We start from the raw sequence: 57671 nt of genomic DNA on the forward strand, positions 1-57671 counted from the left end.
GTCCGGAAATACCAAAGTGAGTGAAAATCATATCCATTTGATGGCTGATGACTTTTTTTCCTTTTTTATTCATCACACTTAAAGTCACATCTCGCAGAGAAAGTCCTTGTAAGGTTTTATCTTCAATAAAAGGTTCATCTGATAAGACAGGGACTTCTGTTGGGTAAAGAGGTTTGATACTGTGACCAGCTTTCTTAGCCCACTTGTACCCATCACCTGTTGAACCAGTTCTAGGCATAGCTCGTCCACCAGTTGAAAGAATGATTTTTTTAGCAGATAATTCACGGTTGTCTTTAAGAATCAATCCCGTTACTTTTTTATCCTCAAACAAGATAGTTTCAACTGGTGCATCTGTATAAATAGCAATAGACAATCTATCCATTATGACAATCAAAGCTTCTAAAACCGTTCGAGACTTATCAGTAGTGGGAAACATTCGACCATGATCTTCTTCTTTTAGTTTAACGCCATTTGAGCGAAAGAAGTCTATAATATCGTAATTATCGTATTGATGAAAAGCGCTGTAAAGGAAACGACCATTTCCAGGGATGTGTGCAACAATTTCTTCTTTATCACGGTTATTGGTGACGTTGCACCGACCTCCGCCAGTAACAAGCAACTTACGACCAAGGGTTTTATTTTTTTCGACGACGGCAACTTTAGCACCATTTTCGGCCGCTGAAATAGCTGCCATCATACCACTCGTGCCACCGCCAACTACGATTACATCGTAATCTGTCATGACTATTCCTCTTTTCTATTGGACAAATTGATTTGTTTAGCTTAGCACATTTTGACAATCAATTCCATGTATCTAGTAAAAAAAAGTAGTGAAAGCATTTATATGTTGTAGAATACCGTGTATCCTTGTTATGATAGAGCAGTTGAAAGAAAAAAGAATAGAAAAGAGGATTATCATGGAGGTCTTAATTGCGCTAATTCCAGCTTTTGCTTGGGGCAGCATTGGGTTAGTAAGTGGGAAGTTAGGCGGAACGGCACAGCAGCAAACTTTAGGAATGACAATTGGATCCTTCGTCTTTGCAATAGGTGCTTATATAGTATATCAACCTGCTTTTGAAGTGCAAATTATGATTGTTGGATTAATATCAGGTTTATTTTGGACACTTGGTCAAAATAAACAATTTAAATCAATGAAATTGATGGGTGTATCGAATACATTGCCAGTTTCTACTGGGCTGCAACTGATGGCAAATACCTTAGCAGGAGTCTTATTGTTTCGCGAATGGACAAGTAGTCGAGACCTTTTTTTAGGAGTCCTTGCATTGGCATTGTTGATTATAGGCGTTCGACTTACGACAATAACAGATCAAAAAGATTCAGGTAATGAAGCCATTTCAGTAAAAAAAGCTTGGATGAAAACTTTAGCCTTATCCACACTAGGGTACGCTACGTATACGATTATTATTAATGCTTCAGGAGTAGATGCCTTAGCGGTTATTTTGCCACAATCGATAGGGATGGTAATAGGTGCCTTGCTATTTTCTAGAAAAGAAAAAATTTGGAATCACTACACTGCACGAAACATTCTTACAGGTCTTATCTGGGGTGTTGGAAATATCTTTATGCTCATTTCTATGAAAGCAATCGGATTAGCTGTTAGTTTTTCTCTGTCACAAATGGGCATCATTATTTCTACATTAGGTGGAATATGGTTTCTTGGAGAAACTAAATCAAAACGCGAATTTAAATACATCATTTTAGGTTGTTTATTAGTCATCAGTGGTGGAATTGTTTTAGGTTATTTGAAATCATAAAAGACAGGTAGGTTGAAGAATGAAGCTTTTTCGTAAAAAACCATTGAATACAGCATCACTTGCAAAGTCATTATTAAGAAAAGAATTGAAAACATTTGATTTAATTTTATTAGGATTAGGAGCAATTGTTGGAACAGGAATATTTGTAATCACAGGTACAGCAGCTGCAAATACAGCAGGTCCAGCCTTGATTATTTCGTTTGTCATTGCAGCATTTTCGTGTACATTATCAGCTTTATGTTATGCGGAATTTGCTTCCAGGGTACCAATTGGTGGTGGAGCTTATGGGTATATTTATACAATATTTGGCGAAATAGTTGGTTGGTTAGTCGGTTGGCTACTCATTTGTGAATACCTATTAGCCAATGCATCGGTTGCTTCTGGCTGGTCAGGATATGTTCATGGATTTTTAGAAGGCTTAGGTATCAATTTCCCACAAGCTTTACGAGCATCTTATAACCAAGCTAACGGAACTTACGTTGATATTATTGCTATAGTTATTACATTACTGGTGACCTACTTAGTAGCACAAGGAGCAAAAAAAGCTTTGCAATTAAATAATGTGATGGTCATTGTAAAGTTTAGTTTAATTGCCTTATTCATTTTAATTGGGATGTTTTACGTAAAGCCAGTTAACTGGATACCGTTTATGCCATTCGGATTAAAAGGTGTGACTTCAGGTGCAGCAATTGTCTTTTTTGCCTTTTTAGGGTTTGATGCAGTCAGTACAGCCGCTGAAGAAGTGAAGAATCCACAAAAAGATGTACCAAGAGGAATAATTGGGTCACTCGGCATTGCCACTATTTTATATATTGGAGTGACACTTGTGTTAACTGGCTTAGTCCCTTATACGCAATTAAATGTGAAAGATCCAGTAGCCTTTGCAATGAGATTTATTGGACAAGACTTAATTGCCGGTATGATTTCAGTAGGAGCTATTTTAACATTGTTAACGGTTTTAATATCTATGACATATGGGCTAGCACGCTTAATTTATGTTATTAGTCGAGATGGTTTGTTGCCTATTAGCCTTAGTCATGTAAATGAAAAAACTAAAACACCCTATAAAGCAACGATAGTAGTAGGGGTTTTTTCAGCAATACTAGCAGGGATCATTCCTTTAGAGCAGTTAGCAGCAGTAACCAATATTGTTACTTTAATGGTGTTTGTTATTATAGCAGCAGGTATTCTGAAATTAAGAAAAGAATATGGACAACCAAAACCAGGAGAATTCAAAGTTCCATGGGTTCCATTCTTCCCAATCTTATCCATCGTAGTCTGTGTGTATCTGATGACTCAATTATCCCTATCCGTTTGGCTTATGTTTATCATCTGGGTCACATTAGGACTAGCAATCTATTTCTTATACGGCCACAAACACAGCAAGCTCAATTAAACCAAGATGCGAAGCGCTCTGTTTAGGTATGAAAGAAAAATAGAAAATGGCAAAGAGGATGCTTTTTATCCTCACAGCCAGTTATCTTTTTTCCGAATACCTAGAGCGCACAGCTCAATTAAACCAAGATGCGAAGCGCTCTGTTTAGGTATGAAAGAAAAATAGGAAATGGCAAAGAGGATGCCTTTTATCCTCACAGCCAGTTATCTTTTTTCCGAATACCTAGAGCGCACAGCTCAATTAAACCAAGATGCGAAGCGCTCTGTTTAGGTATGAAAGAAAAATAGAAAATGGCAAAGAGGATGCTTTTTATCCTCACAGCCAGTTATCTTTTTTCCGAATACCTAGAGCGCACAGCTCAATTAAACCAAGATGCTGAGAACAACGTTTAGTTTCGATAAGAAAATAGGAATCAGTCAAAGAGGATGCTTTTTATCCTATTGACTGGTTATCTTTTTCTCGAGAAACGGTTGTTCAAAGCTCAATTAAACCAAGATGCGAAGCGCTCTGTTCAGGTATGAAAGAAAAATAGGAAATGGCAAAGAGGATGCTTTTTATCCTCACAGCCAGTTATCTTTTTTCCGAATACCTAGAGCGCACAGCTCAATTAAACCAAGATGCTGAGAACAACGTTTAGTTTCGATAAGAAAATAGGAATCAGTCAAATAGGATGCCTTTTATCCTATAGACTGGTTATCTTTTTCTCGAGAAACGGTTGTTCAAAGCTCAATTAAACCAAGATGCGAAGCGCTCTGTTTAGGTATGAAAGAAAAATAGGAAATGGCAAAGAGGATGCCTTTTATCCTCACAGCCAGTTATCTTTTTTCCGAATACCTAGAGCGCACAGCTCAATTAAACCAAGATGCGAAGCGCTCTGTTTAGGTAGGAAAGAAAAATAGAAAATGGCAAAGAGGATGCTTTTTATCCTCACAGCCAGTTATCTTTTTTCCGAATACCTAGAGCGCACAGCTCAATTAAACCAAGATGCGAAGATCAACGATTGGTTTCGATAAGAAAAACGAGTGATTCAGATATTCTGCCTATTTTATTTTTTAATCAGCTCCTGAATTAGGTGTAGCTTTTCTTGCAAGCTGCTAAATGTCTATTGTGACGATACTTTTAACAAAATTTATTAGAATCGCCTTAATGGCAGCGTTAACACTAATTTCGTGAATTCATCAGTTGGTGAGACAGTGAAGAGCTTGTAAAGTAGTCTTTCATAATGGACAAGTTCGAGATGAAAAATAAATAACTCGTCGAATATACAAATGAATACTAAATAGGAGAATTTATCGGTTTTGATAAAAAAATAATTAAGAAATAATAAAGAAATAGCGAAGCCAGTTAGAAAAGTCACAATAGTGATTTTTCTAACTGGTTTTATGCTATAATTGCCTTCATTACAAAAATGAACAATAGAAATGTAGGGATGTAGAGATGGCTTTTGTAGAAATTATTGAAGAATATAAACGTTATAAAATGGGAGATACAGTTATATCTGCCAATGATGGTATTTCTTTTGAAATTAAACAAGGTGAATTTGCTGTTATTGTTGGTCCTAGTGGAGCCGGAAAATCAACCGTATTGAATATTTTAGGCGGCATGGATCAAGCCGATGAAGGACAAGTTAAAGTAGACGGAGTAGATATCGCTCAGTTTAATAAAAAACAGCTAACGAAATACAGACGTGATGATGTAGGTTTTGTTTTTCAATTTTATAATCTAGTTCCTAATTTAACAGCCAAAGAAAATGTTGAATTAGCAGCAGAAATATCAAAAAATGCATTAGATGCTGAAGAGGTTTTGCGTGAAGTTGGATTAGGTGCGCGTTTAGATAATTTTCCGGCACAATTATCGGGAGGCGAACAACAGCGGGTTGCCATTGCTCGCGCGCTAGCAAAGCAACCCAAATTATTGCTTTGTGATGAACCAACAGGCGCCTTAGACTATGAAACGGGTAAACAAATTTTGAAATTACTACAAGATACCTGTGTTGATACAGGGACGACCGTTATTGTTATTACACATAATCAAGCTATAGCACCAATGGCAGATCGAATAATTGAAATTAATAATGCTAAAGTACGTAAAACAACATTGAACCCTCACCCTACAGCTGTAGCAGATATCGAATGGTAGGGGGGAGATAATATGAAAAAGAAAGCATTATGGAAAGATATTTTTAAGGAGATATGGCAATCCAAAGCTCGTTTCCTTTCTATATTCGCGATTATCACTTTAGGAGTCGCTTTTTTTGCTGGAATTAAAGCGACCGGCCCTGACATGATTGATACAGCAGATCATTACTATCGGGATAAAAACTTGATGGATCTCAAAGTAGTGTCTACTTATGGTTTGGAAGATTACGATATAAAGCAGCTTAAATCAGTGAAAAATGCTAATGTGCGCGGTGCGTACAGTCAAGATGTCATTCTAGAAGACAGTGGATTAGTTACAAAAGTTTTTAGTTATCCTGAAAATGGTGCCGAAGAATCAAATCAGTACGCCATAGTATCAGGAAGATTGCCTAGTAAATCAGGCGAAATTGCTTTGGATGCAACAGGAGAATACACTTCAAATTATTCTGTTGGAGATCAAATTGAGTTGTCAACAGATGATAAAGAAAATCCATTATCTAAAAAATTAACGACTACAAGTTATGAAGTAGTAGGATTTGTAAACAATCCACAATACATTGAAAATTTTACTAGAGGAAACAGCACAGTAGGAAAAGGGTCGTTAGATGGATTTGCAGTTATACCAGAGAAAAATTTTGATCTGGATGTTTATACAGAAGCTTACTTAACTTTTTCAGATACAAAATCACTACAAGCTTATTCAGAAGAATATGAAGACAAAGTTGATGAGTACCAATCTGAAATTGAAAATATGACAAAAGAATTACCACAAAATCGACTAGAGAGTATTCAAAAAGAAGCACAAGTTGAAATAGATAAAGGCCAAAAAGAAGTCGATGTAGCAAAAGAAAAATTAGCAGATGGACAAATAAAATTAGACGAAGCTCAAACAGAATTAAAACAAGGTTTTGCAGATTACGAAGAAGGTCTTGAAAATTTCAAAAAAGAAATCAGCGACGCACAAGCTGAGATCAATAAAAATAGTGAAAAAATTGAAGATGCCAAAAAAGAATTAGCTGATCAAAAAGAAAATCTAGCAGCTGGGCAAGCTGAATTAAATAAGGCTAAACAATCATTCAATGAGCAAAGGAAATCAGCAGAAGCCGAACTAGCTACTGGTGAAAAAGAATTAGCTACTAATCAACAAAAACTAGATGAAGGTTTTAAAGCAGTTAATCAAGCTAAAGCAGAAATCGAAACTGGCAAGCAAGCTATTCAAGAGGCACAAACAACAATAAATGCTAAATTGAATGAAATCGATCAAAGCGAAAAACAAATGTCAAATCAAAAGCAACAACTTGAACAAGATCAAAAAGAGCTGGACCAAGCCAAACTAGAAATTGAAAATGGGAATGCATTGGTTGGTTACTTTGAAGAATTAATTCAAAAATCAGTCGATTCTATTACAGAGAATGAACAAACTGAGGCGCTTATAAGAGCTCAAGAAGCAGATAAGATGTTTGGGACTGCGTTACAACAACAACTGACAGATTTATTTACTGGTAACGCTGGTTCAGCAGAAGTAATAAAAGCATCATTAGCCAAGCTTACGGGCTCGATTACTGAAAGTGGAAAAGCTTTAATAGCCAAACAAGCAGAGATTAATCAAGGTAAGGCAACAATAGAAGCAACTGAGAATGAGTTAGCCAAAGGCAAAGAGACCATTAAACAAAGTCAAGCTGAACTGAATGAACAAAGTAAAGCCGTTCAAGCCGGCGAACCTGAGGTAAAGAGTAAATTAGCTGAATTAGAGGCCGCTCAAGTTCAACTAAATCAAGCCAAAGAAACTTTTGAACAACAAAAAGCAAGTGCCAGAGAAAATTTAGCTGCTGGTGAAAATGAAATTGCTGAAAATCAACAAAAAATTAATGCAGGTGAACAAGCGATTCAAGAAGCAGAAACAGAATTAGTCGAAGGTGAAAACCAAGTAGCTCAAGGTCGAGAAACATTAAAAACAGAGCAAGCTAAAGGGGAAGCTGAATTAGCAGAAGCAAAAGAAACATTGGATAAAGGCCAAGTTGATTATGACAAGGCAGCAAAAGAATTTGAAATGAAAAAGAAAGATGCTATAGAAAAAATTGCAGATGGTGAAGCAGATTTAGTTGATGCAAAACAAAAATTAGCTGATCTTGCAAGACCAGAATATTTTGTCTTTGATCGTACGGTTAATCCAGGCTACAAAGAATACAGCGATAATGCTGAACGAATATCTGCTATTGCGCAGGTGTTCCCAGTATTTTTCTTCTTGATTGCCGCATTAGTTTCTCTTACAACGATGACAAGAATGGTAGATGAACAACGATTACAAATTGGAACATTAAAAGCTTTAGGGTATAGCAATTGGGATATCTCTAAAAAATTCCTCGTCTATGCGTCACTTGCTAGTGTAATTGGGACAATTATTGGCTTATTAATAGGTTATCAAGTATTTCCAGGTGTTATTTTTAATGCATATGGTTCATTGTATAATTTACCTGATATTCGAATTACTTACTATATCAGTTATGGCTTAATTTCGTTCTTAATTGCCATTCTTTGTACGGTAGCTTCGGCCTATGCAGCTACGAGAGTGGCTTTACAAAGTAATGCGGCTACTTTAATGCGACCAAAAGCGCCGAAAATAGGGAAACGCATTTTGTTAGAACGAATTCCATTCATATGGAACCGGATGGGCTTCATTCAAAAAGTTACAGCTCGTAACTTATTCCGCTATAAACAACGGATGTTGATGACTGTTTTAGGAGTAGCTGGCTGTACAGCATTGATTTTAACTGGCTTCGGCTTATCTGATTCTATTGCGGACATTTCAAGTTTACAATACGGGAAAGTGATGCAATATGATGCAATTGTTGCTTTTAATGTAGATGCAACTAAAGGAGAACAAGAAGAATACCAGGAATTAATCAATTCGCAAACCAAAATTACTAATAATATGGACGTATTACAAGAGGCTTATACTGTTTCGGAAAAAGACGTGAATACTCAAGATGTAACTGTTTTTGTTCCAGAAAATACGGAACAATTATCAGAATATATTGTACTAAATGATCGAAAATCAGGGGAGGTTTATTCGCTACCTGATGAAGGAGTAATCATTACCGAGAAGTTAGCAAAATTATTTGATTTAAAAACAGGTGATACGATAACCTTGAAAGATGAAAATAATAAAAATGTTGATACGAAAGTCAAAAAAATTGCAGAAAACTATGCTGGGCATTACGTATTCATGACAAAAGAATACTATAAAGACCTATTTGAAAAAAGGCCAGCATATAATACACAATTGTTAACTTACCAAGAAGATAAATCTTTTGAAGATAAACTAGGTAGCGATCTAACAGCTCAACCAAATGTTGCAGCGGTTAGTTTTGTACGACAAGTTAGCGGTGCAGTAGATGACACAATGGCTAGTCTAGCAATCGTTACGTTGGTATTAATTATATCAGCAGGGTTATTAGCGTTTATAGTATTATACAATCTAACAAATATAAATGTCTCAGAACGAATTAGAGAACTATCAACGATAAAAGTTTTAGGATTTTTTGATAAAGAAGTAACAGCCTATATTTATCGAGAAAACATTATTTTGACAGTCATGGGAATAGCCGTAGGATCCTTGCTAGGAGCACTTCTACACGGATTCGTCTTAACGACTGCGGAAATAGATATGTTAATGTTTAGCCCCGATATCCAACTACTAAGTTTTGTTTATTCAGGCTTATTGACATTACTATTCTCAGGAATCGTCATGTACGCCATGCATATCAAATTAAAAAATATAGATATGATAGAAGCCCTAAAATCAGTAGATTAAACCAAGATGCGAAGCGCTCTGTTCAGGTATGAAAGAAAAATAGGAAATGGCAAAGAGGATGCTTTTTATCCTCACAGCCAGTTATCTTTTTTCCGAATACCTAGAGCGCACAGCTCAATTAAACCAAGATGCTGAGAACAACGTTTAGTTTCGATAAGAAAATAGGAACCAGTCAAATAGGATGCATTTTATCCTATTGACTGGTTATCTTTTTCTCGAGAAACGGTTGTTCAAAGCTCAATTAAACCAAGATGCGAAGCGCTCTGTTTAGGTATGAAAGAAAAATAGGAAAATAAAAAACTGGACCTCAGAATGTACCGACCCCTAGAAGTTAGACCTAAAAAATCTAACTTTTGGGGGTTTTTCATATGGCAAAATATACATTTGAACTTAAACTAGAAATCATTCAAGCCTATTTACGTGGTGAAGGGGGATATGGAACACTAGCGACTAGGTTTGGGGTTTTACACGCATACCAGGTTCGTATGTGGGTTAATAGTTATAAACAGTTTGGCGAAGAAGGACTTATGAGAAAAAGGAAAAATAATTCTTATTCTATTCAATTCAAAACAAATGCGGTAGAATTATATTTAACTACAGAGATGTCCTACTTTGAATTAGCGAATTTCCTTGAAATCACTAATCCTTCTATTCTTACACGTTGGGTAAAGGAATATCGTCATTATGGTATTCAAAGGCTCTCTAAACAACAAGGGAGGCCACCGAAGGTGTCTGATAAAAAAGATAAAGTCATTATCTCTGAAAAGCTGCCTAATAAAGTAGAAACAACCCGAATCCAAGAACTTGAAAGACAAAACCGCGCTTTACAAATTGAGATTGCTTGTTTAAAAGAATTGAGGAGGTTGCGTCGCGAGGAAACTCGACTAGAAATGAAGTTATCTCAAGAATCATCCACAACCTCCGAAGAGACTTCCAATTAAAAGAAATTCTTGAGGTTCTTAAATTTCCAAAATCAACTTACATGTATTGGCAAAAGAGATTCAATCGGCCTAATAAGGATGAAGAAGATGAAAAATTATTACTTCAAATTCGTAAAGATCATAAGGATTATGGGTATCGTCGTGCACAAAAAGAGATGGAAAAGCGAGGACGCAAAGTAAATAAAAAGAAAGTTCAACGATTAATTAAAAAGCTAAAAATCCAAGTACACTCTTATACTCGTAAATCACGTAAGTATAGTTCGTATAAGGGGACTGTTGGTCGCATAGCGAAAAATAATATCCACCGCCGGTTCTATACTAATGTAGTTCATCAAAAAATCACAACGGATACGACTGAATTCAAATACTTTGAGACGGATAAAAACGGTGTTATCCGTCAGGGAAAGCTCTATTTAGACCCTTTCTTAGATATGTATAATAGTGAGATCATCTCTTATCGTATTTCAAAAAGACCTACTGCATTAGCAATAATGGGGGCTCTTGAAGAGGCTATCGAAGCTACAAGTAACTGCCATTATAGACGTACCTTTCATTCTGATCAAGGTTGGGCCTATCAAATGAAAAGCTACTCCTATAAATTAAAAGAACACAAAATTTTTCAAAGTATGTCCCGTAAGGGAAACTGTCTAGATAATTCACCAATCGAGAATTTTTTTGGAATACTCAAACAAGAAATTTATTATGGCGAAGTTTACCGCAGCTTTAATGAATTAAAACAAGCAATAGAAAGTTATATCGAGTATTACAATAACGAACGGATGAAGAGTAAATTAAACTGGATGAGCCCTATTCAATTTAGAGAACAACAAACTGTACTCCTTAATGATTACTCTGCTTGAGTGTCTCTAAGGTCACAGCTAATCTCTAAACAATAAAAAAGCAGTCTTTGTTTAAACCATTTTTAGAAATAATTATAGTGTAAAGGTAAAAGAGCACAAAAAAAGGAGTAGAATTAACTACTCCGTTAAAAGTCTAACTATTTGGGGTCACTACAGAAGAGGAAATCCAGTTTTTTTATCTTATTCAATTGAACTTGTAGAAAAAATACGAAACTTCTTAAGTTTCTGAATGAGATAAGCAGAAAACACAATATTCACTAGAATAGCGATAACACTACCGATCAAAGCATCAAGAACTCGATTAAGACCATAGATATATGTGGCATTTATAGGAATAGTAAAATAAGTAATCATATAAGCAGCGGTTCCACCAATTATCCCAGCATGATAATCTAACTTATCACAGATAATGATAACAAGCATTTGTCCAACAGAAACGCCAATGACTTCGAGAAGAAATGAATGACCTGTAGCTGTTGGAATAAAACTAAAGCAGTTGCAAGTAATGCTCCAACTGAATTTCCAAAAATACGTGTTTTCCCAAAATTAAAACTAGTTCTCCAATCTTCTCTTAAAGAAAAAACAGCTGCCAAGGCAGCTAATGCTGGAGTTCCTCTGTTTGTATAGTGAAAGAAAATCATACAAAGAGCTACTGCAATTCCTGTTTTAATCGTACGCATACCTACCCGATAATGACTTTTCAAAAATAATCACTCGCTTTTCATTTAACCTTTTTGAGAAGTAAGGTCTGATAATTCCTATCATACAGAGATTTACTACCAAAACACAAGAACTTTTAGGCGGGAAAGATGGAGATTTGGTTAGATGTTACCGGAAATAGAACTCGAGCTAAAAAGTTAAGAGTGTATTTTATTTTTCGAGCGGTACGGAATGAGCCAATTAACAAGAACAGCAATAAAGGCGCCGATAAATGTATCAAAAATACGCTGAATCGTGTACAAAAGCGCATCATCAACAGGTATCGTATAATAAATGATTAAAAAAGCAGCTGTACCACCAATAATTCCCGTATTATTTTTAAGTAAATCGCAAATTACAATAATCAAAATAATAGCTAGCGGTACACCAATCACTTCAATCAAAAAATGGGCGCCAAATATATTTTGAATGAGTACAACTAATGTTGCGGTTAACGCACCAATAGAGTTACCTAAAATACGGTTTTTGCTAAACTTGAAACTCATTCTCCAATTTTCCCTCAAAGAAAAAATGGCTGCTAGACTAGCTATCATAGGTGCTCCACGATTAGTATAATGAAATAATAGTATACAAATAGCTACAGCGATAGAAGTTTTAAAAGTGCGCATACCAATTGTATAACCTCCAATAGTCATCAGATAACCTCCTTATTTAGTGGATGAATCTATGTATATAATTTACTATTCTATCATAAATTAAAAGTTTGAAAAGTAAAAATTAGAAATTCCGAATAGATAACGCTTACACGGAGTGGTACAATAAGGTATCTAGAAGAAATAATAAAAAAGAGAGTAGGGAAAATAATGAAGAAAATACCTATCTTATTTAGTCTATTATTATTAGGACTTATTTTATCTTCTTGTCGTTTTTTTAATGAAGATACTCCACCTGTTAATGAATCCGTATCTAGCCAAAAGGAAATGAATAGTCGTTCCAAAAAATCAACGAGTTCAAACGAAATGAGCAGCTCTTCAAATGATGAAAGGTCTGCTAGTTCAGATACAGCAAAAGAAACAACGACTGAAAATCAAGTAGCCGATTATTTTCCTGAAACGGCTAATAAACAATACGTATACGTAGGTGAGGGCAACGAGTATGCTAGCTATAATGTCTTTACAGATTATGAAGCAAACAATCGTAAGCAAACAAGAACGAACAATGGTGGCACAGAAGTAGTGAAGGTATTAGCTCTAGAAGAAAATCAATTAATCGTTCTTTTAAATCAAGGAGAAATTTATACTAGAGAAAACTGCCTTGAACGACAAACGACTAATGAAAATGAAGAAATAGAAATTTTAATAAAAAAACCTATCAAAGCTGGAACTAGTTGGGAAACAATTGGAGAACGTACTCGGAGCATTACTGCTATAAACGTTTCTGTTACTACCCCAGTTGGAACGTTTGAGACAATAGAAGTGACAACTGAAGGGACTGAAGATAAAGAAATGGCGTACTATGCGCCTAATATTGGGTTAGTGAAAAGTGTGTTTGCATCAGAAGGTTACAACGTAACTTCAACATTAAGTGAAATAAAGGATGCTTCTTTGGTCCAAATCATCCGTTTTTATTACCCTGAATCTGACGGAGAAACGATGTCTTTCGTTGATAAAAAAGTAACCTTTAAAACAAATGATGTCACAAGGAAAAAAATAGAAGAAGCATACAAAGAAGTTCCAAACGATAAGGTTGGAAATGTTCTTTCAAAAAATGCTAAGATTTTAAGTTTGTATTTAAATAAAGACGGGCATGTATATGTGGATGTTTCAAAAGAACTGACCTCTGAAATGAATGCGGGCTCAGCTTTTGAAACCTTGATCATTCAAAGTCTCGTAAATACAATTGGCGGTTATTATTATACAAATGAAGTTTACCTGACTGTGGAAGGCAAACCTTATAGTACAGGACATATCCAAATGAAAAAAGGTGAACCATTTATAGTAGATACTAAAAGTAGCCATGATTTACAAAAATAAAATAATAGTAGAGACAGAATAGCTGTAATGTAGTAGCTATTCTGTCTTTTTATTTAATAATAAACAATGTAAATAATAAATAAGAAAAAAAGTAATTAACAGTTGCTTAAATTGTCAGAATATTCTATACTATTAATCACTAGCCTTTCTTATTAAATTCTAATGATAATGTTATCTAATTATAATATTTTGTAAGAAGAAGCTAAAAAACCATATGGGAGGAAACTAAATGAAAAAATTAATTGTCGGCCTTACAGCATTGGCATTATTCACCACAGCATGTGGTACACAAGCAAACTCGAAGGATGCAGATGCAATTAAAATCGGTGGGAATTTTGAATTAACCGGCCCTGTTTCTGCATATGGGACAGCAGAATCAAAAGGAGTCAAACTAGCAATTAAAGAAATTAATGAGGCTGGTGGCGTTTTAGATAAGCAATTAACGTACGTTGAATTAGATAATAAATCTGACACAACAGAATCAGCCAGTGTAGCCACAAAATTAGCAACGCAAGAAAATGTTTCTATTATTGTAGGACCTGCAACAAGTGGAGCAACAAAATCAGCAACTCCGTCAATCACAAGAGCGAAAGTTGCAATGATCACTCCTTCTGGAACAGATGATGGCTTAACATTAGATAGCAAAGGAAAAGTTCAACCGTATGTTTTTCGGACTGGATTTCAAGATTCTTTTCAAGGAGTAGCATTAGCTGAATTTGCAGAGACAAGTTTAGATTCTGAAAAAGCAGTTATCATTGGTGATAGTTCAAGTGATTATGCGATTGGATTAACAAAATCTTTTAAAAAATCTTATACAGGTGAAATTGTCGCTGACGAAAACTTCACAGCTGATGATACAGATTTTAATGCCATCCTGACTCGGATTAAAGACAAAGAGTTCGATGTTATTTATATGCCAGCCTATTATGAACAAGCAGGTCTAATCATCAAGCAAGCACGTGAAATGGGAATTGAACAACCTGTTTTAGGAGCCGATGGTTTTAGTAACCAAGCCTTGCTTGACTTAGCTGGCGAAGAAAATGTTTCAGACGTTTATTACTCAGCCCACTTTTCTTTAAATAATCAAGAAAAGAAAATTCAAGATTTTATCAAAGCTTATAAAGAAGAATACAAGACTGAACCAGATGCTTTCTCTGCCTTGGGATACGATTCTGTCTACTTAGCAAAACAAGGAATTGAAGAAGCAGATAGTGCAGACCCTCAAGACGTTGCTAAGGCACTTGAAAAAGTAACTGACTTCAAAGGAATTACAGGTAATTTCTCTATTGATGAAAATCATAATCCAGTAAAATCCGTTTTTGTTATTGAATTACAAGATGGAAAAGAAATTGGTGGAGCGGAAGTAAAACCTAAATAAATAGAATAACCCAAAAAAAGGTGCAGGCTGAATGTAGCTTTGCATCTTTCTTAATTTAGTAGAAAAGAGGAGCCATATGGAAAATTTTATTCAGCAACTAATCAATGGGCTTTCACTGGGCAGCATTTATGCTTTAATTGCTCTTGGTTATACTATGGTGTACGGCATCATCAAATTAATTAACTTTGCTCATGGTGAAATTTATATGGTTGGTGCTTTTGTCGGGTATACCACAATCAATACGTTTCAGTTAGGTTTAATACCATCGCTCATTATTTCTATGGTCTTTTGTGCGTTATTAGGAGCGCTTATTGAGCGTGTAGCTTACAAGCCATTGAGGAAAGCCACTCGTGTAGCTGCTTTAATTACAGCAATCGGTGTTTCGTTTTTATTGCAAAATAGTATGATTTACATTGTTGGGCCTCAAGTTCGAGCGTTCCCACAAGTGATTATAAAAAAAGTGTATCAATTTGGAACCATTCAAATAAACCAATCACAAATTACTATTTTTCTAACAACGATTATCTTGATGCTGGCATTACAGTTTATTGTTAAGCAAACTAAAATGGGTAAAGCCATGAGAGCAGTTAGTACGGATGCTGATGCTGCAAGATTGATGGGAATAAATGTCGATAATGTTATTTCCTTTACGTTCATCTTAGGTTCTTCATTAGCTGGAGCGGCAGGTGTGTTAGTTGGGATGTATTACAATTCAATTGATCCTTTGATGGGTGTTGCACCTGGCTTAAAAGCATTTATTGCAGCCGTTCTAGGTGGAATTGGGATTATCCCAGGTGCCTTGATTGGAGGATTCGCCATTGGCATTATTGAAACGTTGATAAGCGGTTATGGCAGTTCATTAGTTAAAGATGCGGTCGTTTATCTTATTTTGATCATTATTTTAATTGTTAAACCGTCTGGCTTACTAGGTAAAAATACAAAAGAGAAAGTGTAGGTGTTAAAAATGAAGCAATGGAATAAAACCAATCTTGGCTGGCTCATTTTTATCGCAGTTGCCTTTCTTGCCATTCAACTTCTTGTTTTTGCGGGTATAATAGATGCTTTTTATGAAATCACGTTAATGACAATCTTAATCAATATTATTTTAGCTGTTGGATTAAATTTAATTATAGGGTTTTCTGGTCAATTTTCTTTAGGACATGCTGGATTTATGGCTATTGGCGCTTATTGTACAGCCATCATGACCATTAAAATCCCAACGTTACTAGGCTTATTTTTAGGGATTATACTTGGCGCTATAATTGCAGGAGTCGTTGCATTGATTGTTGGAATTCCAACTCTTCGTTTAAAAGGCGATTATTTAGCCATAGCTACATTAGGGGTTGCTGAAATTATTAGAATCGTTATTTTAAATATGGGAAGTTTAACGAATGGAGCAGCCGGTTTAAGCGATATTCCTTATTTGACGACTTGGCAGTTAGCCTTTATTTTTGTTGTGCTAACGTTGATAATTGTTGTTAATTACATTAAGAGTAGTGCTGGAAGAGCAACGATTGCGATTCGTGAAGATGAGATTGCCGCTGAAGCTATGGGAGTGAATACAACTAAATATAAAACCATTGCCTTTGTAATCGGTGCAGCTACAGCAGCAGTAGCTGGTGGACTACATGCTACTTACTTTAGTGTTATTCGTCCAGCGGACTTTACATTTATGAAATCAATTGATATTTTAATTATTGTGGTTTTCGGTGGATTAGGAAGTATAACAGGAAGTGTCATAGCAGCGATTGTCTTAGGTATCATTAATGTTTTCTTACAACCGTTTGGACAATTACGGATGATTCTTTACTCGCTTGCCTTAATCGCCATCATGATTTTCAAACCGTCAGGATTATTTGGAACGAAGGAATTTACGATTTCAAGATTAATGAAAAAAAAGAAGAAAACCACTCCTAATAAAAAGGAGGAAATAAAATGAGTTTATTAGAAGTAACAAAATTGACAAAGAACTTTGGTGGGCTAGCAGCCGTGTCTATGGTAACTATGGAACTCCAATCCAATGAATTGGTTGGTTTGATTGGACCAAACGGAGCCGGTAAAACGACTTTATTTAACTTATTAACAGGAGTATACGAACCAACAGAAGGCAGGATAGATTTAAAAACAGAGGGAAAAAAGCAGTCGTTAATTGGAAAGAAAACCTATAAAATTACGGATATGGGTTTAGGCAGAACCTTTCAAAATATTCGCTTATTCAAAGATCTAACGGTCTTAGACAACGTATTGATTGCTATGCATGCTAAAAATAAAGTTGGAACACTGGCTGGGTTATTCCGAACCCCTCGATTTTACGCCTCTGAGGAAAGAATGAAAAACGAAGCCATCGAATTACTTAAAATTTTTAATTTAGAAAATAAAATAACGGAGTTAGCAAAAAACTTGCCTTATGGAGAACAAAGACGATTAGAAATTGTCCGCGCACTAGCAACTAAACCTAAAATTTTATTTTTAGATGAGCCAGCAGCGGGAATGAATCCGCAAGAAACAGCTGATTTAACGGATTTAATTCGTCAGATTCAAAGAGACTTCAAAATAACTGTTTTACTGATTGAACATGACATGTCATTGGTAATGAATGTTTGTGAACGAATTTATGTATTGGAATATGGCCGGATGATTGCTCATGGAACGCCAGCTGAAATCAAAAATAATAAAGCCGTTATTAAGGCTTATTTAGGTGGTGATTAGTCATGTTAGTAGTAAAAGATTTAACCGTTCATTACGGTGTCATAAAAGCAACTAAAGAGGTAAACTTTAAAGTGAATGAAGGCGAGATTGTATCGTTAATAGGCGCAAACGGGGCTGGTAAATCAACGATTTTAAAAGCGATATCTGGGTTACATCGGCCAACAGCAGGAGAGATCATCTACCAAGGAAAACCGATTCAAAAAGAATCAACTAAAAAAATTGTTGAGTTAGGTATTTCTCAAGTACCCGAAGGTCGCCATATTTTTGGTGGCATGACAGTACTAGAGAATCTAGAAATGGGTGCTTTTTTACGTAAAGATAAAGTAGGTATTCAAAAAGACTTGAAAATGGTTTTCGAGAGATTTCCAATTTTAGAAGAACGTAAAAAACAAGATACCGCTACATTATCCGGTGGAGAACAACAAATGGTGGCAATGGGGCGGGCTTTAATGTCTCGACCTAAATTATTACTATTGGATGAGCCTTCGATGGGGCTAGCGCCTATTTTTATCAAAGAAATATTTAATATTATCAAAATGATCAATGACCAAGGAACAACTGTGTTACTAATTGAACAAAATGCTAAAGTAGCATTAGAAATTGCACAACAAGGCTATGTATTAGAGACTGGAAGAGTTGTGCAAAGTGGAACGGGAAAAGAATTATTGGCTAGTGATGATGTCCAAAAAGCCTATTTGGGAGGATAAATACAATGAATGTAAAAAATTATATGACGTCAACTGTTGTCACCGTATCTGAAGACTTGAAAGTCCTAGAAGCTCTTGATATCATGAAAGAGCATGACTTTCATCGTTTACCAGTCATTCGAAACGAGAAAATGGTCGGGTTGATTACAGAAGAGATTATCCAAGAAAATTCGCCATCGACCGCAACGAGCTTAAGCATCCATGAAATGAACTATTTGTTGACTAAGACAACAGTTGGAGATATTATGCGTAAACAAGTTATTACGATTAAAGCAGAAGATTTATTAGAAACAGCAGCAGCTCTTATGTTAGAAAATAATGTAGGTGTGCTGCCAGTTGTTGAAAACAAGGATAACGTTATTGGTATTATCACAGACAAAGATTTATTTAGAGCATTTATTGATGTCATGGGTTACAATAACAAGGGCAGTCGAATCGTCATTGATATCGCAAAAGACCATTCTGGTATTTTAGAAGATATTACGACTATCCTTGCTGAAGATCAAGTTAGTATCAATCAAATTGCGGTTTACCGTCAAAACGAAAATACTCAAGTTGTTATCCAAATGGATAGCGCAAATACCGATGAAATCAAAGAAATTTTAGCAACTGAAGGATATACGGTTAGTTCTGCAACATTTAAAGAAGGAAAATAAAATAAAGACTATAAAAAAACCCGTAGAATGGGGCTAGGACTTTTATCTCAGCCCCTTTCTACGGGTTTTTTAGGGTTTCTCACTTACATTTCAGACTTAAGTAGGAGACAAAAGGAAACGATATAGTGTAAAATGAAACGAATAAAGAGATTAAAACAATGAAGTGGAGGTTGGGATGAACATGAATAAATTTAAAAAAATTAGTATAACACTAATTGCATCAGTCAGTCTTTTAGGAGCAATAGTTTCTGTAGCCCCTGCAATCACTCAGGCTGCAACAGGCGATATTGATACGACCGTGACAGACGAAAAATGGGGAAAACCGACTTTTGTATATGGCGGAGGCCTATCTGATAACCAAATTAAAGAAACTGAAAAATTACTAGGCATTGATAATCCTGAAAATGTAGCAAGTGTGGCGGTTACCGGCTCTGATTTAGTTAATTATCTAAAAGAAGGATCAGGCAATACAGCTAATATGATTTCATCTGTCTTAGTCCAAAAAGAAGACTCAGGCAAAGGTGTCAAAGTAACGATTGAAACACCAGAAAACATCACACAGATTACGCAAGACCAGTATGCTAACGCCGCTATAACAGCAGGTGTAAATGATGCTGAAATTGTTGTAGCGAGTGTCCGGAAAGTCACAGGAGAGAGTGCACTAACAGGCATTTACAAAGCTTTTGATGTTAATGGAGAAGATCTTGACCAGAATCGCATGGAAGTTGCTCAAAATGAATTAGAAACAACAAATGAAATTGCACAAGAAAATGCTGATAAATCTGGTTTTGATTCTGCAAAATTCGACCAAGCGATTATCGAAATAAAACAAGAATTAGCAGATTTAAAAGAAAAACAAGGTGAATTAGCAACGAAAGAAGATATTGAACGTATCATAAACGATGCTTTAAAAAATAACCAATTAGAGAATGTGGTAACACAAGATCAAATCAATCAATTGATGGCATTGTTTGAAAAATACCAACAGACAAGCGCTATTGATTCGGCACAAGTAAAAGAGCAATTGCTAAAACTATCAGATTCAGTTCAATCTAAATTTGGTGATGCTCTTCAAGAAGCTAAAGACAGCGGAATGCTAGAGAAAGTTGGGAATTTCTTTAGTCAAATTTGGGATGCAATCGTTGGTTTGTTTAATTAATTTCAACACAGCGCTAATGGTAGGGGAAATCAAAATTAAAAAATAGTGAAATAAGCAAACAGAAAAACCTCTGTTGAAATGGATGTCCATTTCAATAGAGGTTTTTTCGTCTGAAACAGGCTAGCTTATTAATAACCTTGAAATAGAAAACTAGTTTGCTTCTTTTTTACGCATGACCGTTTGTAAGTATCGGTAGACGCTTGCTTCTGAGATATTCAAAGTAGCAGCGACTTCAACAACAGCACCCTTGATTTGAAAAACACCTTTTTCCTCTAAAATTTCGATAATCTCAATTTTTTGATTTTGAGATAATTTAATATCTGGACTTAATAATTTAGAGTCAATGACGGTTAAAATGATATCTCGAACAGAATTTGAAAAATTTTCAATATAGGGGGTTGTATGACTAGCGGTTAGATCATTCAAAGGCAAGATGATTTGAGCAAGGCTTAAGATATCTTTAGCGATGTATTTGTATTGATCAACATCAAAGTTAATACACAATAAACCAGTCAGTTTTCCAGCTGGATCTTTAATAAATAAAGTTGAAGAGCGGAATTCTCTTCCATTAGACATAGTACCTTTATACCCAGTAATGAAATCTTTTTCTAAGTAAACCTTATCTTCAATCAAATTTAACGCAAAGTCAGTTAATGGAGCATTTAAACTCCTACCGCTTAATTCTCCGTTAGCGATAGCTCCGATATAAGAATCTTTTTCAGAAGTAAGAACGTGTAAAATAACTTCATATGTAGGACCCAAAAGTTCACCGAAGTAATAGACGATTTTTTTATACTGTTCCATAATCTCTTTTTCCAATTGGCAGCGAACTCCTTCTATAGTAAAATGTATCGAAATAAATAATGAAGTAAAAGATAACTTAATTAGATTTTAAGCCAAGATAGAAGAAAACACAACTGGTATTTTAATAATAGTTTAGATTAATAATAAATTATCATTAAAACCATTGACAAGGACAAAATAATAAGATAAAGTGTAATTATGATAATAAATTATTATTTATGTTATAAAAAATTATAAATATGATTTGAAAAAGGAGTCGATTTTAGAAGAGAATTATTTTTTAAATGAAATTGTAATCGCTTACTGGCAATGAGGATGTTGTTAAATTAAGAATGAATTAAATAATATACTGGAGGATAATATGGACATTTTATTTGGAACATTATTATTACTATTGGTTTTAGTATTCTTCACTTTATTCAATTACAAAGCTCCTCAAGGATCTAAAGCTATGGGAGCATTAGCCAGTGCTGCTTGTGCTAGTTTTTTGGTTGAAGCTTTTCACTTAGCTTTTTTCGGAAATATATTGAATATTGAATTTCTAAAAGAGGTTGGAGGAGCAAATGGAAGTCTTGGAGGAGTAGCCGCAGCTATTTTAGTGCCTTTGGCATTAGGAGTTTCGCCTGTGTATGCGGTACTTGTCGGTCTTTCTTTATCAGGATTTGGAATTTTACCAGGATTTATTGCAGGATACTTAATTTCATTTATTATTATATACATGGAGAAAAAAATACCCGGTGGATTAGACTTAATTGTTATCATTGTTGTTGCAGCACCACTTGCTCGTTTAATAGGATCACTAACGTCGCCAGTGGTAGATGCAACATTGATGCAAATTGGAGAAATACTAACTGCTACAGCTAATACAAGTCCGATTATGATGGGAATTATTTTAGGAGGGATTATGACGGTAGTTGCCACAGCTCCACTAAGCTCAATGGCTTTAACAGCGATGTTAGGATTAACAGGGGTTCCAATGGCTATTGGTGCACTAGCCGTTTTTGGTTCATCCTTTCTAAATTATGTGTTATTTAGTAAAATGAAATTTGGAAGCAAAAAAGATACTATTTCAGTAGCGATAGAGCCTTTAACGCAAGCAGATATCATTTCAGCAAATCCGATACCAGTTTATGCTACAAATTTTATCGGTGGAGCAGCAAGTGGTATAATTGTATCGATAATGGGATTAGTTAATAACACCCCAGGAACAGCAACGCCCATAGCCGGCTTTGCAGTTATGTTCGCTTATAATCCTGCAGGGAAAGTATTAATCGCAGCTTTAGCTTGTATGATTGTTAGTACAATTAGTGGTTTTATAGGTGCGCATATCTTTAGAAACTTCAAAATTAAAACAGCCGATCAAATTAGATCTGGGAATATTAATGCAAAAGAACCAGTTTTAGAAACCGTTAAAGAAATTAAAAAATCAGTTGCTATTAAAGCAGATTATTAAGAAAGAGGAAGCAAATAGTTACTCGTTAAGATAGGAATGCCTATTAAAAAAATCAGCTAATAGAAGAGGAGTTTTTATTAATGAGAACCAGCTTAGTAATGGAGGAAACGAACATGAATTTAGAAGGGACACCTTTATTTAAAGATATTAAAGCAGCAAAAGAAGTATTTTGGATTAATCCTAATAAAGAGGTATTTGAAAAAGCAGCAGAAAAGTCTAGTATTTCAAAAATGGATATTGCAGATGCAGATGCTCGATTAACTCGATTTGCCTCTTATTTAAAAATAGTTTTTCCAGATACAGCTCCAACTGACGGAATTATAGAATCACCTATTACAGAAATACCTCATATGAAAGCTTATCTTGAAGAAGAATGTAAAGGAACGATTGAAGGAAAAGTATGGTTGAAACGGGATGATTTACTACCAATTGCTGGAACAGTAAAAGCACGCGGAGCCATCTATGAGGTCTTAAAGCATGCAGAAGATTTAGCGTTGGAACAGGGTTTATTGACTTCGATAGAGGAAGATTATGCTGTTTTTGCAAGTGATAAATTCAAAACATTCTTTTCTAACTACAAAATAACTGTTGGAACGACAGGCAATTTGGGTATTAGTGTTGGAACAGTTGGAGCAAAATTAGGTTTTGAAGTAATTGTCCATATGTCAGTTGAAGCAAAACAATGGAAAAAGAACTTTTTAAGAAGTCGAGGAGTGGTCGTGATTGAACACGAATCTGATTTTACGAAAGCGGTAACTGAAGGGCGTCAGCAATCTGATTTAGATCCAACTAGTTATTTTGTTGATGACGAACATTCTCGTGAGTTATTCTTAGGGTATACAGTAGCTGGGAGTAGATTGAAGAAACAATTAAGCGAAAAAAATATTTTAGTAGATGCAGACCATCCGTTATTTGTGTACTTGCCTTGTGGCATTGGTGGATCTCCAGGTGGCGTTACATTTGGTTTGAAACAGATTTATGGGGATAACGTTCATTGTTTCTTTGCTGAACCAACACATGTTCCTTCGATGCTCGTTGGCTTAATTACTGGTAAATACAATGAAATATCCGTTAAAGATATTGGTTTAGATGGGTTAACAGTTGCTGATGGTTTAGCTGTTCCACGTACATCAGGTTTTGTTGCTAAAGTATTAGAAAATTTCTTCAGTGGATCATATACGATAGATGATAACGAAACATATAAATTACTGACTGCTTTAATTGATCAAGAGGAGATCTATTTAGAGCCAGCTGCAATTGCTGGTTTACCCGGATCCATCCGTTTGTTGCAGTCACAAGCGGGGCAAGAATATTTGAAAGTCAACAACTTAGTCGATAAGATGACAAATGCGACACATATTTCATGGGCAACAGGTGGAAGTATGGTTCCTAAAGAGGATATGGATATTTTCTATAAAAAAGGCAAAAAAGCAGAATAATACATTAGAAAAAATGGAATGAGTTGTTATGAATCAATAGACTCATTTTTAAGATGGAATTTAAAAAACTTTCTCTTATTAGAGTAAAGAATTCATAGGAGGAATGAACATGTTAGAGACGATTCATACAAACAATGCACCAGAACCGATTGGCCCATATTCACAGGTTATTAAAGCTGGAGACTTTATTTTCCCAGCGGGTCAACTAGGAGTAGACCCAACAACAGGTAAGCTAATTGGAGATAATATCAAAGAACAAACAGAACAAGCAATAAAGAATCTTTCCGCTGTTTTGGAAACTGCGGGTTCGTCTTTACAACAGGTCGTCAAGACAACTTGTTATTTATCTACAATGGAACATTTCCAGGCATTTAATGAAGCTTATGGCGAACAATTCGGTGGACATAAGCCAGCTCGGACTTGTTTTGCAGTACAAGAACTTCCGTTAAAAGGGTTATGCGAAATTGAAGTAGTTGCTGTTTTAAAGAAGTAAAGTAAGAAGAGTAGTTTGGTTAGATGGGCAATACACATGATGGCCTAAATTAGTCTTAGCAATAGGATAGAGCTGCTTAATACTAAAAAATAAAGTTGACAGTCTATTTATCTTAATCGCAATAGAAAGGTAAGTTTACAAAATAGATTGACATCTACAGTATTTCGGTATAATCTAAACAGTATAAAAATAAAATAGTCTTCAGGGCAGGGTGCAAGTCCCTACCGGTGGTAAAGCCCACGAGCCGTAAGGCAGATTCGGTTAGATTCCGAAGCCGACAGTTATAGTCTGGATGAGAGAAGACAAAGTGATTGCAAAAAAACTACGATAACTTTAATCTTATTTAGGGTGAATAGAAATCATGAGTTTATAAAGCAATGTTAGAATAGTCTTATTTGACTGTAAGTAAAGCCCTGGATGTAAAATCTAGGGCTTTTTTGTGTACTGTTTTAAAAATAGAATAGTCTTCAGGGCAGGGCGTAAATCCCTACCGGTGGTAAAGCCCACGAGCCGCAAGGCAGATTCGGTTAGATTCCGAAGCCGACAGTTATAGTCTGGATGAGAGAAGACAGCGTTTAAAGAGTTCAAAAGCAACCGAATACATAGTATGCGGTCTTATTTGCTGATCTCTGTATTCGAAAAACGACAAAACCCTGAGGAAAAATTCCTTGGGTTTTTTATTTTTGATTTTATTTTTGAATGGAGTGAGAACAGTGGATGAATTTTATATGAGGATGGCATTAGAGTTAGCAAGAAAAGGCAAAGGGTGGACGGCACCAAATCCTTTAGTGGGTGCTGTGATTGTTAAAGCTGGAAGAGTTATTGGACAAGGATACCACGAGGAATATGGTCAACCACACGCAGAAGTAAAGGCTATTGCATCAGCAAGCGAATGCGTTTCAGGGGCAACTTTATATGTCACATTAGAACCCTGTTCACATTTTGGTAAAACCCCTCCCTGTTCTGACTTATTAATAGAAAAAAACATCAAACGAGTCGTTATTGGAATAACCGATCCAAATCCATTAGTTGCTGGAAAAGGAATTGAAAGGCTACGTAACAACGGCATTGAAGTTATTACCGGTGTGTTAGAAGTAGAAATCCAACAATTGAATGAGGTTTTTATAAAATACATTGTCACTAAAGAACCTTTTGTGGTGATGAAGAGTGCGATGTCACTAGACGGCAAAACGGCGACAGTAACGGGTGAATCTCAGTGGATTTCTAGTAGAACAGCTAGAGAACAGGTTCATGGCTTACGACATGAATTAGCTGGAATTATGGTAGGCATTGAAACCATCATCAGAGATAACCCACAATTAACTTCTAGAACGCCAAATAGCAAAAATCCTATTAGAATTGTTGTGGATAGTCAACTAAGAATTCCAATGGTATCTACTGTTTTACATTATCAGGATAAAGCTAAAACAATTATCGCAACGACTAAAAGAGCTAGTAGAGAAAAACTGAAAACGTTAAAGAAAATGGGTATTGAAGTTATTGTGACCAAAGAGCAATTTGGAAGAGTTAATTTGCGTGAATTAATGAGGAGATTAGGCGCTAGGGGTATCGATAGTATTCTATTAGAAGGTGGAGCTACTTTGAATTTTTCAGCTTTAAAAGAAGGCATTGTCGACAAAGTACAAGTCTATATTTCACCAAAAATCATCGGAGGAAAAAATGCTAAAACTGCTGTTGAAGGAGAAGGCGTTTTGTCGTTAAAAAGTGCTTTTCAAATAAAGCGACTAAAAACGGTGATGGTAGGTGAGGATCTTTTTGTAGAAGGATATATTGATAAATAAAGAAAAGCAATCGATCGGAGGGAATAGATGTTTACTGGAATTATTGAAGAGATAGGAACAATCAAATCAATCAAAAAAGGTGAAAAGAGTTCAGTTCTTAAAATAAAAGGTCAAAAAGTGTTGCAAGGAACACGTATTGGAGATAGTATCTCGACTAATGGAATTTGTTTGACAGTGACGAAAATAGAAAAAGATTCTTTTGAAGCAGACGTTATGTCGGAGTCTTTGAAAAGGACGAATATTGGGGAATTGATTTCTGGAAGCTACGTTAATTTAGAACGGGCACTAAGCCTTGAGACACGTCTTGGTGGGCATATTGTCAATGGTCACATTGATGGAATAGGAAAGATAAAGGAATTCAGGCGTGATGATAATGCCGTTTGGATTACGGTTGAAACAACTCTTGATTTATTAAGGTACATTATTGAAAAAGGTTCGATAGCTATTGATGGCGTTAGTTTGACAGTCGTGACTGTGGACGACCAGTCTTTCCAAGTCTCAATTATTCCGCACACGGGTGAAGAAACGGGACTTTTATCTAAGCAACCCGGAGATACTGTAAATCTTGAATGCGATATGATTGGAAAATATGTCGAGAAGCTATTAAGACTCGATTCGAAAGAGCGGACTCAAGAGAATCATGTAACGCAAGGATTTTTAAAAGAGAATGGGTTCTTTTAGACCAGAATGGGGTAGAGCATGTTTAATACAATTGAAGAATTATTGACTGATTTGAGAGCTGGAAAAAATATTTTATTAATAGATGATGAAGATAGAGAAAACGAAGGAGATATTATTTGCGCTGCTGAATTCGCTACTACAGATAATGTGAATTTTATGGCTAGCCATGCCAAAGGCTTAATTTGTATGCCGATGACTAAAGCCTATACCAAGAAGTTACTATTGCCACAAATGATTCAAGACAATACAGATAATCACAAAACAGCTTTTACCGTTTCGGTGGATTATGTAGATACAACAACTGGGATTTCGGCGGCGGAAAGGTCATTGACGGCAATGACATTAGTTTCTGATGATGCAAAACCAGCAGACTTTAGAAGGCCGGGTCATATGTTCCCGTTAGAAGCAGTTGATGGAGGAGTTTTAGCCAGAAATGGGCATACAGAAGCTACCGTTGATTTAATGCGTTTAGCAGGCTTAAAACCGGTTGGATTATGTTGCGAAATCATAAAAGAGGACGGAACGATGGCCAGGAGAAATGATTTATTGGATTTGGCCAAAGAGCATAAGTTGAAAATAGGGACAATTGCTGATTTGATTGAATACCGTAAAACCAAAGAACAGGTTATCTTTAGACAATCTAAAGCATTCTTACCAACCAAATATGGCGATTTTGAGATTTATGCTTATGAACATGCTATCACTGGAGAACACCATGTCGCTTTAATTATGGGAGAGATTAGTGATGGAAAACCAGTATTGTGTCGTATCCATTCTGAATGCTTGACAGGTGATGTATTTGGTTCTAAGAAATGCGACTGTGGTCAACAACTGGATACAGCAATGAAACAGATTTCTGACGAAGGTCGTGGTATTTTATTGTACATGCGTCAAGAAGGTCGTGGCATCGGTCTAGTTAATAAAATAAGAGCCTACGCTCTTCAAGATCAAGGACACAACACCATTGAAGCTAATTTAGCACTTGGCTTTCCAGCAGATTTACGGGAGTACTATGAATGCAAACAAATTTTTGATGATTTGGGTGTTTCTCAACTACGTCTAATGACCAATAATCCACTGAAAGTGGAAAGCATGAATAAATATGGTTTAAATATCGTGGAAAGAATTTCACTTCAAATGGAGCCTTATATGGAAGACAAGGCCTATCTAAAAACTAAGCAAGAAGAAATGAAGCATTATTTAAACTACTAAGGCAAGAATCTGTTTATTATCAAAAAAGAAGAAAATGGAGGAATTAAAATGAACGTATTCGAAGGACAATTAATTGCAAAAGATTTAAAAGTTGGTATTGTAATTGCACGCTTTAATGAATTTATTGGATCAAAATTATTAAGTGGAGCAGTGGATGGCTTGAAAAGACACGGAATGTTAGAAGAGGAAATTACTATTGCGTGGGTACCAGGTGCTTATGAAATTCCGTTAGTTGCACAAAAAATGGCGAATTCAGGGAATTATGATGCGATTATTACGTTAGGTGCTGTAATCAAAGGAGCTACATCACATTACGATTATGTGTGTTCAGAAGTTTCAAAAGGTGTGGCTACGGCATCAATGAATACAGGTTTACCAATAATATTTGGTGTTTTAACAACAGACAATATTGAGCAAGCAATTGAACGCGCGGGTACCAAATCTGGGAATAAAGGATATGAAGCAGCAGTTTCAGCCATTGAGATGGCTAACCTACTGAAAGTCATGTAAGGTCTAGTTATGGATAAATCAAGATTAAAGAATAGTCGAACTATTATTTTTGATTACGACGGCACTTTACATGATAGTACGCTAAATTATATTACCGCCTTTAAAAAAGCTTATAATTATTTGATGGAAAATCAAAAAGCTGTCCCAAAAGACTGGCAAGATGAGGAAATCACTAAGTGGTTAGGCTATAACAGTGAAGAGATGTGGAAAAACTTTATGCCAGATTTGTCTAAAGAATACCAGATTGCAGCTTCAAAAATAATAGGAAAAATACTATTAGAAAAAGTTCTCTCAAAAGAAGCGATACTTTATCCAGAAGCACTAAAAACGTTAACTTACTTAAAAGGTAAGGGATATAAGCTTATCTTTTTAAGTAATTGTAGCCAGACATACATGAAAGCACATCAGCAGACTTTTCAATTGACTCGTTACTTTGATGAAATGTACTGTACAGAACAAGTTGGTTTTATTCCCAAACACAGGATATTTCCCTTAGTTAAAAGTCAGTACCAAGAAGAATGTCTGATTGTTGGTGATCGCATCCATGATTTAGAGATTGGCCACTATCATAATTTGGTTACCATAGGTTGCAATTATGGATTCGGAACAGAAGAAGAAATGCAAAAATCAGATATAAGAATAAATTGTATCCGAGAGCTACAAGAAATTCTATAGAAAGAAATCCGGCTACTTTTATAAGTAGACCGGATTTTTTTCTATTCAAAGTCGAAATTTAAGTCCCATTTTTCTCTGAGAGTATCCATTATTTCCATCACATCATGGGTTAAGTTAAGTGAACTCGTATCATTTTTAGTCCGCACGATTTCGTTGAAGTGACAAATTTCGTAAGTCAAAGCTTGGGATTTATCTCCAGCTTGAATGCGTTCAACAGACCCATCAGGATGTGTAAACGTCGCTTCATCAGCTCTTGGGAAATCAGTTACAGTGAAATACCCTTTTTCAAAAGCCACCACGCCTTGCTTAGGCATTTTTGCTCTAAAGGTAATGGCGATTGTAGCCATTTCATTCTCATCATTCTTTAAGATTATTCCAGCTTCTTCATCGACTCCAGTTTCAAAAAAGTTAACAGTCGTTAGAACTTCTTTAGGCTGGCTGGATAAAAAGAAACGAGCGAAAGATAAGGCATATGTTCCAATGTCTAATAACGCACCGCCAGCAATGTCCTTATTAAAGAATCGGTTCAATGGGTCGGCTTCTTTTAAACTACCAAAAGAAACTTGAATCATTTTTAATTTACCAAGTGCACCATCAGCTGTTCTTTTTTTAAGTTCTTGATAAAGTGGCATATGATAAATAGTCATTGCTTCAGCCAAAACTAACTCTTTTTCTTTGGCAAGTTTCATAGCAGCATCTAATTGTTTGGTGTTCATCACTATCGCTTTTTCGCAAAGTACATGCTTGCCATGTGCTAAACTTTTCATAATAAGGTCTGCATGATGACTGTGTGGCGTAGCGATATAAACCACATTTATAGAAGGATCATTTAATAAGTCATCATAGCTGCCATATGCTTTTTCGATTCCATGGTCTTTTGCAAATTGTTCAGCTTTTTCAATTGAACGAGAACCAACGGCATAAATTTTTGCATCTTTTGCAGTAAAGGCTACAGTAAAACTTGTTGCAATTGAACCTAATCCTAAAATACCCCAGTTTAATTCTTTCATTTTACTCCTCCTAAAGTTTATAAATATTACCAGAACGCAGTTCTACTCTTAGAAAATCTTCTGTTAAGCCTTCCCAGGCAACCATTTGATGATAGCCATTCGTTTAATACTAGGCATTATAATATTTGTGTCTTCTTAGCTTAGTCAATCCCATAACCGAGACATTGAGGGCTGAAAAGCAACTGTTCTTTATCTGAAACACTTTGAAAAATTGAATTGTTAGATAATATGTCCGATGAAGAATCTGTTTTATAACCTACAATCAATTGGAATAAGAAGTGTTCAATGATTGAATGATTCTCCTGCTTGTAAAAAAGACGATGGTCTTTGATAGTATGATTTTCTTTCAGTACCTTTGTAAAATTAAGTGTGCACATAAACTTTTTAGCTAAGATTAAACCAGAGTCAGTTGAAAGAGCACCACTATTATTTTAAAGCGAGATAATAGAATGGAAATTCAAGCCAGCTCATGAAATGTAGCCATTGAAAGAACCTCTTTCATGGTTTAGTTTAGGCACTTTAACTATAACAGATTGAGATTCTTTTTGTACACGTAAAGGGTATTTATCGAATAAGTGAAAAAACACGGTTGTAGCAAGGGTGATAATAGCTAGATACATTATACAGGAGTGTATAATAGTGTTAACTATTTAGCAACGTTCTAATCGAAGGATATTAAAATAACTTGATTTAAAATTAAAAGAGGTTTATGATTATATCACCTACCTAACGTAAGGTAGGGAAGTGGAGGGTTATATAAAATGGAAACAAAAATGAAAATTACAGATTCAGCATTTGAGTTATTTGCCAAAAAAGGGATAAGTTTCACGCTCACAGAAGTTGCTGAAGAGGTTGGTATTAAAAAAGCATCAATTTATGCACATTTTGAAAGCAAGGAAATTCTGCTGAAAGAAATAATTGAAAAAGAGCTTAAGGAATACTTTTTTGAAATAAACCAGGAAAATGATGATCTGAAGAAAATTTTTTTTGGCGTTTTAGATTACTATAACAACTCACATATTAAATTATTGTTTTGGAAAAGATTGCTCTTATTGCCACCAGACTCCATTGAGAATTCAATTATTGAAAGAGTCCATCAACTTTCGGAAGAGAGGTTTCAAACAGTAAAGAAGTTGATTATAGTTGAGATTGAAAAAGAAATTTTAATAAAAGATTCAGAAGAATCGATTTGTCTTATGTTTTTCTCGCTCATTCACGGATTGCTATCTAGTGAACTGATTTACCATCCGTATGATATTAGAGAACACTATGACAAGATTTGGAATCATTTTTGGCGTGGTATTAGTAATCCAAACGTTAATAAGCAGGAGGCATAAATGTTAAAACCAAAATTATTTTCAATATTAAAACATCGTGAGACAGAACTCACAAAAAATCAAGTAGTAAATGACATTACTGCTGGTATTATTGTGGCGGTAATAGCACTACCATTATCGGTTGCACTTGCAATTGCATCAGGCGTTGCACCTGAAAAAGGATTAATTACAGCTATAATAGCAGGTTTTCTTATCTCTTTTTTAGGCGGGAGTCGAGTTCAGATTGGTGGGCCAACGGGTGCATTTGTTATTATTGTCTATGGAATTGTAGCACAATATGGTATTGGTGGATTAACCGTAGCTACATTAATGGCAGGTAGTTTTATGGTTTTCTTTGGATTAATGAAGTTTGGTAGTGTGATTAAATATGTTCCCTATCCAATAACAACTGGTTTCACAAGCGGTATTGCTGTTGTTCTCTTGTCCACACAGGTCAAAGATTTTTTTGGATTATCCATACAAGATGTCCCTTCAGAATTCTTTGAAAAATGGAGAGTATATATAAGTCATTTTTCAACTATAAATATATCCACAACTTTGGTTGGAATAATTTCATTATTAATCATTGTTTTTTGGCCAAAAATCAATAAAAAAATACCGGGATCTCTAATAGCACTACTGGTTGTTACAATGGGCGTTAAACTATTAAATTTACCAGTAGAAACAATTGGTAGTCGATTTGGTGAGATATCGAATAGTATTAAATTTGTGGGGATTAAAGAGCTTAATATATCCTTACCACTGATCAAAGATTTGTTTAGACCGGCACTAACCATTGCATTTTTAGCAAGTATTGAATCGTTATTATCAGCAGTTGTTGCCGACGGAATGATAGGGAAAAAGCATAACTCCAATATGGAACTTGTCGCACTAGGCATTGCGAATATCGTATCTGCTCTTTTTGGAGGAATTCCAGCAACTGGAGCTATCGCAAGAACAGCAGCCAATGTTAAAAATGGTGGCCGCACACCAATTGCAGGAATAGTTCATGCATCTGTATTATTATTGATTATGCTTGTATTTATGCCTTTGGCAAAGTTGATACCGATGGCTACATTAGCAGCAATATTAATAATTGTTGCTTATAATATGAGCGAGTGGCGTTCATTCAAAGCACTATTAAGATCCACAAAAAGTGATACAGCTGTTCTGTTAGTCACATTTATTATGACAATTGCATTTGACTTAGTCATTGCAATCGAAATCGGAATGGTTATAGCGATGTTTCTATTTGTTCGAAGAATGTCAGAAAGTACCCAAGTATCAAATGTTAATCATAATTATTTAACTATATTCAGCGAAGATGATGAGGATGATTATGATGGAACAACAAGTTTTAATGATGGAACGCACATTGGATTAAATAATAAAATTATGGTATATGAGATTACTGGACCTTTATTTTTTGGAGCAGCCAATACATTTCTTGATATTATGAATGAAGTGGAGAATAACACAAATGTATTAATCCTAAAAATGAAAAATGTTCCTAATATGGACGCAACGGCATATAACTCATTAAAGCGGATTGAAAAAAGGTGCCGAGATCAAGAAATAATTTTATTGTTTGCTTGCGTCAATGAGCAGCCCTTAAAATTACTGGAAGCTTCAGGATTTTTTGCAAGTGTAAGTAAAGATAATTTTTTTGATTCAGTTAAGTCCGCAATTGATTATGCAGATGATTTGGTTATTCATTAAGAATACAGAAAATAAGTAGACCTAACTATTGATTAGCTTCTTCTATCACTTTTTGTGAAGAAGAAGCTTTTTAAGTTGCGCCCAGCATGAGCGCAAGCCTACTATTAAAATCTGGCATAAAGGGTTTGAGCGCTTTTTTCACTTCCGAAATCCAGAAATTATAGTTGAGAATACCCATCTAAGTGAAGAACTTTTTATGTTAGGAAATGTAGCCCATTCATAGTAAGCCAGTGATCTTTAATTTTGTAAATCCTGACTATAGCCCTATTAGATTGGGGTTCTTTTTGTACGCCCAAAGGGTATTTATCGAATAAGCGGAAAATGCTATTGCAGCAAGCTTGGTAATAGCTGTATAAATTGTTTAGGATTAATATTTTTTATCATCCTTTATATAGCAAGCCATAGAACGAAAATTAATGAAAAGCCTTACACTTTTGTTTTAAAGCTTTTACATGTAAAATAGGGGTAGCGCTTATTTTATTAATGAACGATATGAAGTGAGAGGAGAATTTATTATGCAAGAAGCACTTATTCAGATTGTTTTATACACAATAAAGGAAAACTATCGAGCAGAAAAAGATTTTTATTCAAGCCAATTATCTATTAATCAGGACAATTGGGACCGTTGGAAAAATGGTGAAATTAGCTTGAAACCAAAGGATGAACAGGTCATTATCAATTTATTTACGGATTATGAGTGGATGCTAGTCCAAAAAGTCATCAGAAACGCTACTTTTTTTCCTGAAGTAGAAGCTCATCCAGTTGAAGAATATTTAGGTATTAAATTTCACGTAGCAAAAAAATGGGTAAACAGTGGATCTGCAGAATTAGCTTTTCAGCAGGAAAACGAAAAGGAATCAAATGAAAAGCACTACAAGAAAAATAGTACTATTCTCAGAATTGATATGAACTATGATTTTTGGAGTTACAAAGATCGAATTGAATTAAGTTTACCTGGCATTATTCAACAGCAAATTGAGACTGAAAAACAAGACTTGTTAGAATGGTTTAAAGAAAATATCGAAGACCACTATACGATATAACAAAAAAATAACTAACTGATTTTATGAGGCTGGGGCAAAAAGTCCCAACCTTTTTTTGCTTATCTGAGTATTTAGTTGTTAAATAATTTTGGCCTATAAATCTGAAGTTAACCAACTATTTTTTGTGACGATTTTGTTAATAAGTGTTATTATGGAAGAGAATCAAAATTTCTGAGTTTTAATGAAAAAGAACGGTTTTTAAAATGGGAATAAAAAAGAATGGGGCATTTATGAAATGAAGCATAAAAAGATTTTGGCAAGTGTATTAATGTTGGGATTAATTAGTGGTTGTGGGATTATGGACCAAGCTTCACTAAGCGAATCTCAAGAAGCTGCAGAGACTAAGTCAACAACAGTAACGTCTTCTGTTGAACAATTGACGCCTGAAGAAGAGCAACAAATAAAAGAAAAAGAAGAACATCAAGCTATGTTGGATGAACTGCCCGGTGTGTCAGTTTCTGATTGGAATTTGCTTTTAGTTAATAATTCTCAACAAATTGATCGTACTCTAGACTTACCGTTAACGACTCTACCAAATGGTTATTTGATCGATGAACGGATAAAAGAGGACTATGAGAATTGGTTAGCAAAAGCATCTCAAGCAGGTTATGAAATGGTATTAGTCTCTAGTTATCGTTCAGTGGATTTGCAACAAAAAAATTATGATAACAGTATACAACGTTACCTCGATCAAAACTATACTCAAGAAGAAGCCGTTAAAATGACTAAAGATTATATCGCCATCCCAGGAGGCAGCGAACACCATACAGGATTAGCCGTTGATATGGTCGATTCAGATTGGCTAAAAACTGGAAAAGGCTTAATCCCTGAATACGATACCCAAGATTCACAACAGTGGCTATTAGATAATATGACAGATTACGGCTTCATCTTACGTTTTCCACAAGGTAAAGAGAAAGAAACGGGTATTCAGTATGAGTCATGGCATTTCCGCTATGTTGGTGTCGAAAATGCTAAGTATATTGAAAAATATAATTTGTCATTTGAAGAATACATTCAATTATTAAAAGAAGCTGGAAAATAGAAATAATAACAAGTAAATGGACTAAAAAGAAAGGCGTGACAAATTGGTTAAAAAAAAACCTCGAAAAAAATATAAATCTTCGAAATATAAAAAGAAAAAACGGGGCATATTTTGTTTATCACCTAGTTATATTTTGGTTAGTTTATTAGCTATTTGTTTAATTTTTTTTAGTGCAATCACTTTGTTAAGCTCAAATTATACATCAAATAATACTGGAATATTTACCAATAAAAGCAACAATAACGAACAACAATTTATTGTTCAAACAGCTGAATACGCTAAAAATTTAAAAGAAACATATGGAATTCTCCCAAGTATCAGTATTGCTCAAGCAATCTTAGAATCTGATTGGGGTAGAAGTGAACTATCAGTAAAAAATAATAACTTTTATGGCATTAAAGGTGATAATCCAAATAAGACAGTTATGATGAATACAAAAGAATTTGTGAATGGAGAATGGATTGAAATAAAAGCACCTTTTAGAAAATACGATAGTTGGCAAGAGTCAATGGACGAACACGCAAGACTAATCGTATATGGTACAACTTGGAATGCGAATCAATATTCTACTGTTTTAGCAGCAACTGAGTATAAAGAAGCAGCCTATGCTTTGGAAAAGAGTGGGTACGCAACCGATCCAGACTATCCCGTGAAATTAATTCGTTTAATTGAACAATACAACTTGCATCAATACGATTAAATTAATCGTATTGTTTTTTCTGAAAAGCTATTAAATGTCTATTATGAGGTTACTTTTCAGTTGTTTTTTTCACTCCTATACTGGCTTATTTCTATACTGAGGGGGCCCATTTGAAAAGAAAATTTTAAAACTTGTTTATTTTCGCGAGTATGTGCAACAAGCTAACCGGTATGGTCAAATCGGAATCATAGCAAAAAAGAAAAAAGGTTGAAAATAAAATCTATGATTGTTCACTCTAAAATATCGATTCTTGAATAGCGATAAACCTAGTTCAGTAAAAAATATTAGAACGATTCAGGTTCGATAAATTCTAGCTAACGTTTAAAGATTTAAGTAAAATAACGAGATAGGTTTGAAAACATTAGGAGGTTAGTTAAATGGAAGAATATGTTGGAGAAACGGCTCCCAAAATAACAACAGATTTAAGAAGAGATTATATTGAGGTACCAGAAATTATTCATAAAGTTAGCGGGATTGTCATAAATGGTAAGCGAATTCGTTCGTTGATTTTTACAACGGATATCGCTATTATTATGAATAACGATGCAGATGCTGTAATAGCCGTTTACCCATTCACCCCACATCCAGCTATTGTTAACGGTATCACAACAGCAGCAAGTATGCCTGTTGTTGCAGGAGTAGGTGGTGGTTTAACACACGGACACAGATCCGCTAATATTGCTTTATTTGCAGAAGCACACGGCTGTATCGGTGTAGTTTTAAATGCGCCAACACCTTTAAGTACAATTAAAGAAGTAAATGAAGTAGTAGATGTACCAATTATTTCAACAGTCGTTTCAGAATTTACAGATATACAAGAAAAATTAGATGCAGGAGTGGACATTGTAAATATCAGTGGAGCAGCGAACACACCTAACATAGTTAGAGAAATCCGGCGAAATTTTCCAAACCTACCAATCATCGCTACCGGCGGACCAACAATAGAAAGCATAAAAGCAACTATAGAAGCCGGAGCCAACGCTATTACCTACACTCCACCAAGTAACGGCGAACTATTTAGCAAAAAAATGAAACTATACCGTAAACATGAAAAACAAGATGCTGAGGACTCTGAACAGTCATGAAAGAAAAATAGGAAATGACAAAAAGGATACTTCTTATCCTCAAAGTCATTTATCATTTTTCAGAATGACTAGAGTATGCAGCTCGGGTACAAGCAGTCTAGTTCTTTGTTCATTTACAAAATCCGAAGCGTTCTGCCTAGCTGGATAAGTAAATACGAATTTGATCCAATTTGAGGAGGAATTGCTAGTGAAAGACACAAAACGCAATCAAAAAACCAAACGGCCATTATGGATGATGATTACTGCTATTATTTTGGTTAGTGCATTAATCATTGGTGGAGGAACAGGGTATTATTTTTGGTCAAAACAAAAAGATGAAAAAGCAGCACAGCAAACGGTCGATTCTTTTATCCATTCTTTAGAAAAACAAGATTATTCAGCGATGAGTAAATTAGTTTCAGAAAGTACATTAGAAAAAATCGGTTATACTAAAGATGATATGGAAAAACGCTATGAAACAATCTATGGGGGAATTGGTGCTTCTGATTTAAGCGTTTCTGATTTAAAAGTCTCATTAAATGAAGAAAAAAAACAATACGATGTTTTATACACAGTACAGATGACTACTTCCTTAGGGAAATTAGATAAACAATCTTTTGTTACAACTATGACTAAAGAAAAAGATGAGTATAAATTAAATTGGAATACCCAACTTATCTTTCCAGAGTTAGAACCAAATGACAAAATCAGTTTAACCACTACAATTGGAGAACGAGGAGATATACTTGCGACTGATGGATCTCCACTAGCAACAGAAGGAAAAGTTTGGGATGCTGGGCTTTACCCTGAAGCTTTGGGAGATGGAACAGATAAAGATAACAAGCTAAAAGTTATTGGTAATGAATTTGATGTTGCGGTTGAACAATTAGAAAATAAATTATCAGCTGAATGGGTTTTGCCTGAAAGCTTTGTTCCTTTTAAAATTGTAAAAGATGGAGATACCCCTGAGGTACCTGGGGTCCTTTATCAAGAAAAAACCATTCGAACTTACCCATTAAATGAAGCAGCTGCTCACCTAATCGGATATGTTGGAGAAGCGACCGCCGAAGATATTAAAAAAAATCCAACATTACAAGCGGGTGACGTTATTGGGAAAGCCGGTTTGGAGGCAACATTTAATGAAAGATTAAACGGCCAAAAAGGCGGAAGAATCGTCATTAATGATGAGACAGATGGATTAAAGAAAGTACTTCAAGAAACAGAAATTAAAAATGGGGAAGACATTACATTGACAATCAATGCAAAACTTCAAAAAGCTGCATACGAACAGTTAATAGATGAAAATAGTTCCGCAGTTTTTATGGATCCGAAAGATGGCAGATTATTGTCTTTAGTCAGCACACCTTCTTATGATGCAAACCTAATGACAATGGGCATTAGTACAGAAGAGTATCAAAAATATACTGATGATGTAAATAACCCTTTTCTTGCTCGTTTTGCAGCCGGATATGCTCCCGGTTCGACCTTTAAGACTATTACAGCAGCAATTGGATTAGACTCAGGTATAACAACAACAGATAAAATCCACAAAATTGATGGATTAAAATGGCAAAAAGATTCATCATGGGGAGACCATTTTATCGTGCGTGTTTCAGATACACCGCAAGTAAATTTAGAGTCAGCTTTAGTCTACTCTGACAATATCTACTTTGCTCAAGAAGCTTTGGAAATGGGGCGAAAAGTTTATGAAGAAGGACTATCTCAGTTTATTTTTGGAGAAAAGTTAAACTTACCCATTGCAATGAATCCAGCTCAAATTTCAAATGAAGGAACATTAGCTAAAGAAACGTTATTAGCAGATACAGCATACGGACAAGGTCAACTATTGATGAATCCCATTCAACAGGCTGTCTCGTTTTCTGTTTTTGCAAATGAAGGCAAACTGATTTATCCCAAATTAACGGCAGACCAAAAGACGACTGAACCTAAAATGGCCGTGACTGCTAAATCAGCGAATATAGTAAAAGATAACTTAATCAAAGTGGTAGAAAAACCTGAAGGAACAGCACACAGTCTAGCTTCACTAAACAAAAAGAATCTTGCAGCAAAAACAGGAACAGCCGAAACAACAGAATCAAAAGTAGAAGGTGAAGACGCAGAAACAAATGGCTTCCTACTAACATTTGATGCAGAAAATAACAGTTATCTAATGGTAGCGATGATAGAAGGCAAATCCAGTGGAGACGTCACAGCAACAATGAAACCCTTATTAGGAAATATCGAAGAACTAATAAAATAAGATGCTGAGCGCTCTGTCCAGACATGAAAGAAAAATAGGAAATGTCAAAGAGGAGGCTTTTTATCCTCAAAGACAGTTATCTTTTTTCCGAATGTCTAGAGCGTAAAGCTCAATTAAAATAAGATGCTGAGCGCTCTGCCCAGACATGAAAGAAAAATAGGAAATGTCAAAGAGGAGGCTTTTTATCCTCAAAGACAGTTATCTTTTTTCCGAATGTCTAGAGCGTAAAGCTCAATTAAAATAAGATGCTGAGCGCTCTGTCCAGACATGAAAGAAAAATAGGAAATAGTGTTTAAAATGCATTTTATGAAATAAGAAATTAAAAGTAAGTTGCTATGAGGTTTAAATTGTGGTATGTTTTGCCTAATCGAAAAACGTAACTATTAAAAAGGAGATCACGATTTATGAATCCAGACCCCGACAGTCAGTCGATGTTAGGACAAATTTTACTTATTATTGTTCTAACAGCTATCAACGCATTTTTTGCTTCAGCAGAAATGGCATTTGTATCTTTAAACCAAAGCAAAGTAAGAGAGAAAGCTGCCCAAGGTGATAAAAAATCAGCTGCAGTATTAAAATTATTGGCTAATTCAGATAACTTTCTTGCAACAATTCAGGTAGTCATTACACTAGCAGGATTTATTTCGAGTGCCTCAGCCGCAACAAGTTTTGCCTCACGTCTGGAACCTTTTTTAATTAGTATTCCAGGTGGGAAACAACTGGCAATCGTAGTGGTAACAGTAATTTTATCTTATATTACGCTTGTTTTTGGCGAGTTGTATCCTAAACAAGTTGCTTTACAAAAAGCAGAAGAAGTTGCTCGCTTTACAGCTGGACCCATTAGAATAGCACAAATGGTTTTCACGCCTTTTGTAAAATTACTCTCGTTATCAACGGATTTATTGAAACGAATGACACCAATAGATTTTTCTAAAAAAGAAGAAAAAATGACACGGGATGAATTTCGTTCTTATTTAGAAAATAGCCAAGCAAAAGGAGCTATTGATGTGGAACAATTTACCATGTTAAAAGGTGTTTTATCAATGGATACGAAAATGGCGAGAGAGATTATGGTACCTCGAACAGATACCTATATGATTGACTATGAGGATGGGAATGAAGAAAATATTCCATTGTTATTAGACTGCAGATTTTCACGTGTACCCGTTTATATGTCAGATAAAGATAATATTATTGGCATTGTTCATGTAAAAAATTTGTTGAAGGCTTCAAGAAAAACTAATTTAGACGATGTTGAAATTAAAGAATTATTGAATCCTCCATTATATGTGCCTGAAACTATTTTTATGGATGATTTATTATATGAACTAAAACGTACCCGAAACCAAATGGCTATTTTGAATGACGAATATGGTGGAGTGGTCGGAATAGCAACTTTAGAAGATTTACTAGAAGAGATTGTTGGGGACATTGATGATGAATATGATGAAACCTATAGCATGATTGAACCTATAAATGAAAATCGCTACCTAGTAGATGGTTCAACACCGCTTTCTAAATTCAATGAATTTTTTAATACAAATATAGAATCAAATGATGTTGACTCTATAGCCGGCTTTTTCATTATGGAATATGGAAGTATTCCTCATCATGGAGAAGAAGCTTTAGTGGAGTATGCAGACTATATCTTTACTTCTAATAAAATAGAAGGTTCAAGATTGGTAAACATATATGTTGATACTGTTCAACATGAAACAACGAATGATTAAACCAGCATAATTAGTTTAGAAGGTTGTTAAACTATAGTAGATATACTCGAAAAGAACGGTTTCTTATTCTTTTCGAGTGTTTTTTGTAAAAGGCGAACGAAAAAAGGATTTAGTTAAAAAAAATTCGTCATTATTGATAGTTTGATGAGAAAATCAAAAAAACTATTGACGTTTGAGATTAAAAAAAGTATATTCAACACTACATTAACTTATATAATGCCAAAATATGGTTGGCAAGTTTCTACCCAGTACCGTAAATTCTGGACTATAAGTAAAGAAATCAAAAAACGAACTGAATTCAATCGAATTTGGAGGTCTTTTTTTCTTTGCTTAGGTAAGAAACCGAGCAGAGTAAAAGAGACCTCTTTTTTGCTTTGTAAAAAGAAAAGAACTATTTTTATAAAAAAAGCTTACAAAAGGGAAGGTAGAATGAAGATGAAATTATTGGAAGAACGTATTTTAAAAGATGGAGTGGTTTTAGGTAAGGATGTTTTAAAAGTAGATAGTTTTTTAAACCATCAAATTGATCCTGTTTTAATGCAAGCAATGGGGGATGAATTTGCCCGCTATTTTTCCGATAAAGGCATCACAAAAATTTTAACGGTTGAAACTTCTGGTATAGCACCGTCTGTTTTCGCTGGCCTAGCTTTAGGAGTTCCAGTTGTCTTTGCTCGTAAACATAAAAGTTTGACGTTAACAGACAACTTGTATACGACCAGTGTTTATTCATTCACAAAGGATACAACAAATGAAATCGCGATTTCAAGAAATTATTTAGATTCAAATGACCATGTATTGTTAATTGATGATTTTTTAGCTAACGGACAAGCGGCAAAAGGATTGGTGGATATTTGCGAGCAAGCTGAAGCGTCTATTGCAGGTATTGGAATCGTTATTGAAAAATCATTCCAATCTGGGCGTAAAGACTTAGAAAAACTAGAATTTGATATCTTATCTCTAGCTCGTATTCGTGCTTTTGAAGACGGCGTAGTTAAATTCGTAGAAGAAGAGGGGAATAAATAAAATGTTAACAAACTCAAAAGCAGCAGCTTTAGGATTACAACATGTATTAGCTATGTACGCGGGAGCTATCTTGGTCCCTTTATTGATTGGTGGAGCTATTGGGTTCAACTCAGAACAAATGACGTATCTTGTATCAATCGATATTTTTATGTGTGGAGTCGCTACGTTATTGCAATTGTTTGTTAACCGCTATTTTGGAATTGGCTTGCCTGTAGTATTAGGTTGTGCTATGCAAGCTGTTTCTCCCTTAATTTTAATTGGAACAACAAAAAGTATTGGGGCTATGTACGGATCAATCATAGCTTCAGGTATTTTTATTTTACTAATTGCTGGTCTGTTTTCAAAAATCAAACGATTTTTCCCACCGGTTGTAACGGGAACTGTTATCACTGTTATTGGTCTGACACTTATACCAGTTGGGATTGAGAAGATGGGCGGTGGCATGAAAAGCGCAGCTGATTTTGGTTCTAGCAAGTATTTATTTCTAGCTTTCTTAACAGTGGCTATTATTTTAGGCATCCAATTGTTTGCTAAAGGCTTTATTCATTCATTAGCTATTATTATTGGTTTAATTATTGGAACAGTTGTTGGGTCATTTATGGGACTTGTTAGTTTAGCGCCTGTAACAGAAGCTACTTGGTTTCATGTTCCGCAACCTTTTTATTTTGGAGCACCTATTTTTGAGTGGTCCTCTATTCTAACAATGATTTTGATTTCAATTGTTAGTATGGTTGAATCTACAGGGGTATATTTTGCTCTTGGGGAAGTAACCGGCCAAACAATTGAAGAAGAACAATTGAAAAAAGGGTATCGTGCAGAAGGATTGGCTATTATTTTAGGTGGTATTTTTAATACCTTCCCTTACACGGCTTTTTCACAAAATGTTGGCTTAGTTCAAATGTCGGGAATCCGGACACGCAAACCCATTTATTTTGCAGCAGGATTTTTAATGGTATTAGGACTAGTACCCAAAATTGGGGCATTTGCGACGATCATTCCTGAACCTGTTTTAGGTGGGGCAATGATGATCTTGTTTGGAATGGTTGCTACTCAAGGAATTAAAATACTTAGTCGAGTTGACTTAAACCAAGACGGCAACTTAATGATTGTAGCTTTATCTCTTGGACTTGGTTTAGGAGTAACCGTTGTTCCAGAGCTATTTGCGAAATTACCAGCAGCTGTTCAAACCTTTACAGGAAACGGCATAGTTGTAACGAGTATCACAGCGATTGGTTTAAACATTCTTTCTCATCACGGACGCAAAAAAAAGAGCGCTGAAACAATGACAAAAGAAGAAGCACTGACAGATTTACCGGAGACCATTTAACCGATTTTGGTGCTAACAATAAGATTTTTATACAAAAAAAGCCTCAGCCCAAGTAACAATTAGGTTGCGGTTTTTTTAGCAAAAAAAATTAAAAAAACCAATCATTTTTACTTGCTATTTTATAAATATTTGATAGGCTTATAAGGAAATAAATAATCATATTAATAACAGATCGGGGATTTTAATAAATGGATACAAGTTTACAGTTTTTAGGCCTTATTTTCATAATCAATTTAGCATATGTAGCATTGAATACGATTCGATTTATGTTGACGATGAAAGGTTATCGAATGGTTGCTCCATTCGTTTCGATGGTTGAAGTCACCATTTATGTAGTAGGGTTAGGATTGGTCCTCGATCGTTTGGATAATTTTTGGAATATTGCGGCTTATGCACTCGGTTATGGTGTCGGGATTGCTGTTGGGATTCAAATCGAAGAATACTTGGCGCTTGGACACATCATGGTAACGGCAATTGTTCCTGATATAAAAAGTGGAATCGCTGAAAATTTACGAGAATTGGGCTATGGCGTAACAACCAGTTATGCGCTTGGCAAGGAAGGCGATCGGTTAGTTTTAGAAATACTGACTACTCGTAAATCAGAACGGAAACTATACAAACAAATAAGTGAAATAGAATCTAAAGCATTTGTTATTTCTTATGAACCAAAGTATATAAGCGGTGGTTTTTGGACAAAGAAAGTTAAAAAGAGAAGACATGCATTAAAACAGCGCGGAGAACTATAAAAAAATAAGCAGCCATTCGGTTATAATTCATGACAGTTTTTGAGTTAACTGATAAACTAGTAAAAATAAGAAAAAAATAAATGAACTAGAAAGTAGTGAGACCGTTGCCGAATTTAATTATTCCTGGAAAGACGATTGGCATTATTGGTGGAGGTCAATTAGCAAGGATGATGGCATTGGCTGCTAAAGAAATGGGATATGCTGTTGGTATCTTGTATCCCAAGGAAAATTGTCCCGCTGCACAAGTAGCTGATTGGCAAATTGTAGCTAAATGTGATGATGAAGATGCACTGATGGATTTGGCTATGGGAAGTGATGTTTTAACCTATGAATTTGAAAATGTTGCTGCCGATAAAATTGCAGTGCTAAGTAAAACGGTTGCTGTTCCACAAGGGAGCGAACTTTTATCTATTGCTCAAGATCGGATATTAGAAAAAGCCTACTTAGAAATGAACAATATTAACTTGGCACCTTATGCAACAATTTTAACGTTAGAAGACATTGAATTTTCCACTAGTTCAATTGGTTTTCCTTGCGTTTTAAAAACTATTCGTGACGAGTACGAAAAAAAGGGACAAATGGTTCTCTATGGAGAAGAAGATATACCAAAATGTGAAGCATTATTAAAAAAAGGAACCTGCATTTTAGAAGCTTGGATTCCATTTGAACGAGAATTGTCGATAGTGATTTCAAGGAATGCTGCAGGAGAGACATCCATTTTTCCTACAGCTGAAATTATACACCGTCAAAATGTTTTAAAAGAAACAATTGTGCCTGCAAGGGTTTCGGATGAGGTGTCTCAAGAAGTTGAACGAATCAGTCTAACTATTGCTGAAGGATTAGATTTAGTTGGTACATTGGGAATAGAATTGACATTAACCACTTCTGGTGCACTATATGTGAGTGAATTGGTATCACGTCCACATTGTTCAGCTAATTACAGTATAGAGGCTTGCTCGACTTCTCAATATGAAACGCATATTCGAGCCATTTGTGGTTGGCCTTTACCTGACATTACCTTATTTTCTAAAACCGTTTCTGTAACAATTTTAGGAGAACAAATGGACGGGGCAGAAAAGCAAATCCAATTGAAACCAAACTGGCACTTTCATTATTATGGAAAAAAAGAAGCACGAAAAGGTCGAGTCATGGGGCACATTACCATTTTGACAAAAGACATCGAGAAAACAATAGAACACATTTATGACACAGGAATATGGATTTAAAAAAAGGAGCACAGGGCAAATGATTGAACGGTATACAAGACCTGAAATGGGACAATTATGGACAGACGAGAATCGCTACAATACGTGGTTAGAAGTAGAAATTCTAGCTGTAGAAGCTTGGGCTGAACGGGGAGATATTCCTGAAGAAGAGGCTAGAAAAATACGCGAAAAAGCCGCTTTCGAAGTGAAACGTATCCTAGAAATAGAAGAAGAAACGCGTCATGATGTAGTAGCATTTACTCGTGCTGTTTCAGAATCACTTGGCGAGGAACGCAAATGGATTCATTATGGTTTAACAAGCACAGATGTTGTTGACACAGCCTACGGATACCAATTGAAGCAAGTAAATGATTTATTACGTAAAGATTTAAACAGCTTTTTAGACATATTAGCTGAAAAAGCAAGGAAATATAAATACACTGTGATGATGGGTCGAACGCATGGAGTGCATGCTGAGCCAACGACTTTTGGTTTGAAATTAGCTCTTTGGTATTCTGAAATGAAGCGCAACATAGAACGCTTCGAACATGCTGCAGAAGGGATAGAAGCCGGTAAAATTAGCGGAGCGGTTGGAACATTTGCCCATACTCCTCCAGCTGTCGAAAAATATGTTTGTGAAAAATTAGGTATTCGAGCACAAGAAATTTCTACACAGATTTTACCACGAGATTTGCATGCGGAATATATGGCAACGTTAGCTTTAATAGCAACGAGTATAGAAAAGTTTGCTACTGAGATACGCGGACTTCAAAAATCTGAAACACGGGAAGTAGAAGAATTTTTTGCTAAAGGTCAAAAAGGATCTTCAGCCATGCCTCATAAACGTAATCCAATTGGTTCTGAGAACGTTACAGGCTTAGCACGGGTTATCCGAGGTCATATGGTCACAGCCTATGACAACGTTGTTTTATGGCATGAACGGGATATCTCACATTCTTCAGCTGAGCGAATTATTTTACCAGACTCAACTATTCTTTTGGATTATATTCTCAATCGATTTGGGAATATTATGAAGAATTTGACTGTTTATCCAGAGAATATGAAGCGTAATATGGGAGCTACTTATGGATTAATCTATAGCCAACGTGTCCTATTAAAATTGATTGACAAAGGGATGAGCCGAGAAAAGGCATATGACTTAGTTCAACCTAAAACAGCAATTTCGTGGGAAAGTCAGATTCCATTCCGTGACTTAATAGAAGGAGATGCTAAAATCATGTCTCTTTTAACGATGGAAGAACTAGATGATGCATTCGATTACCACTACCACTTAAAAAATGTAGACGAACTCTTTAATAGAGTCGGTCTCTAAAAAATTCTGATTAAAAAAAGCTTGAAAGATTAAATAGATGGCATAGGGAACCTCGTAGTAAAAGGCGCCTATGTCATTTTTATTTGTACCATACAGTCAAAAAAAGGAGGGGAAAGGATGGCAAAAGCAAGAGCAAAAGTGATTACTGCAATGCTGATCTTTGGAACAATTGGGCTTTTTGTTAAAAATATTGAGTTGACTTCAAGTGAAATAGCTCTCTATCGTGGTTTTTTTGGCAGTATGTTTTTACTGTTAGTATTGGCTATCAAAAAGAAACGCCTATCTTGGGGAAATAGTAAAGAAAATGCCGCTATCCTATTTTATTCTGGAACAGCCATTGGTTTGAATTGGATTTTATTATTTGAAGCTTATCGCTATACGACAATTTCAAACGCGACATTAAGTTATTATATGGCTCCTTTATTTGTTGTGTTGGCTTCGCCTTTTATTTTAAAAGAAAAATTAAACGGAGTAAAAATTAGCTGTGTGTTTTTAGCATTCATTGGGATGTATTTTATTGTCGACAGAAGCACAGTGAATGGGTTAGGCTACAATCATTCATTGGGAATAATGTATGGCATTGGAGCAGCGTTGTTGTATGCTAGTGTTATCCTGGCAACCAAGTTTTTGCGGAATAGTGCTAGTCTAGAAACGACGATTATCCAATTAATGACGGCTTCTATTGTATTAGCACCCTATGTTTTTTTGAAAGAAGGTTCTAACTTACTGTCTATTTCTGGAACGTCTTTAGTTTACTTGCTTTTTTTAGGTGTCGTTCATACAGGTATAGCCTATGCCCTTTACTTTTCTGCCATCCAAGTCTTGAAAGGGCAAACAATAGCCATCTTAAGTTACATTGATCCCATTTCAGCTGTTCTTCTGTCAACGTTATTTTTAAGTGAACGGATGACGATGGTCCAACTCATTGGAGGATTCTTTATTTTATCAGCAGCCTTTCTCAGTGAAAGTGGGGTAATAGAAAAAGGAATAGTAAGTCGCTCACTAAAAAAATGAAATACCAATAGGTCAGTGAAAAGAACTTAATGGTCTTGTATGTACAAGATAAAGGCTTTACAATTGGAATATAGAACACTAAACAAAGAATCTAACGATAAGTGAGTGGAACAGCAATGGCCAAAACGAAAAAATTAGATGAAGTAGCTTATCAATACATAAAAGAAAAAATCCATACAAGACAATGGGTACCTCAAACCCGTATCACAGAATTAGCCTTATCAAAAGAATTGAACATCAGCCGTACACCCATTCGCCAGGCCTTCCAACAGTTGCAACAAGAAGGTTATTTAGACGTCGAGGTTTATAAAGGCGCCCGCGTTAGAGAAAAAAAAATTGAAGCACACGGCTTACAAGAACGAATGGAATTTATCGAAATGATTTTCGTTCATTACTTTCATTATTTACAAATAAAGGAGATCATATTTGATGGAACGCAAGTTGATGATAAATTAACCAGTCTAAAAAAATGCCGCAATGAATCAGAAAAAATATTTCTTGATTTAGAAACACAATTGCTGCATAAAATTCTAGCTTTCAGTAAAAATGACTACTCCGTAAGAATTGTGATGGATACTATCCGCGAATTACAGACGCAAAATAATCCAGACTATCTTTCTTTAATGCGAAAAAATAGAGACATTAAAATAAAACACTACGAAACATTAATCCACTACCTAAAATTAGGAGATTATCCCCTAGCGCGAAAAGAAATGCGCATTCTAATTAATCAACTCACTCTTAGTATCATCCATAATATGTCAGATTAAACAGTAAAAAAAGAAGAGGCGAATAAAATGAAGGAAAAAGTGTATTTGAATCATGATGGCGGAGTAGATGACCTAGTCTCTTTATTTATGTTGCTGCAAATGAAAGACGTGGAACTAATTGGAGTAGGTGTTATTCCTGCAGATTGTTATTTAGAACCAGCAGTATCAGCGAGTCGGAAAATCATTGAACGTTTTGGTCATGGAGCAGCTATCGAGATAGCTGCATCAAATTCTAGAGGAAAGAATCCTTTTCCCAAAGATTGGCGCATGCATGCTTTTACAATTGATGCCTTGCCGCTATTAAATGAATTTGAACCAACTTCAACAAAAGAAACGACCATACCAGCTCATCAGCATTTAATTGAGAAGCTCCGTTCAAGTGAAGAAAAAGTTACACTCGTTTTTGTTGGACCGTTAACGGATTTAGCAAGAGCTCTAACAGAAGCCCCTGACATTCAAGAAAAAATTAAAAAGCTGGCTTGGATGGGTGGAACATTCCTCGAAAAAGGCAATGTTGAAGAACCAGAACATGATGGAACTGCAGAGTGGAATGCTTTTTGGGATCCTGAAGCTGTTCAAACAGTCTGGAACAGTTCGATTGAGATTGATCTAGTTGCATTAGAAAGCACAAACATGGTTCCTTTGACCATCGAAGTTCGAACAAAGTGGGCACGTCAAAGAGCCAATAGCGGTATTGATTTCTTAGGACAAGCGTACGCCATTGTACCGCCATTAGTCCATTTACATACTAACGCTACCTATTTCTTATGGGATGTTTTAACGACAGCAACTATTGGAATAATGGACAGTATGAAACAAAAAGTTGTTCACTCAATAGTGCATTCGACTGGTGTTAGTCAAGGGAGAGTAGAACTATCGCCGGATGGTCGAGCAGTGAATTTGGTTTATGAAGCTGATCCGGAAGTTTTTTTTGAGTATTTAACAGAGTTAGCCGAACAAAAATAACGTTTCGCTGAATGTTTCATATAATAACAGCTGAGGTAAAGACATGTTCTATGTTTTTATCTCATTTTTTTCATTTAAATCTCTTTATTCTTTTCTCGAATGGAGTCAATCTATGGTAAAATGAAAAATGGAAACTTATGCAATAATTTATTTTTATTTGATAAAATAAAATGGTGAAACAAAGATGAATTGATTGAACGAACGAGTTTGATACAAAGAGAGGATGGTTAAATTTTGGTAATACAAAACAAATTGTTAGAGGGTATGAACCCAGGACAAAAGGAAGCCGTAGCCTATACAGAAGGTCCTCTTTTGATTATGGCAGGAGCAGGCAGTGGGAAGACGCGTGTGTTAACGCATCGCATTGCTTATTTAATTGATGAAAAAGGCGTAAATCCATGGAATATATTAGCGATAACTTTTACAAATAAAGCTGCTAAAGAGATGAAAGAACGGGTTGGTCGCTTGATGAAAACGGGTGGAGAAAGCGTATGGGTTTCAACGTTTCACTCGATGTGTGTGCGCATGTTGCGTCGTGATATAGACCGCATTGGATACAATAAAGCCTTTACCATTAGCGATCCTAGTGATCAACAAACCTTAATGAAACGAATTTTAAAAGAACGCAATATTGACCCTAAAAAATACAATCCAAGAGCTATTCTATCTGAAATTAGCAATGCTAAAAATGAATTGATGAACGCAGAGGATTACCGCAAAACAGCTAATAGTTTTTTTGAAAAAATCGTAGCGGACTGCTACGATGACTACCAACGTGAGTTGCGCCGCAATCAATCAGTTGATTTCGATGATTTAATTATGCTAACGATTCGTTTATTTGAAGAAAGTCACGAAACGTTAGACTATTATCAAAATAAATTTCATTACATTCATGTAGATGAGTACCAAGATACAAATACGGCTCAATACACATTAGTCAATATGCTGGCCAAACGCTTTAAAAACTTGTGTGTTGTTGGAGATGCAGACCAAAGTATCTACGGTTGGCGCGGCGCAAATATGGATAATATTTTAGATTTCGAAAAAGATTACCCGGATGCAAAAGTAGTGATGCTTGAACAAAACTACCGTTCTACCAAATTTATTTTGAAAGCAGCTAATGATGTTATTGCAAACAACAACAAGCGTAAAGTGAAAAAACTTTGGACTGACAATGATGAAGGGGATAAAATTACTTATTACCGTGGTCAATCTGAAGGCGATGAATCAAGATACGTTGTCTCGAAAATGCTAGAAGAAATGAAGACAGCTAATTATAACTATGGCGATTTCGCTGTTTTATACCGGACAAATGCTCAATCACGAGTGATGGAAGAAAATCTATTGAAATCCAATATTCCTTATAAAATGGTCGGTGGACATAAGTTCTATGACCGCAAAGAAATTCGTGATGTCTTAGCTTATTTACGTTTGATTGCTAATCCTGAAGACAATATGAGTTTTGAAAGAGTAGTCAATACACCAAAAAGAGGAATCGGACCTGGTACAATTGAAAAATTAAGAAGTTTTGCCAATGAATACGAGTGGTCTCTATTAGAAGCGGCATTGAACGTTTCAATCACAACTATCAAAGGTAAAGCAGCGGGTGAACTTGAAGGATTTGCTTTCATGATGCGTGACTTACAACAAAAACAAGAGTACCTTCCAGTGACTAAGTTAGTAGAAGAAACGCTTGAACGCAGTGGTTATCTCAAAAGTTTAGAATTGGAACGGACACTGGAGTCTGAAACGCGTGTTGAAAATATTAAGGAGTTCCTATCTGTTACCCAACAATTTGAAAAAGACAACAACGAAGATAAAAGCTTGCTTACTTTCTTAACGGATTTAGCTTTAATCTCAGATTTAGACAACGTTGAAGAAGAACCACAAAGTGAAGTGACGTTGATGACCTTGCATGCGGCTAAAGGATTAGAATTTCCAGTCGTATTCTTAATTGGATTAGAAGAAGGGATCTTCCCACTTTCTCGCTCTATGATGGAAGAAGACGACCTAGAAGAAGAACGTCGCTTAGCTTACGTAGGGATCACTCGCGCTGAGAAAAAACTCTACATCACCAATGCTTATTCACGTGTGTTATATGGAAAAATACAAAGCAATCAGGCTTCGCGATTTATTAGAGAAATTACGGATGAAGTCATCGAGTCAGGCAACAATCAAGCAGGGAACACACATGCAACACCCTTTAGTCGTTCAACCAGCTCAGCACCTTATCGGAACAATCAAGCAGAAAAAGCCGCTAGCACACCTTATCAATCACCAGTCAGCGATAAAACAGAAAGCGGCGCAGATAAATTAACATGGAGTACTGGCGACAAAGCCATACACAAAAAATGGGGCATAGGAACAGTCGTCAAAGTAACCGGCGACGCCGACAACCTCCAACTTGATATTGCATTTAAAGAACAAGGAATCAAACGCCTACTAGCCGCATTCGCCCCAATAGAAAAACAAGATGCTGAGAACAACGATTAGTTTCGACAAGAAAAAAGGAAAAGTTCACAGAAATCTTTGATTTCAAGAACGTTTATCTTTTTCTCGAGAAGTTGTTGATCACAACTCAATTACGCAAGATGTGGAGAGCTCTGTTTAGGTATGAAAGAAAAATAGGAACTAGCAAAGAGGATGCTTTTCATCCTCAAAGCTAGTTATCTTTTTTCCGAATACCTAGAGCTCACAACTCAATTACGCAAGATGTGGAGAGCTCTGTTTAGGTATGAAAGAAAAATAGGAACTAGCAAAGAGGATGCTTTTCATCCTCAAAGCTAGTTATCTTTTTTCCGAATACCTAGAGCTCACAACTCAATTACGCAAGATGTGGAGAGCTCTGTTTAGGTATGAAAGAAAAATAGGAACTAGCAAAGAGGATGCTTTTCATCCTCAAAGCTAGTTATCTTTTTTCCGAATACCTAGAGCACACAACTCAATTACGCAAGATGTGGAGAGCTCTGTTTAGGTATGAAAGAAAAATAGGAACTAGCAAAGAGGATGCTTTTCATCCTCAAAGCTAGTTATCTTTTTTCCGAATACCTAGAGCTCACAACTCAATTACGCAAGATGTGGAGAGCTCTGTTTAGGTATGAAAGAAAAATAGGAACTAGCAAAGAGGATGCTTTTCATCCTCAAAGCTAGTTATCTTTTTTCCGAATACCTAGAGCTCACAACTCAATTAAAAAAGCCCCAAAGTAGAAAGGAGCTTTCAAATGGCCATAGATCAAACTTTTGAAGAAGCAAAAAATAAGGTCAGTGAATTGAGAGACTTACTTGATAAATATAGCTACCAATATTATGTTCAAGATAAACCTGTCATTTCAGATACAGACTACGATAAATTGTACAAAGAACTTGTTGGGTTAGAAGAAAATTTTCCGGATTTGATTTCCAACGATTCACCAACACAACGAATCGGTGGTACGATTTTACCAGGCTTTGAAAAAGTCACTCATGAGATTCCGATGCTTAGTTTAGGTAACGCGTTTGACGAAAATGATTTGCTTGAATTTGATAAACGTATTCAAAAGTTGACAGACAAAAAAATCCATTACATTTGTGAACTGAAAATTGATGGTTTAGCTATTTCCTTAAAATACAAAGCCGGGAAGTTAGTTTTGGCAGCTACTCGTGGTAATGGAGAAATTGGGGAAAATGTCACTCAAAATATCCGAACTGTGAAATCTGTTCCATTACGATTAAAAAAACCTTATAATATTGAGGTTCGTGGGGAATGTTACATGCCAAAATCATCATTTGTAGCCTTGAATGAAGAACGAGAAGAAAATGGCGAAGCTGTTTTTGCTAATCCTAGAAATGCTGCAGCGGGCGGATTGCGCAACTTAGATGCTAAAGAAACGGCGAAGCGTAATCTCAGTATTTTCATTTATACTGTCGCAGACTTTGGCGAAATGACAGCAGACAGTCAAGAAGCTGCATTAAAACAATTAGATGAGTTAGGTATCCGTACCAATCCTGAACGAAAAGTTTTTGAAACCATCGAAGAAGTTTGGACATATGTTCAAACCTTTCATGATAAACGAACTCAATTGCCATATGACATTGATGGTATCGTAATCAAAGTAAATGAATTTGATGTACAAGAAGAAATTGGCTACACTGTAAAAGCTCCTCGATGGGCTATTGCCTATAAATTTAAAGCTGAAGAAGGAACGACCGTAATACGCGAAATTGAATGGAGTGTCGGCAGAACAGGAGTTGTGACACCAACGGCCATTATGGATCCCATCCTATTAGCAGGTACGACGGTTAGACGTGCTAGCCTGCATAATGTTGACTTGATAAAAGAACGGGACATTCGTTTATTAGACACAGTAGTGGTCCATAAAGCTGGCGATATTATTCCTGAAGTAACACGCGTCGTTTTAGAAGAGAGATCAACGGATAGTGAAAGTTATCTAGTTCCAACACACTGTCCAGCATGTGAAAGTGAATTGGTCCATCTAGAAGAAGAAGTGGCTTTACGATGTATTAATCCTAAGTGTCCAGCTCAAATAACGGAAGGATTGGCTCACTTTGCTTCACGCAATGCAATGAATATTGATGGAATGGGTCCAAAAGTGATTAGTCAATTATTTGAAAAAGGGTTAGTTCATGATGTAGCTGATTTATACAAAGTAACCTATGACAAATTATTAACATTAGATAAAATTAAAGACAAAGCTGCTAATAAGCTGTTAACAGCTATTAATGCTAGTCGCAGTAATTCACTAGAACGGTTATTATTTGGTTTGGGTATCCGACACGTTGGCACAAAAGCAGCTAAGCAAATTGCCGAACAGTTCGAAACGATTGAAAATGTTCAAACAGCCAAACAAGAGGATATTATTGCCATCGAAGGAATCGGTGAGATTATTGCTGAAAGTGTTGCGACTTATTTTTCATTACCAGAAGTGGATGAATTGATAAATGAATTACGCATAAGCCAAGTTAATTTGGTTTATTTAGGTAAGAAAAAAGAAGAATTGGCTAAAAGTGATTCATACTTTAATGGTAAAACAATTGTTCTAACTGGAAAGCTTACGCATTTCACTCGCGAAGAAGCGAAAGACCGTATCGAAAATCTTGGTGGGAAAGTAACTGGGAGTGTTTCTAAAAAAACAGATCTCGTCGTTGCTGGCGAAGAAGCAGGTAGTAAATTAGCTAAAGCTCAAAAACTCGAAATGACTGTTTGGGATGAAGACCAACTATTGAAGGCATTAGAAGGAGAAGAAAATGAATAAAAAAATCATTGCAACACTGGCTACTGCTGTTTTTTTGCTGAGCGCCTGCAGTGACCCTACAGGTGGAAATACAAGTAACAATCCTGTAGATACTAAAGGAGAAACGGATAAAACAACAACCAGCAATCAATTATCAAATGATTATTACAAAACAATCGTAACCGATGGTGGCTATCAAATAAGTAAAACACGGGGATCTACATTAGGATTGAATTCAAATTTTAACCTTAAAGCATTTGAAACAGGTTTAATGAGTCTATCTCAAGTACACTTTGACACAGGTAACTATTATTTCCAAGAAGGACAATATATTGATAGTACAACAGCTAACAATTGGTTGAAACGAGTTAGTGAAAAAAACCCAGATGGTTTGAATCCAGAAGACAATGGAAAAAAAGAATCAAATGAACGCAATCCTTACTACTTGAATTCTGTTTTAGAACAAGATTATATGATTAAAAAAGACGATAAATTTACATTAGGCGGTATTAGTATCGGTCTATCAATGAACGCAATTGATTATTATCAAAAAGTTGAATTCGGAGATGAATATAAAACAAAAATCAGCCGTGATGAGTTGTTAAAACAAGGCAAAGAAATGGCCAATAAAATTGTCCAGCGGTTACGCAAAACGGAAGGCGTCGGAAAAATCCCGATTGTAGTAGGTATTTTTGAACAATCCCCTAAAGACAGTTTAGCTGGCGGAAGTTTTATAGTAGAAGCTGTTAGCGAAAACGGTAGCACAAAAGTTGGAAATTGGAGAGCGTTAAACCAGAAAAAAGTTGTTTTTCCTTTAGTAGATGAAACGAGTAATGAATTATCTAACTTTGAAAACTTTAAATCAGAAGTAGAGAACTTTTTCCCTAATTTGAGCGGAGTAACAGCTGAAGCCAGTTACACAGATGACCAACTCGTAAAAATGAAAGTAAGTATCATTACACAATTTTACGGAGAAAGTGAAATTATCGGCTTCACCCAATACGTGGCAGACAAAGCCGCAACATTTTTACCACCAAACATACCAATAGAAATCACAATCGAATCCATAAACGGAACTGAATCATTCATGTCAAGAAAAATAGGCGAAACAAAATTCTACACACACATATTTAATTAAGATGTGGAGAGCAACGATTAGCTTCGACAAGAAAATAGGAAAAGTTCACAGAAATCTTTGATTTCAAGAACTTTTATCTTTTTCTCGAGAAGTTGTTGATCGCAACTCAATTAACCAAGATGTGGAGAGCAACGATTAGCTTCGACAAGAAAATAGGAAAAGTTCACAGAAATCTTTGATTTCAAGAACTTTTATCTTTTTCTCGAGAAGTTGTTGATCGCAACTCAATTAACCAAGATGTGGAGTGCTCTGTTTAGGTATGAAAGAAAAATAGGAACTAGCAAAGAGGATGTTTTTTATCCTCAAAGCTAGTTATCTTTTTTCCGAATACCTAGAGCACACAACTCAATTAACCAAGATGTGGAGTGCTCTGTTTAGGTATGAAAGAAAAATAGGAACTAGCAAAGAGGATGTTTTTTATCCTCAAAGCTAGTTATCTTTTTTCCGAATACCTAGAGCACACAACTCAATTAACCAAGATGTGGAGTGCTCTGTTTAGGTATGAAAGAAAAATAGGAACTAGCAAAGAGGATGTTTTTTATCCTCAAAGCTAGTTATCTTTTTTCCGAATACCTAGAGCACACAACTCAATTAGCCAAGATGTGGAGAGCAACGATTAGCTTCGACAAGAAAATAGGAAAAGTTCACAGAAATCTTTGATTTCAAGAACTTTTATCTTTTTCTCGAGAAGTTGTTGATCGCAACTCAATTAAGACAAGATGCGGAGAACTCTGCCTTTATAAAAGCCAAGCCACTTTTTTCTTTGATATAGAGGCTGAACGGTCTTTGTGGTAGAATAGAAAAGAAGTTTTAGACAAGATGACAGATAGAAAGAGAGTTGAAACCCAAATGACTAATATTGATGTAAAAGAAGTTAAACACGTTGCGTTACTATCAAAACTAGAATTTCAAGAAGAAGAAATTTCAGGCTTTACAAAACAATTAGATGCTATTATTACGATGGTTGAACAGTTGGACGAACTAGATACAAAAGACGTGCCTGTAACAACTCATGGATTAGAAGTATCCAGTGTAATGCGTAAAGATAAAGTAACACCAGGAATGGACCGCAATGAACTATTCAAAAACGTTAAAACACAACAAGATGGGTTAATTAAAGTTCCTGCTATGATAGATAATGGGGAGGCTGGAGCATAAAATGACTGTATTAGATCACACTTTAGAAGAATTACACCAATTATTAGTAAATAAAGAAACAACAGCTGAAGCAATTATGAAAGCTGTTTATGCACGAATTGCTGAAACGGAAGATAAAATCGGTGCATTTATTACGTTGACAGAAGAAGAGGCGTTAGAAAAAGCTCGCGAAATGGATGCCGCAGGAATTGACCCTAATAATATTCTATCTGGACTACCGATTGGTATTAAAGACAATATCGTAACAAAAGGTGTCTTAACAACAGCAGCTAGTAAAATGTTAGAAGACTTCATGCCTATTTATGATGCAACGGTTATGGGGAAAGTCACGGATTCAGGAATGATTTCAGTTGGAAAACTAAATATGGATGAATTTGCTATGGGTGGAAGTACAGAAAGATCGGCTTTCAAAATCACACATAATCCCTGGGATTTAGCTAAAGTTCCTGGTGGTTCTTCAGGTGGATCAGCTGCAGCAGTGGCTGCTGGACAAGTTCCAATGACATTAGGATCAGACACAGGCGGATCTATCCGCCAACCGGCTGCATTCACTGGAATTGTTGGAATGAAGCCAACTT

48 protein-coding genes, 1 pseudogene and 3 riboswitches (1 of these 52 running past the window's edge) are annotated in these 57671 nt (G+C 35.6%); of the genes and pseudogenes, 42 read left to right on the top strand and 7 right to left on the bottom strand.

Annotated features, from left to right (window positions below):
* The coding region (locus BR44_RS00005; RefSeq protein ID WP_034549481.1) for an aminoacetone oxidase family FAD-binding enzyme at positions 1–742 on the bottom strand (742 nt) is incomplete at its 3' end.
* A 175-nt stretch (positions 743–917) separates the two neighbouring features.
* Between BR44_RS00005 and BR44_RS00010 the strand changes: the two genes are divergently transcribed.
* The 5 genes from BR44_RS00010 to BR44_RS11200 all read left to right on the top strand — a co-directional run bounded on the left by BR44_RS00010 (position 918) and on the right by BR44_RS11200 (position 10924).
* Positions 918–1775 carry a GRP family sugar transporter gene (locus BR44_RS00010; RefSeq protein ID WP_034549484.1) on the top strand — a complete coding sequence of 286 codons (858 nt, stop codon included), beginning with the start codon at positions 918–920 and terminating at the stop codon, positions 1773–1775.
* Positions 1776–1794: 19 nt separating this feature from the next.
* Complete coding sequence (locus BR44_RS00015; RefSeq protein ID WP_034549486.1) at positions 1795–3171, top strand: amino acid permease; 1377 nt, start codon at positions 1795–1797, stop codon at positions 3169–3171.
* 1437 nt (positions 3172–4608) lie between these two features.
* Complete coding sequence (locus BR44_RS00020; RefSeq protein WP_034549489.1) at positions 4609–5310, top strand: ABC transporter ATP-binding protein; 702 nt, start codon at positions 4609–4611, stop codon at positions 5308–5310.
* Between the two features lie 12 nt (positions 5311–5322).
* Positions 5323–9123 carry an ABC transporter permease gene (locus BR44_RS00025; RefSeq protein WP_034549492.1) on the top strand — a complete coding sequence of 1267 codons (3801 nt, stop codon included), beginning with the start codon at positions 5323–5325 and terminating at the stop codon, positions 9121–9123.
* A gap of 368 nt (positions 9124–9491) precedes the next feature.
* A protein-coding gene (locus BR44_RS11200; protein ID WP_425393555.1) for an IS3 family transposase occupies positions 9492–10924 on the top strand; the annotation gives its coding sequence in 2 pieces (ribosomal slippage) (positions 9492–9966 and positions 9966–10924; 1434 coding nt in all).
* A 180-nt stretch (positions 10925–11104) separates the two neighbouring features.
* Here BR44_RS11200 and BR44_RS11750 read toward each other — a convergent pair.
* From BR44_RS11750 to BR44_RS00045, 3 genes are all read right to left on the bottom strand, one after another.
* Positions 11105–11347: an aromatic acid exporter family protein gene (locus BR44_RS11750; RefSeq protein ID WP_245592897.1), complete on the bottom strand. Its 243-nt coding sequence runs from the start codon at positions 11345–11347 to the stop codon at positions 11105–11107.
* Positions 11317–11604, bottom strand: coding sequence for an aromatic acid exporter family protein (locus BR44_RS11755; RefSeq protein ID WP_245592898.1), 288 nt, complete (start codon positions 11602–11604; stop codon positions 11317–11319). The genes BR44_RS11750 and BR44_RS11755 overlap by 31 nt, the downstream gene beginning before the upstream one ends.
* A 177-nt stretch (positions 11605–11781) precedes the next feature.
* Positions 11782–12279, bottom strand: a complete 498-nt coding sequence (locus tag BR44_RS00045; RefSeq protein ID WP_034549502.1) for an FUSC family protein — start codon at positions 12277–12279, stop codon at positions 11782–11784.
* A 168-nt stretch (positions 12280–12447) separates the two neighbouring features.
* On the opposite strand from BR44_RS00045, the gene BR44_RS00050 reads away from it, so the two are divergent.
* From BR44_RS00050 to BR44_RS00085, 8 genes are all read left to right on the top strand, one after another.
* A complete protein-coding gene (locus BR44_RS00050; protein ID WP_034549505.1) occupies positions 12448–13617 on the top strand; it encodes a GerMN domain-containing protein in 1170 nt (389 codons plus the stop codon).
* Positions 13618–13846: 229 nt separating this feature from the next.
* Entirely contained in the window at positions 13847–14995 is a 1149-nt protein-coding gene (locus tag BR44_RS00055) for an ABC transporter substrate-binding protein (RefSeq protein ID WP_034549508.1), read from the top strand.
* A gap of 76 nt (positions 14996–15071) precedes the next feature.
* Positions 15072–15950, top strand: coding sequence for a branched-chain amino acid ABC transporter permease (locus tag BR44_RS00060; RefSeq protein ID WP_034549512.1), 879 nt, complete (start codon positions 15072–15074; stop codon positions 15948–15950).
* Positions 15951–15959: 9 nt separating this feature from the next.
* Entirely contained in the window at positions 15960–16934 is a 975-nt protein-coding gene (locus BR44_RS00065) for a branched-chain amino acid ABC transporter permease (RefSeq protein ID WP_034552721.1), read from the top strand.
* Positions 16931–17704 carry an ABC transporter ATP-binding protein gene (locus BR44_RS00070; RefSeq protein ID WP_034549515.1) on the top strand — a complete coding sequence of 258 codons (774 nt, stop codon included), beginning with the start codon at positions 16931–16933 and terminating at the stop codon, positions 17702–17704. The genes BR44_RS00065 and BR44_RS00070 overlap by 4 nt, the downstream gene beginning before the upstream one ends.
* Before the next feature lie 2 nt (positions 17705–17706).
* Positions 17707–18411: an ABC transporter ATP-binding protein gene (locus BR44_RS00075; RefSeq protein WP_034549518.1), complete on the top strand. Its 705-nt coding sequence runs from the start codon at positions 17707–17709 to the stop codon at positions 18409–18411.
* A 5-nt stretch (positions 18412–18416) separates the two neighbouring features.
* Entirely contained in the window at positions 18417–19067 is a 651-nt protein-coding gene (locus BR44_RS00080; RefSeq protein ID WP_034549522.1) for a CBS and ACT domain-containing protein, read from the top strand.
* A 181-nt stretch (positions 19068–19248) separates the two neighbouring features.
* Positions 19249–20226, top strand: coding sequence for a DUF1002 domain-containing protein (locus BR44_RS00085; protein ID WP_034549523.1), 978 nt, complete (start codon positions 19249–19251; stop codon positions 20224–20226).
* Positions 20227–20376: 150 nt separating this feature from the next.
* Here BR44_RS00085 and BR44_RS00090 read toward each other — a convergent pair whose 3' ends face one another.
* The gene (locus BR44_RS00090; RefSeq protein ID WP_034549524.1) at positions 20377–21045 is read right to left on the bottom strand and encodes a helix-turn-helix transcriptional regulator; all 669 of its coding nucleotides are present in this window, start codon (positions 21043–21045) and stop codon (positions 20377–20379) included.
* A gap of 346 nt (positions 21046–21391) precedes the next feature.
* Here BR44_RS00090 and BR44_RS00095 point away from each other — a divergent pair, with 346 nt between their 5' ends.
* The 8 genes from BR44_RS00095 to BR44_RS00130 all read left to right on the top strand — a co-directional run bounded on the left by BR44_RS00095 (position 21392) and on the right by BR44_RS00130 (position 29295).
* On the top strand, positions 21392–22483 hold the full coding sequence (locus BR44_RS00095; RefSeq protein WP_034549525.1) for a PTS sugar transporter subunit IIC: 1092 nt from the start codon (positions 21392–21394) through the stop codon (positions 22481–22483).
* 80 nt (positions 22484–22563) lie between these two features.
* Positions 22564–23922, top strand: coding sequence for a D-serine ammonia-lyase (locus tag BR44_RS00100; RefSeq protein ID WP_034549526.1), 1359 nt, complete (start codon positions 22564–22566; stop codon positions 23920–23922).
* A gap of 109 nt (positions 23923–24031) precedes the next feature.
* Positions 24032–24415: a RidA family protein gene (locus BR44_RS00105; RefSeq protein ID WP_034549527.1), complete on the top strand. Its 384-nt coding sequence runs from the start codon at positions 24032–24034 to the stop codon at positions 24413–24415.
* Between the two features lie 193 nt (positions 24416–24608).
* Positions 24609–24723: riboswitch (FMN riboswitch) on the top strand.
* Between the two features lie 151 nt (positions 24724–24874).
* Positions 24875–24989, top strand: a riboswitch (FMN riboswitch).
* A gap of 139 nt (positions 24990–25128) precedes the next feature.
* Positions 25129–26217 carry a bifunctional diaminohydroxyphosphoribosylaminopyrimidine deaminase/5-amino-6-(5-phosphoribosylamino)uracil reductase RibD gene (gene ribD / locus BR44_RS00110; RefSeq protein WP_034552724.1) on the top strand — a complete coding sequence of 363 codons (1089 nt, stop codon included), beginning with the start codon at positions 25129–25131 and terminating at the stop codon, positions 26215–26217.
* 27 nt (positions 26218–26244) lie between these two features.
* Complete coding sequence (locus BR44_RS00115; RefSeq protein ID WP_034549528.1) at positions 26245–26898, top strand: riboflavin synthase; 654 nt, start codon at positions 26245–26247, stop codon at positions 26896–26898.
* An 18-nt stretch (positions 26899–26916) separates the two neighbouring features.
* Complete coding sequence (locus BR44_RS00120; RefSeq protein ID WP_034549529.1) at positions 26917–28110, top strand: bifunctional 3,4-dihydroxy-2-butanone-4-phosphate synthase/GTP cyclohydrolase II; 1194 nt, start codon at positions 26917–26919, stop codon at positions 28108–28110.
* A 48-nt stretch (positions 28111–28158) separates the two neighbouring features.
* Positions 28159–28620 (top strand): 6,7-dimethyl-8-ribityllumazine synthase, encoded by a 462-nt coding sequence (gene ribH, locus BR44_RS00125; RefSeq protein ID WP_034549530.1) that lies wholly within the window; start codon positions 28159–28161, stop codon positions 28618–28620.
* Positions 28621–28629: 9 nt separating this feature from the next.
* Positions 28630–29295 carry an HAD family hydrolase gene (locus BR44_RS00130; RefSeq protein WP_034549531.1) on the top strand — a complete coding sequence of 222 codons (666 nt, stop codon included), beginning with the start codon at positions 28630–28632 and terminating at the stop codon, positions 29293–29295.
* A gap of 41 nt (positions 29296–29336) precedes the next feature.
* Here the strand turns inward: BR44_RS00130 and BR44_RS00135 are convergent, their stop codons facing one another.
* Complete coding sequence (locus BR44_RS00135; protein ID WP_034549532.1) at positions 29337–30305, bottom strand: Gfo/Idh/MocA family protein; 969 nt, start codon at positions 30303–30305, stop codon at positions 29337–29339.
* A 140-nt stretch (positions 30306–30445) separates the two neighbouring features.
* Positions 30446–30715 (bottom strand): annotated as a pseudogene (locus BR44_RS12115) (hypothetical protein); the annotation flags it as partial.
* A 351-nt stretch (positions 30716–31066) separates the two neighbouring features.
* Here BR44_RS12115 and BR44_RS00140 point away from each other — a divergent pair.
* From BR44_RS00140 to gatA, 21 genes are all read left to right on the top strand, one after another.
* The gene (locus BR44_RS00140; protein ID WP_034549533.1) at positions 31067–31642 is read left to right on the top strand and encodes a TetR/AcrR family transcriptional regulator; all 576 of its coding nucleotides are present in this window, start codon (positions 31067–31069) and stop codon (positions 31640–31642) included.
* Entirely contained in the window at positions 31643–33340 is a 1698-nt protein-coding gene (locus BR44_RS00145) for a SulP family inorganic anion transporter (RefSeq protein ID WP_034549534.1), read from the top strand.
* A 515-nt stretch (positions 33341–33855) separates the two neighbouring features.
* Positions 33856–34383 (top strand): hypothetical protein, encoded by a 528-nt coding sequence (locus BR44_RS00150; protein ID WP_034549536.1) that lies wholly within the window; start codon positions 33856–33858, stop codon positions 34381–34383.
* A gap of 235 nt (positions 34384–34618) precedes the next feature.
* Positions 34619–35428, top strand: a complete 810-nt coding sequence (locus tag BR44_RS00155; protein ID WP_034549538.1) for a M15 family metallopeptidase — start codon at positions 34619–34621, stop codon at positions 35426–35428.
* A gap of 181 nt (positions 35429–35609) precedes the next feature.
* Positions 35610–36128 (top strand): glycoside hydrolase family 73 protein, encoded by a 519-nt coding sequence (locus BR44_RS00160; RefSeq protein WP_245592899.1) that lies wholly within the window; start codon positions 35610–35612, stop codon positions 36126–36128.
* 377 nt (positions 36129–36505) lie between these two features.
* Positions 36506–37213 carry a beta/alpha barrel domain-containing protein gene (locus BR44_RS00165; RefSeq protein ID WP_034549541.1) on the top strand — a complete coding sequence of 236 codons (708 nt, stop codon included), beginning with the start codon at positions 36506–36508 and terminating at the stop codon, positions 37211–37213.
* 187 nt (positions 37214–37400) lie between these two features.
* Positions 37401–39452 (top strand): penicillin-binding protein PBP4(5), encoded by a 2052-nt coding sequence (gene pbp4 / locus BR44_RS00170; RefSeq protein WP_051912400.1) that lies wholly within the window; start codon positions 37401–37403, stop codon positions 39450–39452.
* A gap of 404 nt (positions 39453–39856) precedes the next feature.
* The gene (locus tag BR44_RS00175; protein ID WP_034549543.1) at positions 39857–41182 is read left to right on the top strand and encodes a hemolysin family protein; all 1326 of its coding nucleotides are present in this window, start codon (positions 39857–39859) and stop codon (positions 41180–41182) included.
* A 189-nt stretch (positions 41183–41371) separates the two neighbouring features.
* Positions 41372–41470, top strand: a riboswitch (purine riboswitch).
* A gap of 147 nt (positions 41471–41617) precedes the next feature.
* Positions 41618–42205, top strand: coding sequence for a xanthine phosphoribosyltransferase (locus BR44_RS00180; RefSeq protein ID WP_034552730.1), 588 nt, complete (start codon positions 41618–41620; stop codon positions 42203–42205).
* A 1-nt stretch (position 42206) separates the two neighbouring features.
* Complete coding sequence (locus tag BR44_RS00185) at positions 42207–43532, top strand: nucleobase:cation symporter-2 family protein (protein WP_034549544.1); 1326 nt, start codon at positions 42207–42209, stop codon at positions 43530–43532.
* Between the two features lie 188 nt (positions 43533–43720).
* Positions 43721–44278: a DUF2179 domain-containing protein gene (locus tag BR44_RS00190; RefSeq protein WP_034549545.1), complete on the top strand. Its 558-nt coding sequence runs from the start codon at positions 43721–43723 to the stop codon at positions 44276–44278.
* A 104-nt stretch (positions 44279–44382) separates the two neighbouring features.
* On the top strand, positions 44383–45504 hold the full coding sequence (gene purK, locus BR44_RS00195; protein WP_034549547.1) for a 5-(carboxyamino)imidazole ribonucleotide synthase: 1122 nt from the start codon (positions 44383–44385) through the stop codon (positions 45502–45504).
* A 19-nt stretch (positions 45505–45523) separates the two neighbouring features.
* Positions 45524–46816: an adenylosuccinate lyase gene (gene purB, locus BR44_RS00200; protein WP_034549548.1), complete on the top strand. Its 1293-nt coding sequence runs from the start codon at positions 45524–45526 to the stop codon at positions 46814–46816.
* Positions 46817–46933: 117 nt separating this feature from the next.
* Positions 46934–47830, top strand: coding sequence for a DMT family transporter (locus tag BR44_RS00205; protein WP_034549549.1), 897 nt, complete (start codon positions 46934–46936; stop codon positions 47828–47830).
* A 116-nt stretch (positions 47831–47946) separates the two neighbouring features.
* Positions 47947–48600: a GntR family transcriptional regulator gene (locus BR44_RS00210; RefSeq protein WP_034549551.1), complete on the top strand. Its 654-nt coding sequence runs from the start codon at positions 47947–47949 to the stop codon at positions 48598–48600.
* Between the two features lie 27 nt (positions 48601–48627).
* Complete coding sequence (locus BR44_RS00215) at positions 48628–49566, top strand: nucleoside hydrolase (RefSeq protein ID WP_034549553.1); 939 nt, start codon at positions 48628–48630, stop codon at positions 49564–49566.
* 264 nt (positions 49567–49830) lie between these two features.
* Positions 49831–52059: a DNA helicase PcrA gene (gene pcrA / locus BR44_RS00220; protein WP_425393567.1), complete on the top strand. Its 2229-nt coding sequence runs from the start codon at positions 49831–49833 to the stop codon at positions 52057–52059.
* Between the two features lie 728 nt (positions 52060–52787).
* Entirely contained in the window at positions 52788–54818 is a 2031-nt protein-coding gene (ligA, locus tag BR44_RS00225; protein ID WP_034549558.1) for an NAD-dependent DNA ligase LigA, read from the top strand.
* Complete coding sequence (locus BR44_RS00230; protein WP_034549561.1) at positions 54811–55935, top strand: CamS family sex pheromone protein; 1125 nt, start codon at positions 54811–54813, stop codon at positions 55933–55935. Before ligA ends, BR44_RS00230 begins: the two co-directional genes overlap by 8 nt.
* 849 nt (positions 55936–56784) lie before the next feature.
* Positions 56785–57093: an Asp-tRNA(Asn)/Glu-tRNA(Gln) amidotransferase subunit GatC gene (gene gatC, locus BR44_RS00235; RefSeq protein WP_034552733.1), complete on the top strand. Its 309-nt coding sequence runs from the start codon at positions 56785–56787 to the stop codon at positions 57091–57093.
* 1 nt (position 57094) lies between these two features.
* Positions 57095–57671, top strand: partial view of an Asp-tRNA(Asn)/Glu-tRNA(Gln) amidotransferase subunit GatA gene (gene gatA / locus BR44_RS00240; protein WP_034549563.1) — the 5' portion only. It continues 875 nt past the right edge of the window; only the first 577 of its 1452 coding nucleotides appear in the window; its start codon is at positions 57095–57097; the stop codon falls past the right edge of the window.

This window comes from Carnobacterium funditum DSM 5970, assembly GCF_000744185.1.
Classification (GTDB): Bacteria; Bacillota; Bacilli; order Lactobacillales; family Carnobacteriaceae; genus Carnobacterium_A; species Carnobacterium_A funditum.

Excerpts from the sequence above, each read along its gene's own strand:
- BR44_RS00065 (WP_034552721.1), top strand. The coding sequence starts at position 15,960 with ATGAAGCAATGGAATAAAACCAATCTTGGCTGGCTCATTTTTATCGCA.
- BR44_RS00180 (WP_034552730.1), top strand. The coding sequence starts at position 41,618 with ATGAAATTATTGGAAGAACGTATTTTAAAAGATGGAGTGGTTTTAGGT.
- BR44_RS00120 (WP_034549529.1), top strand. The coding sequence starts at position 26,917 with ATGTTTAATACAATTGAAGAATTATTGACTGATTTGAGAGCTGGAAAA.
- BR44_RS11750 (WP_245592897.1), bottom strand. The coding sequence starts at position 11,347 with ATGCTTGTTATCATTATCTGTGATAAGTTAGATTATCATGCTGGGATA.
- BR44_RS00140 (WP_034549533.1), top strand. The coding sequence starts at position 31,067 with ATGGAAACAAAAATGAAAATTACAGATTCAGCATTTGAGTTATTTGCC.
- BR44_RS00080 (WP_034549522.1), top strand. The coding sequence starts at position 18,417 with ATGAATGTAAAAAATTATATGACGTCAACTGTTGTCACCGTATCTGAA.
- BR44_RS00230 (WP_034549561.1), top strand. The coding sequence starts at position 54,811 with ATGAATAAAAAAATCATTGCAACACTGGCTACTGCTGTTTTTTTGCTG.
- BR44_RS00190 (WP_034549545.1), top strand. The coding sequence starts at position 43,721 with ATGGATACAAGTTTACAGTTTTTAGGCCTTATTTTCATAATCAATTTA.
- BR44_RS00055 (WP_034549508.1), top strand. The coding sequence starts at position 13,847 with ATGAAAAAATTAATTGTCGGCCTTACAGCATTGGCATTATTCACCACA.
- BR44_RS00115 (WP_034549528.1), top strand. The coding sequence starts at position 26,245 with ATGTTTACTGGAATTATTGAAGAGATAGGAACAATCAAATCAATCAAA.
- BR44_RS00095 (WP_034549525.1), top strand. The coding sequence starts at position 21,392 with ATGGACATTTTATTTGGAACATTATTATTACTATTGGTTTTAGTATTC.
- BR44_RS00145 (WP_034549534.1), top strand. The coding sequence starts at position 31,643 with ATGTTAAAACCAAAATTATTTTCAATATTAAAACATCGTGAGACAGAA.
- pcrA (WP_425393567.1), top strand. The coding sequence starts at position 49,831 with ATGAACCCAGGACAAAAGGAAGCCGTAGCCTATACAGAAGGTCCTCTT.
- BR44_RS00150 (WP_034549536.1), top strand. The coding sequence starts at position 33,856 with ATGCAAGAAGCACTTATTCAGATTGTTTTATACACAATAAAGGAAAAC.
- BR44_RS00175 (WP_034549543.1), top strand. The coding sequence starts at position 39,857 with ATGAATCCAGACCCCGACAGTCAGTCGATGTTAGGACAAATTTTACTT.
- BR44_RS00075 (WP_034549518.1), top strand. The coding sequence starts at position 17,707 with ATGTTAGTAGTAAAAGATTTAACCGTTCATTACGGTGTCATAAAAGCA.
- BR44_RS00185 (WP_034549544.1), top strand. The coding sequence starts at position 42,207 with ATGTTAACAAACTCAAAAGCAGCAGCTTTAGGATTACAACATGTATTA.
- BR44_RS00010 (WP_034549484.1), top strand. The coding sequence starts at position 918 with ATGGAGGTCTTAATTGCGCTAATTCCAGCTTTTGCTTGGGGCAGCATT.
- BR44_RS00130 (WP_034549531.1), top strand. The coding sequence starts at position 28,630 with ATGGATAAATCAAGATTAAAGAATAGTCGAACTATTATTTTTGATTAC.
- ligA (WP_034549558.1), top strand. The coding sequence starts at position 52,788 with ATGGCCATAGATCAAACTTTTGAAGAAGCAAAAAATAAGGTCAGTGAA.
- BR44_RS11755 (WP_245592898.1), bottom strand. The coding sequence starts at position 11,604 with ATGCGTACGATTAAAACAGGAATTGCAGTAGCTCTTTGTATGATTTTC.
- BR44_RS00045 (WP_034549502.1), bottom strand. The coding sequence starts at position 12,279 with ATGACTATTGGAGGTTATACAATTGGTATGCGCACTTTTAAAACTTCT.
- BR44_RS00085 (WP_034549523.1), top strand. The coding sequence starts at position 19,249 with ATGAATAAATTTAAAAAAATTAGTATAACACTAATTGCATCAGTCAGT.
- BR44_RS00100 (WP_034549526.1), top strand. The coding sequence starts at position 22,564 with ATGAGAACCAGCTTAGTAATGGAGGAAACGAACATGAATTTAGAAGGG.
- BR44_RS00070 (WP_034549515.1), top strand. The coding sequence starts at position 16,931 with ATGAGTTTATTAGAAGTAACAAAATTGACAAAGAACTTTGGTGGGCTA.
- BR44_RS00050 (WP_034549505.1), top strand. The coding sequence starts at position 12,448 with ATGAAGAAAATACCTATCTTATTTAGTCTATTATTATTAGGACTTATT.
- BR44_RS00205 (WP_034549549.1), top strand. The coding sequence starts at position 46,934 with ATGGCAAAAGCAAGAGCAAAAGTGATTACTGCAATGCTGATCTTTGGA.
- BR44_RS00025 (WP_034549492.1), top strand. The coding sequence starts at position 5,323 with ATGAAAAAGAAAGCATTATGGAAAGATATTTTTAAGGAGATATGGCAA.
- BR44_RS00135 (WP_034549532.1), bottom strand. The coding sequence starts at position 30,305 with ATGAAAGAATTAAACTGGGGTATTTTAGGATTAGGTTCAATTGCAACA.
- BR44_RS00155 (WP_034549538.1), top strand. The coding sequence starts at position 34,619 with ATGAAGCATAAAAAGATTTTGGCAAGTGTATTAATGTTGGGATTAATT.
- gatC (WP_034552733.1), top strand. The coding sequence starts at position 56,785 with ATGACTAATATTGATGTAAAAGAAGTTAAACACGTTGCGTTACTATCA.
- BR44_RS00215 (WP_034549553.1), top strand. The coding sequence starts at position 48,628 with ATGAAGGAAAAAGTGTATTTGAATCATGATGGCGGAGTAGATGACCTA.
- BR44_RS00165 (WP_034549541.1), top strand. The coding sequence starts at position 36,506 with ATGGAAGAATATGTTGGAGAAACGGCTCCCAAAATAACAACAGATTTA.
- purB (WP_034549548.1), top strand. The coding sequence starts at position 45,524 with ATGATTGAACGGTATACAAGACCTGAAATGGGACAATTATGGACAGAC.
- BR44_RS00210 (WP_034549551.1), top strand. The coding sequence starts at position 47,947 with ATGGCCAAAACGAAAAAATTAGATGAAGTAGCTTATCAATACATAAAA.
- ribH (WP_034549530.1), top strand. The coding sequence starts at position 28,159 with ATGAACGTATTCGAAGGACAATTAATTGCAAAAGATTTAAAAGTTGGT.
- BR44_RS00105 (WP_034549527.1), top strand. The coding sequence starts at position 24,032 with ATGTTAGAGACGATTCATACAAACAATGCACCAGAACCGATTGGCCCA.
- BR44_RS00060 (WP_034549512.1), top strand. The coding sequence starts at position 15,072 with ATGGAAAATTTTATTCAGCAACTAATCAATGGGCTTTCACTGGGCAGC.
- BR44_RS00020 (WP_034549489.1), top strand. The coding sequence starts at position 4,609 with ATGGCTTTTGTAGAAATTATTGAAGAATATAAACGTTATAAAATGGGA.
- BR44_RS00015 (WP_034549486.1), top strand. The coding sequence starts at position 1,795 with ATGAAGCTTTTTCGTAAAAAACCATTGAATACAGCATCACTTGCAAAG.